This window comes from Ottowia sp., from assembly GCF_046348305.1.
Classification (GTDB): domain Bacteria; phylum Pseudomonadota; class Gammaproteobacteria; order Burkholderiales; family Burkholderiaceae_C; genus Ottowia.
In genome coordinates this window covers 57553-115223 of the sequence record NZ_JAXMEM010000006.1, presented here as the reverse complement: position 1 = coordinate 115223, position 57671 = coordinate 57553, and the positions used below count along the sequence as shown (strand labels likewise).

General features: G+C 68.4%; 45 protein-coding genes, 1 tRNA gene and 7 pseudogenes (2 of these 53 only partly in view). 27 read left to right on the top strand and 26 right to left on the bottom strand.

From position 1 onward, the window contains the following. The 9 genes from xdhC to argA all read right to left on the bottom strand — a co-directional run. Positions 1 to 697, bottom strand: the 5' portion of a protein-coding gene (xdhC, locus tag U1F38_RS08245; RefSeq protein WP_409986573.1) for a xanthine dehydrogenase accessory protein XdhC. Its footprint begins 191 nt before the window's first position; only the first 697 of its 888 coding nucleotides appear in the window; it begins with the start codon at positions 695 to 697; its stop codon lies beyond the left edge, outside the window. Between the two features lie 102 nt (positions 698 to 799). Next, on the bottom strand, positions 800 to 2167 hold the full coding sequence (locus tag U1F38_RS08240; RefSeq protein ID WP_409986572.1) for an amidohydrolase family protein: 1368 nt from the start codon (positions 2165 to 2167) through the stop codon (positions 800 to 802). Positions 2168 to 2370: 203 nt separating this feature from the next. After that, positions 2371 to 3360: a Bug family tripartite tricarboxylate transporter substrate binding protein gene (locus U1F38_RS08235; RefSeq protein ID WP_409986571.1), complete on the bottom strand. Its 990-nt coding sequence runs from the start codon at positions 3358 to 3360 to the stop codon at positions 2371 to 2373. A 272-nt stretch (positions 3361 to 3632) separates the two neighbouring features. After that, positions 3633 to 4919 carry an ammonium transporter gene (locus tag U1F38_RS08230; protein ID WP_409986570.1) on the bottom strand — a complete coding sequence of 429 codons (1287 nt, stop codon included), beginning with the start codon at positions 4917 to 4919 and terminating at the stop codon, positions 3633 to 3635. A gap of 26 nt (positions 4920 to 4945) precedes the next feature. Further along, positions 4946 to 5284 (bottom strand): P-II family nitrogen regulator, encoded by a 339-nt coding sequence (locus tag U1F38_RS08225; protein ID WP_409986569.1) that lies wholly within the window; start codon positions 5282 to 5284, stop codon positions 4946 to 4948. Positions 5285 to 5344: 60 nt separating this feature from the next. After that, positions 5345 to 6097 (bottom strand): TorF family putative porin, encoded by a 753-nt coding sequence (locus U1F38_RS08220; RefSeq protein ID WP_409986568.1) that lies wholly within the window; start codon positions 6095 to 6097, stop codon positions 5345 to 5347. A gap of 263 nt (positions 6098 to 6360) precedes the next feature. Beyond that, a complete protein-coding gene (gene ntrC / locus U1F38_RS08215) occupies positions 6361 to 7848 on the bottom strand; it encodes a nitrogen regulation protein NR(I) (RefSeq protein WP_409986567.1) in 1488 nt (495 codons plus the stop codon). Between the two features lie 15 nt (positions 7849 to 7863). Continuing rightward, complete coding sequence (gene glnL, locus U1F38_RS08210; protein WP_409986566.1) at positions 7864 to 8949, bottom strand: nitrogen regulation protein NR(II); 1086 nt, start codon at positions 8947 to 8949, stop codon at positions 7864 to 7866. A gap of 171 nt (positions 8950 to 9120) precedes the next feature. Next, positions 9121 to 10467 (bottom strand): amino-acid N-acetyltransferase, encoded by a 1347-nt coding sequence (gene argA, locus U1F38_RS08205; RefSeq protein WP_409986565.1) that lies wholly within the window; start codon positions 10465 to 10467, stop codon positions 9121 to 9123. A 141-nt stretch (positions 10468 to 10608) separates the two neighbouring features. On the opposite strand from argA, the gene U1F38_RS08200 reads away from it, so the two are divergent. Both U1F38_RS08200 and prmB read left to right on the top strand, forming a co-directional pair. Next, positions 10609 to 10887 (top strand): hypothetical protein, encoded by a 279-nt coding sequence (locus U1F38_RS08200; protein WP_409986564.1) that lies wholly within the window; start codon positions 10609 to 10611, stop codon positions 10885 to 10887. A 119-nt stretch (positions 10888 to 11006) separates the two neighbouring features. Next, positions 11007 to 11936: a 50S ribosomal protein L3 N(5)-glutamine methyltransferase gene (prmB, locus tag U1F38_RS08195; protein ID WP_409986563.1), complete on the top strand. Its 930-nt coding sequence runs from the start codon at positions 11007 to 11009 to the stop codon at positions 11934 to 11936. Between the two features lie 13 nt (positions 11937 to 11949). Here the strand turns inward: prmB and U1F38_RS08190 are convergent, their stop codons facing one another. Next, positions 11950 to 13293 (bottom strand): serine hydrolase domain-containing protein, encoded by a 1344-nt coding sequence (locus U1F38_RS08190; protein WP_409986562.1) that lies wholly within the window; start codon positions 13291 to 13293, stop codon positions 11950 to 11952. A 167-nt stretch (positions 13294 to 13460) separates the two neighbouring features. Here U1F38_RS08190 and U1F38_RS08185 point away from each other — a divergent pair. Next, positions 13461 to 13536 (top strand) — tRNA-Lys (locus tag U1F38_RS08185). 130 nt (positions 13537 to 13666) lie between these two features. Here the strand turns inward: U1F38_RS08185 and U1F38_RS08180 are convergent. The 5 genes from U1F38_RS08180 to arfB all read right to left on the bottom strand — a co-directional run bounded on the left by U1F38_RS08180 (position 13667) and on the right by arfB (position 16666). Next, positions 13667 to 14467: an SDR family oxidoreductase gene (locus tag U1F38_RS08180; RefSeq protein WP_409986561.1), complete on the bottom strand. Its 801-nt coding sequence runs from the start codon at positions 14465 to 14467 to the stop codon at positions 13667 to 13669. Between the two features lie 73 nt (positions 14468 to 14540). After that, on the bottom strand, positions 14541 to 15383 hold the full coding sequence (gene hdhA, locus U1F38_RS08175) for a 7-alpha-hydroxysteroid dehydrogenase (protein WP_409986560.1): 843 nt from the start codon (positions 15381 to 15383) through the stop codon (positions 14541 to 14543). A gap of 255 nt (positions 15384 to 15638) precedes the next feature. Next, positions 15639 to 15803, bottom strand: a complete 165-nt coding sequence (locus U1F38_RS08170; protein ID WP_409986559.1) for a hypothetical protein — start codon at positions 15801 to 15803, stop codon at positions 15639 to 15641. 55 nt (positions 15804 to 15858) lie between these two features. Beyond that, a complete protein-coding gene (locus U1F38_RS08165) occupies positions 15859 to 16215 on the bottom strand; it encodes a gamma-glutamylcyclotransferase (protein ID WP_409986558.1) in 357 nt (118 codons plus the stop codon). 52 nt (positions 16216 to 16267) lie between these two features. Further along, the gene (gene arfB / locus U1F38_RS08160) at positions 16268 to 16666 is read right to left on the bottom strand and encodes an alternative ribosome rescue aminoacyl-tRNA hydrolase ArfB (protein WP_409986557.1); all 399 of its coding nucleotides are present in this window, start codon (positions 16664 to 16666) and stop codon (positions 16268 to 16270) included. A gap of 284 nt (positions 16667 to 16950) precedes the next feature. Here arfB and U1F38_RS08155 point away from each other — a divergent pair, with 284 nt between their 5' ends. After that, positions 16951 to 17856 (top strand): DUF3014 domain-containing protein, encoded by a 906-nt coding sequence (locus U1F38_RS08155; RefSeq protein WP_409986556.1) that lies wholly within the window; start codon positions 16951 to 16953, stop codon positions 17854 to 17856. 124 nt (positions 17857 to 17980) lie between these two features. Here U1F38_RS08155 and U1F38_RS08150 read toward each other — a convergent pair whose 3' ends face one another. The 5 genes from U1F38_RS08150 to U1F38_RS08130 all read right to left on the bottom strand — a co-directional run bounded on the left by U1F38_RS08150 (position 17981) and on the right by U1F38_RS08130 (position 21954). Beyond that, positions 17981 to 18370, bottom strand: coding sequence for an MliC family protein (locus U1F38_RS08150; RefSeq protein WP_409986555.1), 390 nt, complete (start codon positions 18368 to 18370; stop codon positions 17981 to 17983). A gap of 35 nt (positions 18371 to 18405) precedes the next feature. Then, positions 18406 to 18879 (bottom strand): DUF6790 family protein, encoded by a 474-nt coding sequence (locus U1F38_RS08145; protein WP_409986554.1) that lies wholly within the window; start codon positions 18877 to 18879, stop codon positions 18406 to 18408. Between the two features lie 61 nt (positions 18880 to 18940). After that, on the bottom strand, positions 18941 to 20416 hold the full coding sequence (locus tag U1F38_RS08140; RefSeq protein ID WP_409986553.1) for an alpha/beta hydrolase-fold protein: 1476 nt from the start codon (positions 20414 to 20416) through the stop codon (positions 18941 to 18943). 93 nt (positions 20417 to 20509) lie between these two features. Next, positions 20510 to 20770 (bottom strand): DUF2442 domain-containing protein, encoded by a 261-nt coding sequence (locus tag U1F38_RS08135; RefSeq protein WP_409986767.1) that lies wholly within the window; start codon positions 20768 to 20770, stop codon positions 20510 to 20512. A 14-nt stretch (positions 20771 to 20784) separates the two neighbouring features. Continuing rightward, the gene (locus U1F38_RS08130; RefSeq protein WP_409986552.1) at positions 20785 to 21954 is read right to left on the bottom strand and encodes a helix-turn-helix domain-containing protein; all 1170 of its coding nucleotides are present in this window, start codon (positions 21952 to 21954) and stop codon (positions 20785 to 20787) included. Positions 21955 to 22099: 145 nt separating this feature from the next. Here U1F38_RS08130 and U1F38_RS08125 point away from each other — a divergent pair. The 13 genes and pseudogenes from U1F38_RS08125 (at position 22100) to U1F38_RS08065 (ending at position 31573) form a co-directional block, all read left to right on the top strand. Beyond that, positions 22100 to 22573, top strand: a pseudogene (locus U1F38_RS08125) ((2Fe-2S)-binding protein). A gap of 318 nt (positions 22574 to 22891) precedes the next feature. Then, positions 22892 to 23173, top strand: a complete 282-nt coding sequence (locus tag U1F38_RS08120) for a hypothetical protein (RefSeq protein ID WP_409986551.1) — start codon at positions 22892 to 22894, stop codon at positions 23171 to 23173. 109 nt (positions 23174 to 23282) lie between these two features. After that, positions 23283 to 23573: pseudogene (locus U1F38_RS08115) on the top strand (molybdopterin cofactor-binding domain-containing protein); the annotation flags it as partial. Positions 23574 to 23670: 97 nt separating this feature from the next. Then, a pseudogene (locus tag U1F38_RS08110) lies at positions 23671 to 24075 on the top strand (molybdopterin cofactor-binding domain-containing protein); the annotation flags it as partial. A 76-nt stretch (positions 24076 to 24151) separates the two neighbouring features. Continuing rightward, positions 24152 to 24622, top strand: a complete 471-nt coding sequence (locus tag U1F38_RS08105; RefSeq protein ID WP_409986766.1) for a molybdopterin cofactor-binding domain-containing protein — start codon at positions 24152 to 24154, stop codon at positions 24620 to 24622. Then, a pseudogene (locus tag U1F38_RS08100) lies at positions 24523 to 24963 on the top strand (molybdopterin cofactor-binding domain-containing protein); the annotation flags it as partial. The gene U1F38_RS08105 and the pseudogene U1F38_RS08100, both read left to right, overlap by 100 nt. 66 nt (positions 24964 to 25029) lie before the next feature. Then, positions 25030 to 25768: pseudogene (locus tag U1F38_RS08095) on the top strand (FAD binding domain-containing protein); the annotation flags it as partial. Between the two features lie 309 nt (positions 25769 to 26077). Continuing rightward, positions 26078 to 26386, top strand: coding sequence for an AAA family ATPase (locus U1F38_RS08090; protein WP_409986550.1), 309 nt, complete (start codon positions 26078 to 26080; stop codon positions 26384 to 26386). 283 nt (positions 26387 to 26669) lie between these two features. Then, entirely contained in the window at positions 26670 to 26876 is a 207-nt protein-coding gene (locus U1F38_RS08085; RefSeq protein ID WP_409986549.1) for a hypothetical protein, read from the top strand. A 258-nt stretch (positions 26877 to 27134) separates the two neighbouring features. Beyond that, a pseudogene (locus U1F38_RS08080) lies at positions 27135 to 28339 on the top strand (vWA domain-containing protein). 65 nt (positions 28340 to 28404) lie between these two features. After that, positions 28405 to 29103: a CoxG family protein gene (locus tag U1F38_RS08075; RefSeq protein WP_409986548.1), complete on the top strand. Its 699-nt coding sequence runs from the start codon at positions 28405 to 28407 to the stop codon at positions 29101 to 29103. 762 nt (positions 29104 to 29865) lie between these two features. Next, entirely contained in the window at positions 29866 to 30921 is a 1056-nt protein-coding gene (locus tag U1F38_RS08070) for an XdhC family protein (protein WP_409986547.1), read from the top strand. 19 nt (positions 30922 to 30940) lie between these two features. After that, entirely contained in the window at positions 30941 to 31573 is a 633-nt protein-coding gene (locus tag U1F38_RS08065; protein ID WP_409986546.1) for an NTP transferase domain-containing protein, read from the top strand. A 270-nt stretch (positions 31574 to 31843) separates the two neighbouring features. On the opposite strand, the gene U1F38_RS08060 is transcribed toward U1F38_RS08065, so the two are convergent. Beyond that, positions 31844 to 32665 (bottom strand): N-acetylmuramidase domain-containing protein, encoded by an 822-nt coding sequence (locus U1F38_RS08060; RefSeq protein WP_409986545.1) that lies wholly within the window; start codon positions 32663 to 32665, stop codon positions 31844 to 31846. Between the two features lie 154 nt (positions 32666 to 32819). Between U1F38_RS08060 and hrpA the strand changes: the two genes are divergently transcribed. Beyond that, the gene (gene hrpA / locus U1F38_RS08055) at positions 32820 to 37082 is read left to right on the top strand and encodes an ATP-dependent RNA helicase HrpA (RefSeq protein ID WP_409986544.1); all 4263 of its coding nucleotides are present in this window, start codon (positions 32820 to 32822) and stop codon (positions 37080 to 37082) included. A gap of 80 nt (positions 37083 to 37162) precedes the next feature. Next, entirely contained in the window at positions 37163 to 38188 is a 1026-nt protein-coding gene (locus tag U1F38_RS08050) for an FHA domain-containing protein (protein WP_409986543.1), read from the top strand. Positions 38189 to 38227: 39 nt separating this feature from the next. On the opposite strand, the gene U1F38_RS08045 is transcribed toward U1F38_RS08050, so the two are convergent. Both U1F38_RS08045 and map read right to left on the bottom strand, forming a co-directional pair. Beyond that, on the bottom strand, positions 38228 to 40885 hold the full coding sequence (locus U1F38_RS08045) for a [protein-PII] uridylyltransferase (RefSeq protein WP_409986542.1): 2658 nt from the start codon (positions 40883 to 40885) through the stop codon (positions 38228 to 38230). A 26-nt stretch (positions 40886 to 40911) separates the two neighbouring features. After that, positions 40912 to 41733, bottom strand: a complete 822-nt coding sequence (map, locus tag U1F38_RS08040) for a type I methionyl aminopeptidase (RefSeq protein WP_409986541.1) — start codon at positions 41731 to 41733, stop codon at positions 40912 to 40914. A gap of 152 nt (positions 41734 to 41885) precedes the next feature. On the opposite strand from map, the gene purL reads away from it, so the two are divergent. After that, a complete protein-coding gene (gene purL / locus U1F38_RS08035) occupies positions 41886 to 46139 on the top strand; it encodes a phosphoribosylformylglycinamidine synthase (RefSeq protein WP_409986540.1) in 4254 nt (1417 codons plus the stop codon). 15 nt (positions 46140 to 46154) lie between these two features. Here the strand turns inward: purL and U1F38_RS08030 are convergent, their stop codons facing one another. Together U1F38_RS08030 and U1F38_RS08025 are read right to left on the bottom strand one after the other, a co-directional pair. Continuing rightward, entirely contained in the window at positions 46155 to 47141 is a 987-nt protein-coding gene (locus U1F38_RS08030; protein ID WP_409986539.1) for a calcium/sodium antiporter, read from the bottom strand. Then, positions 47138 to 49843, bottom strand: a complete 2706-nt coding sequence (locus U1F38_RS08025) for a cation-translocating P-type ATPase (RefSeq protein ID WP_409986538.1) — start codon at positions 49841 to 49843, stop codon at positions 47138 to 47140. The genes U1F38_RS08030 and U1F38_RS08025 overlap by 4 nt, the downstream gene beginning before the upstream one ends. 216 nt (positions 49844 to 50059) lie before the next feature. Between U1F38_RS08025 and U1F38_RS08020 the strand changes: the two genes are divergently transcribed. Continuing rightward, complete coding sequence (locus U1F38_RS08020; protein ID WP_409986537.1) at positions 50060 to 51298, top strand: MFS transporter; 1239 nt, start codon at positions 50060 to 50062, stop codon at positions 51296 to 51298. 6 nt (positions 51299 to 51304) lie between these two features. Here the strand turns inward: U1F38_RS08020 and U1F38_RS08015 are convergent, their stop codons facing one another. Then, a complete protein-coding gene (locus U1F38_RS08015; RefSeq protein ID WP_409986536.1) occupies positions 51305 to 51775 on the bottom strand; it encodes a universal stress protein in 471 nt (156 codons plus the stop codon). A gap of 153 nt (positions 51776 to 51928) precedes the next feature. On the opposite strand from U1F38_RS08015, the gene U1F38_RS08010 reads away from it, so the two are divergent. The 6 genes and pseudogenes from U1F38_RS08010 to U1F38_RS07985 form a co-directional block, all read left to right on the top strand. Further along, entirely contained in the window at positions 51929 to 52957 is a 1029-nt protein-coding gene (locus U1F38_RS08010; RefSeq protein WP_409986535.1) for an ABC transporter substrate-binding protein, read from the top strand. Between the two features lie 63 nt (positions 52958 to 53020). Next, positions 53021 to 53875, top strand: a complete 855-nt coding sequence (locus tag U1F38_RS08005; protein ID WP_409986534.1) for an ABC transporter ATP-binding protein — start codon at positions 53021 to 53023, stop codon at positions 53873 to 53875. A 2-nt stretch (positions 53876 to 53877) separates the two neighbouring features. Beyond that, positions 53878 to 54657 carry an ABC transporter permease gene (locus tag U1F38_RS08000; protein WP_409986533.1) on the top strand — a complete coding sequence of 260 codons (780 nt, stop codon included), beginning with the start codon at positions 53878 to 53880 and terminating at the stop codon, positions 54655 to 54657. Between the two features lie 96 nt (positions 54658 to 54753). Next, complete coding sequence (gene guaA, locus U1F38_RS07995) at positions 54754 to 56400, top strand: glutamine-hydrolyzing GMP synthase (RefSeq protein WP_409986532.1); 1647 nt, start codon at positions 54754 to 54756, stop codon at positions 56398 to 56400. Positions 56401 to 56418: 18 nt separating this feature from the next. Continuing rightward, positions 56419 to 56694 (top strand): annotated as a pseudogene (locus U1F38_RS07990) (toxin-antitoxin system HicB family antitoxin); the annotation flags it as partial. Between the two features lie 103 nt (positions 56695 to 56797). Then, on the top strand, positions 56798 to 57671 hold the 5' portion of the coding sequence (locus tag U1F38_RS07985; RefSeq protein WP_409986531.1) for a site-specific DNA-methyltransferase. 677 nt of this gene lie beyond the right edge of the window; 874 of the gene's 1551 nt are visible here — the first part of the coding sequence; its start codon is at positions 56798 to 56800; the stop codon falls past the right edge of the window.

The following is a 57671-nucleotide window of genomic DNA, read 5'->3' as shown; positions in this document are numbered from 1 at the left end:
GCGCCGACAGACGATGGCGAAACGTGGCCCACTTGGTCTTGCTGCCGATCAGGCCGACGTAGGGCAGGTCATCGCGCTCGCGCAGGCGCTCCAGGCAGGCGATCACGATGTCCAGGTCTTCGGCATGGCTGAAGCTCATGATCAGCACGCGGCTGCCGGGCGGCAAATCGTGCACGGCGGCTTGCACCGGGTCGCTGTATTCGGTGCGCACCGATGCCGGCAGCGCGGCCGGAAACACCTGGTCGCGGCTGTCGATCCAGCACACGGCATAGGGCAGGGTGCACAGCACCCGCACGAGGGCGTGGCCCACGTGGCCGCCGCCGAACAGGGCCAGTGGCGTCAGGCGCGCTTGCAGGCGCTGGCGCAGCGCCGGTGCGTCGGCGGCGCTGATCCGCTCGAAGCGCAAGAACACCATGCCGCCGCAGCACTGCCCCAGGCTGGGGCCCAGTGGGTAGCGCCGCACCTCGCCGTGGCGCGGGGCGCTCGTGTCGCCGGCCAGCAGGGCGCGCGCCTCGGCGATGGCCTGGTATTCCAGCTGGCCGCCGCCGATGGTGGCGCTCAGGGCATCGGGCCAGACCACCATCCAGGTGCCGGCCTCGCGCGGGGCCGAGCCGCGCGTTTCGGCCACCTGCACCAGCACGCCGACGCCGCGGTGCAGCCGCTGCAAACATTCGTCCAGCGCCGAGGTCGTGGTCATGCGCGCATTGTGCCGCGGTTGGAACCGAGGGATCGAATCGCAGGGGCCCGCGATCCGGTTCAGGCTGAAGCGGGCGCGGGCGTGCATTCGCCCCGTTGGTCGCTAACCATGCAAGGCATCCACGGTTTCGTGCTCCCGCAACCATCGCGCGCGGCGCTCGAACAGCAGGGGCACGGCGCGATTGGCCTGGGCAATGGTGTCGGCCAGATCGCCCGAGAGCAGCTTGCCGTCGTCCACCACGATGCGCCCGGCCACCATGGTCAGGGTCACGTCACCGCCTTGCACCGCATGCACCAGGTTGTGATGCAGATTGCCGCCGGCGCCGCCCAGCAGCGGCGTCATGCGCGGCGTGTCGGTGCGCACGGCAATCAGGTCGGCGGCCTTGCCCACTTCGATTGATCCGATGGTTTGATCCAGCCCGAGCGCGCGCGCGCCACCGATGGTGGCCATGCGGCACACCGACCACGCATCCAGCGCGGCGGCGTCCAGGCGCGACAGCTTGGCCAACAGCGACGCGGTTTTCATCTCCTCGAACATGTCGAGATTGTTGTTCTCCTTCTCGCCATCGGTGCCCAGCCCCACGGCAATGCCGCGGGCCAGCATGGCCTCGACCGGCGCCGCGCCGCTGGCCAGCTTCATGTTGCTGACCGGGTTGTGGGCCACGCCGACACGCTTTGCGGCAAGAAGATCCATTTCGTCTTCGGAGGTCCAGACACAATGCGCCAGCAGCACCCGATGCGCATCGAGCAAGCCAAACTCCTGCAGCGCCTGAATCGGCCGCATGCCGTATCGCCGCTGGGTTTCTTCGACGTCGAACTGGCTTTCGTTGCTGTGCGTGTGAAAGCCGACCCGGTGGCGGCGGCTCATCTCGGTGCAACGGCGCCAGGCCTCGGGCGTGGCGTAGAACATGTGCTCCAGGCCGACCCAGACGTGAACGCGGCCATCGGCGCGGCCATGCCAGCGCTCGATCAATGCCTCGTTGGTGTCCAGCGTCTCGAAGTAGTCGTGCTGGGGGTGTTCGGCCACGTAGGGCACCAGGACGGCGCGGATGCCCAGATCGCTGGCGGCGCGCGCGCTGCCTTCCATGTGGCGCCACATGTCAACGACGGTGGTCGTGCCCGACAGCAGCGCTTCGGCATAGCACAGGCGCGAGGCGAGTTCAGCCTCTTCGGCGTTGACGACGCGGTGCATCGGATCGATGTGCTGGCGCAGCCATTCCCACACGGGCAGGCCCTCGGCCGTGCCGCGCAGCAGGCCCGAGTGCGCATGCGTGTTGATGAGACCCGGCATCAACAGTCGGTTGGCCAGCCGTCGCACGGGTGCGGCAGGATGCTTGCCTGCGACTTCGGCAATGGAGCCGGTCGCGGCGATGCGGCCGTCCTGGTCGATCAAGACGGCCCCTTGCTCGATGATGCGGTTGTCGGCGTCCATCGTGAGCAGGTGGTCGGCGTGCAGGATTTGGGCGGTCATTGTGGGTGTCTCTTTCGAAAGTCAACAGGTCGGGCGCCTGCCAGCGCAGCGTCGCGGGCGGCTGCCGGCCGCATGATGGGTCGCAGACCTGCGTGCGGCCCGCGCCGCCGCGGCAGCCATTCGTTTGGCGCCGAAAAGCTGATCATGCGCGCATTGGGGGCGCGGCGCATGGCCGTGGCGGATGCGCCGAGCCGCGACGCCGGTCAATCAACGCGCGCGCCGGAAGCCTTGACCACCGGCGCCCAGGCCTCGACCTCGGCGTGGATGAAGCGGTTGAAGTCCTGCGGGCTGTTTTTTTCGACCACGGCGCCCAGCTTGGCGTAGGCCTGCATGACCTCGGGCTTGTCAAACGCCAGGTTGACCGTGTCGTTGATCTTGTTCAACACGGCCTTGGGGGTGCCTTTGGGGGCCACCAGGCCGAACCAGGAGGTCACGTCGAATGGCGCCACGCCGCTTTCCTCCATGGTGGGCACGTCGGGTGCCGAGGGCGAGCGCTGTTTGGTGGTGACGGCCAGCGCGCGCAGCTTGCCGCCTTGCACGTGCGGCCAGGCCGAGATCATGTTGTCGAACATGTACTGCACCTGCCCGCCCATCAGGTCGGTCAGCGCCGGCGCGCTGCCCTTGTAGGGCACGTGCACGGCGTGGGTGCCGGTGCGCACCTTGAACAGTTCACCCGCCATGTGGATGGAGGTGCCGCTGCCCGACGAAGCGTAGGACACCTTGTCGCCCTGGGCCTTCAGCCAGGCGATGAATTCAGGCACGGTTTTCGCCGGCACGTTGGGGTTGACGACCAGGATGTTGGGCATCTTGGCGCACAGGGCAACGCCGTCGAAGTCGCGCTCGAGCTTGAACCGGGCGTTGGTGTAGAGCGTCTGGTTGATGGTGCTGGTGACGGCCATCATCAGCAGCGTGTAGCCGTCGGGCTCGGCCGCGCGCACCTGGTCGGTGGCGATGTTGCTGCCACCGCCGGGCTTGTTGTCGACGATGAAAGGCTGGCCCAGCGCCTCGGTCAGCTCCTTGGCCATCAGGCGCGCCACGATGTCGGTGGTGCCGCCGGCGGAAAACCCGACGACGACGCGCACCGGCTTGGCGGGCCAGGCGCCTTGCGCACGCGCGCCCAGGGCGCTGGCGGCCAGCAGGCCAAGGCCGGCCTGGGTGATGTGACGGCGGGTGAGGGGGCGGGAATAGGGCATCGAGGTGTCTCCGTGTGTGATTTGTCAAGAAGCCTCAATGTAGCGGCACCGCGGCCCAGGTCGAACCGCGGTTTTCCCGCCCCCCGCTTTTCCATGACGATGGAGCCTACGTGCGCTTGCGCGGGGAGCGGTTGAAGCCCATGGGCCCCACGGCCGCGAAGCAGGCCATGCCCGCGATCGCCGTGGCCGGGGTTTCCCCGGTCACTGGCGATGCCCCCGGCAAGGGGGAAGGCGAAACATCGCGCAGCGAGTGGAGATTGGGGGGCGCCCTTTCACCGCACGTAAGCCGTCTCGCCATGGCTGGCAATGTCCAGGCCCTGGCGCTCGTCTTCCTCGCTCACGCGCAGGCCAAACACCAGATCGGCGATCTTGAAGGCGATGAACGCCGCCACGCCCGACCACACCACGGTCATCAGCACGCTCTTGGTCTGCACCCACACCTGCTGGGCCATGGCAAAGTCCGCGCCCTGCGCGCCGCCCAGGGCGGGCGCGGCAAACACGCCGGTCAGGATGGCGCCGACGATGCCGCCCACGCCGTGCACGCCGAAGACGTCGAAGGCGTCGTCCACGCGCAGCATGCGCTTGAGCCCGCCCACACCCCACAGGCAGACCACGCCGGCCACCGCGCCGATGACGATGGCGCCCATGGGGCCGACAAAACCGGCCGCCGGCGTGACCGCCACCAGGCCAGCCACGGCGCCTGAGGCCGCGCCCAGCATCGAGGCCTTGCCCTTGTGCAGCGCCTCGGCCGCGCTCCAGGACAGCGTGGCCGCCGCCGTGGCCAGCACAGTGGTGACGAAGGCCAGGCCGGCCTGGCCGTTGGCCGCGCCGGCCGAGCCGGCGTTGAAGCCGAACCAGCCCACCCACAGCAGCGAGGCGCCCACCATGGTCAGCGTCAGGCTGTGCGGCGCCATCGCCTCGCGGCCAAAGCCGATGCGCTTGCCCACCATGTAGGCGCCCACCAGCCCGGCCATGCCGGCGTTGATGTGCACCACGGTGCCGCCGGCAAAGTCCAGCGCGCCGTCCTTGGCCAGCAGGCCGCCGCCCCACACCATGTGGGCGATCGGCACGTAGCTGAGGGTGAACCACAGCACCGCGAACAGCAGCACCGCCGAAAAGCGCGCGCGCTCGGCAAAGGCGCCCACCGTCAGCGCCACCGTGATGGCGGCGAAGGTGCCCTGGAAGGCCAGAAACACGTATTCGGGGATGGTGGGCAGCGCGCCGAAGGTTTCTTGCGTGACACCCTTCAAGAACAGCTTGTCCAGGCCGCCGAAGAAGTTGCCCTCGCCGCTGAAGGTCAGGCTGTAGCCATAGATGGCCCACAGCAGCGTGATGAGCGAGAAGATGACGAACACCTGCACCAGCACGCTCAGCATGTTCTTGCTGCGCGCCAGACCGCCATAGAACAGCGCCAGGCCGGGGATGGTCATCAGGATCACCAGCAGGGTCGAGGTCAGCATCCAGGCGGTGTCGCCCGAGTTGAGCGCGGGTGCGGGAGCGTCGGCGGCAAAGGCGGGCAAGGCCAGCAGCAGGGCGAGCGAGAGAAGAATTCGTTTCATGATTTTGCGGTCCTCTGGGCGTGCCATCAAATGGCTTCGGTGCCGGTCTCGCCGGTGCGGATGCGGATGACCTGCTCGAGCGAGGTGACGAAAATCTTGCCGTCGCCGATCTTGCCGGTGCGCGCGCCTTGCTCGATGGCCTCGATCACGCGCTCCAGATCGCCGTCGGCCACGGCCGCCTCGATGCGGATCTTGGGCAAGAAGTCGACCACGTATTCCGCGCCGCGGTACAGCTCGGTGTGGCCCTTCTGCCGGCCGAAGCCCTTGACCTCGGACACCGTGAGGCCCGAGGCGCCGACGGCGGCCAGGGCTTCGCGCACCTCCTCGAGCTTGAAGGGTTTGATGATGGCGGTCACCAGTTTCATGTCGCTTCCTTTTTGATAGCTTGTTGCGCTTGTTGGGCGGGCGCTGGAGTGGCTTTTTTCTTAAAACGAATACTTCAGGCCCAGCATCAGCGCCGGCTTGCCCGTAAAGCGCCCCGAGGGCGTGACGTACAGCGCCTTGTCGGCATTGGTGCCCACCACGGCGGCACTGGCCGACAGCCCGTTGCCGAAGTCCTTGTTCAGCGTCAGCGCGTAGTCCGTGTAGGCCAGCGCGCCGTTGTGGCGCACGCCCTGGCGGCCGACGTGCGGCACCACCGACCAGCCGTCGCCCAGGTCGAAGTTGGCGCTCAGGTCCAGGTAGCCGCTGCCCTTGCTGTCGGCCACGCCGAACAGGTTGGTCAGCGCGTGCGAGTACTTCAGCGTGACCATTTCCCAGGTCAGCGCGCCGTAGATCTCGGTGGTGTTGGGGCTGACGGCCAGCTGCGCGCTGGGGTACTGGTAGCGCAGCAGGCCGACGTCATAGCCGATGGGGCCGGCGCTGCCCTTGTAGCCGCCGTACACGTCCCATTCCATCGGCGCGTCGCCGCCGCCGTCCTTGATCCAGCGGATCGACGACAGCCAGGTGCCCACGTACAGGCCACTTGAATGGCTGTAGTCCGCCCCCGCGCTGACGGCGGGCTTCAGGCGGCTTTGCGAGATGCCGCGGTAGCGGTAGTCGCTGGTGATGCCGACGTTGAAGCTCAGGCTGTGCTCGGGCGTGACGGCCGGCGCGGCCGGCGCGGGCGGCTCGGCCGTCTGCGCCAACGCGCCAAGGCTGGCGCCGAGAAGGCCGGCGGCCAGCAAAGGGGAAATCAAGGGGTGCGAACGATGGGGCAAGGCCTCTCTCCTGAAGTTGAAATGGCGGATGCAAGGCTTCAAGCAGGAAGCGTGCCAGATCAAATCCCGGAGCACGCGGCGGCGCTGCGACGCAGGCACGGCGTGCGGGCGCGGTTTGGTTGTGGGCCTTGGATGCCCCGGTTCAGGGCGTGCGCACCAACCGGCGGCGCACCACGGGCGTGCATGGCTGTGCACGTTTGCGTGCAGGCCGGGGCCGGCGTTGCGCCGGCCCTGAGGCTGAATCAGTCTTCCAGCCCCAATTCCTGCATCTTGCGCGTGATGGTGTTGCGCCCGATGCCCAGCTTTTGCGCCGCCTCGGCGCGGCGGCCGTGGGTGAGGGCCAGGGCGGCGCGCAGCAGCTCGCCCTCGAAGCGGTCGGCCAGGTGCTTCCACACGTCGGGCTCGCCGGCCTGCAGGCGCGCGCGGGCCTCGTGGGCGAGGGCGGCTGCCCAGTCGGCGGGCGTGCCTGCCTCGGTGAATCCGCTTGCGACCGGAGCGGCCGGCGCGGCACGGGCCTCGGCGGGCGCAGTGGCTGGCGCGAGCGTGCTGACAGGCGTGGCGGCGTGCAGTGGCGCCGCACCAAACAGGTCGGCCGGCAAATCCTCGCTCTGGATCAACTGTGTGGGCGCCATCACCGTCAGCCAGCGGCACAGGTTTTCGAGCTGGCGCACGTTGCCGGGGTAGTCGAATGCGGCCAGGCGCGCCAGCGCCGTGTCGGCGATACGCTTGGGTTCCACGCCCAGCTCCTGCGCGCTGCGCGCCAGGAAGAAGCGCGCCAGCTCGGGGATGTCCTCGCGGCGCTCGCGCAGCGGCGGCAGGCGCAGACGGATGACGTTCAGGCGGTGGTACAGGTCTTCGCGAAAACTGCCGCCCTTCACGCGCTCTTCCAGGTTCTGGTGGGTGGCGGCGATGATGCGCGCGTCCACCTTCAGCGGCTGGTGGCCGCCCACGCGGTAGTACTGGCCGTCGCTCAGCACGCGCAGCAGGCGCGTCTGCAAGTCGAGCGGCATGTCGCCGATCTCGTCCAGAAACAGCGTGCCGCCGGCGGCCTGCTCGAAGCGCCCGCGCCGCGTGGCCTGTGCGCCGGTGAAGGCGCCGCGCTCGTGGCCGAACAGCTCGCTTTCCAGCAGATCCTTGGGCACCGCCGCGGTGTTGATGGCGACGAAAGGGCCTTGCGCACGCCGGCTGTGGCGGTGCAGGGCCAGCGCCACCAGTTCCTTGCCGGTGCCGCTGGCGCCGGTGACCAGCACCGTGGCCTGGCTCTGGCTCAGGCGGCCGATGGCGCGAAACACCTCCTGCATGGCCGGCGCCTGGCCCAGCATCTGCGGCATCCCGGCGCTGCCGGGCTCGGCGGCGTCCACGGGCCGGCTTTCGCCCACGGCGCGGCGGATCAGCTCGACCGCCTTGGCCACGTCGAAGGGCTTGGGCAGGTATTCAAACGCGCCGCTCTGAAAGGCGCCGACGGCGCTGTCCAGGTCGGTGTAGGCGGTCATGATGATGACGGGCAGCGCGGGCTGGCGTTGCTTGACTTCGGCCAGCAGCTCGATGCCATTGCCGCCGGGCATGCGGATGTCGCTCACCAGCACCTGCGGTGCGTCGCCCGCGTCCAGCGCGGCGATGACCTCGCGCGGATCGGTGAACAGGCGCACCGGCAGTTGCTCGCGCTCGAGCGCACGTTGCAGCACGAAGCGGATGGATTGGTCGTCGTCGATGACCCAGATGGGTTTCATGGGGGCTCCAGGTTTTCAGCGTACCGGAATCAGCAGGGTAAACCGCGTCGATCCGTCCGCGCTCTCGTGTTCGATCGTGCCCTCGTGCTGCTGCACGAAGGTCTGCGCCAGCGCCAGCCCCAGGCCGGTGCCGCCTTCGCGCCCGGACACCAGGGGCTGGAAGATGCGCTCGCGCAAATCCGCCGGCACGCCAGGGCCGTTGTCTTGCACCTGCAGCTCGATGGCCAGCTTGAAGCGCTGGTGGCCGATGGTGACCTGGCGCGCCACGCGGGTGCGCAGGGTGATGGCCGCGTCGCCCTGGGCGATGCGCCCGGCCAGCGCCTGCGCGGCGTTGCGCACGATGTTGAGCAGCGCCTGGATCAGGCGCTCGCGGTCGCCGCGCAGCTCGGGCAGCGAGGCGTCGTAGTCGCGCAAGATGGCGAGGCCGCGCGGAAACTCGGCCAGCACCACCGAGCGCACGCGCTCGCAGATTTCGTGGATGTTGACCTCGCCCAGCACCAGCGCGCGCTGGTGCGGCGCCAGCAGGCGGTCCACCAGCGCCTGCAGGCGGTCGGCCTCGTGGATGATGACGTCGGTGTACTCGGCCGATTCGGCGAAGTGGCGCGCGCTCGCCTCCATCGCCAGCAGTTGCGCCGCGCCGCGGATGCCGCCCAGGGGGTTCTTGATCTCGTGTGCCAGGTTGCGCAGCAGCTCCTTTTGCTCGCGCGCCAGGCGGTGCGTGCGCTCCTCGCGGTCTTGCCGGCTCTGCTGCTCGATCTCGGTCATCTCCACCAGCACGCTGGCGCCGGCGCCGCCGCGCTCCAGTGGGCTGACGACGACGTGCACCGGCAGCGGGTGCGCACCCGGCGCGGGGCCGTGCAGCGTGGCCTCGAAGCGGCTGACGATGAGCTGGCCCGTGCGCTGCAGCGCGCCCAGCAGCGGCGCCGGGTCGACAAACCAGTCGGTGGCCTGACCCTGCACCAGCTTGCGCCGCGACTGGCACAGCGCGTTTTCCAGCGCCGAATTGACCAGCTCGCAGCGGCCGTCCGCGCGCACCACGGCTACCAGCGTGCACAGCAGGTCGAAGGCCTCGGGGGCGAGGGGGTCGGGCGGGGTGCTCATCGAGGGATGAAAACAGCCGGACGCAGAGGACGCAAAGGAATCGCAAAGGACGCAAAAAATTCAAAAAATTGTGTCCTGCTCGGGTCGAACGTTTTTGAAATTTTTCGCGTCCTTTGCGTACTCTTTGCGTCCTCTGCGTCCGGTATTTGGGGCTTGCAGCAGCGCCTGCTGTCAAAGCTCCTTGACCAGCACCTGGCTGCGCCGATCCCAGTTGTACTTGCGCTTGCGCGCGTCGGGCAGCCAGTCCGGATCGACGGGCTGAAAGCCGCGCTTGATGAACCAGTGCATGGTGCGCGTGGTCAGCACGAAGATGCTTTTCAGGCCCATCAGACGCGCGCGCTGCTCCACGCGCTTCAGGACCTTCTCGCCGTCGCCCTGGCCCTGGCTTTGCGGCGACACGGTGAGCGCCGCCATCTCGGCCGTGCCGGCGTCGGGGTAAGGGTAGAGCGCGGCGCAGGCAAAGATCACGCCGTCGTGCTCCAGCACGGTGTAGTTGCCGATGTCGCGCTCGATGTCGGTGCGGCTGCGCTTGACCAGGGTGCCGTCCTTTTCAAACGGCTCGATCAGCTGCAGGATGCCGCCCACGTCGTCGGCGTCGGCCTCGCGCAGGCTCTCCAGCTTTTCGTCCACCACCATGGTGCCGATGCCGTCATGCACGTACACCTCCAGCAGCAGCGAGCCGTCGGTGGCGTAGGGCACGATGTGGCTGCGCTCCACGCCGTGCTCGCACGCACTGACGCAGTGGCGCAGGTAAAAGCTGTCGTCGGCGGGCTGCTCGGCCGCGGGCAGACGCGCCAGCAGGGCGCGCGCCTCGGCCAGCGGGATCTCGGTGTCGATCGGGTTGTCGTCCGATGCCGGCTCGCCCGGGCGCATGCGCAGGCCGGGCGTCTCGGTCACGAACAGCAGCTTGTCGGCCTGCAGCGCCGTCGCCACCGAGGTGGCCGTTTCTTCCATCGCCAGGTTGAAGGCCTCGCCCGTGGGCGAAAAGCCGAAGGGCGAGATCAGCACCATCGCGCCGCCGTCCAGCGAGCGGCGAATGCCCGCCACGTCCACCTTGCGCACCACGCCCGTGCTCTTGAAGTCCACCCCGTCGATGATGCCCATGGGCCGCGCGGTGATGAAGTTGCCCGAGATCACCCGCACCGTGGCCCCCGCCATGGGCGTGTTGGGCAGGCCCTGGCTGAAGGCCGCCTCGATCTCGAAGCGCAGCTGCCCCGCGGCCTCCTGCGCGCAGTCCAGCGCCACGGCGTCGGTGATGCGCTGGCCGTGCGAATAGTGCGCCGGGTGGCCCTTGATCTGCAACTGCTCATTGACCTGCGGGCGAAAGCCGTGCACCAGCACCACCTTGACGCCCATGCTCTGGATCAGCGCCAGGTCGGTGGCAATGGCGGCCAGCTTGCCCGCCGCAATCGCCTCGCCCACCAGGCCCACCACGAAGGTCTTGCCACGGTGCATGTGGATGTAGGGCGCGACCGAGCGAAACCAGGGCACGAAGGTGAAGTTGAAAACAGTCGACATGGGCGGAAGTAGTGGGAGGAGGGCGCCTGCAAGCGCAGATCCGGGCGGGCGCAAGGATAACGCGCGCGGGCAGTGCCGGTTTGTCCACCGGGCGAGCCGCCGCTGCGTTGAATGGACTTGAACATTTTGAAAGGGTTCACCATGAAACCGTCCACTCTGGCCGCTTGCGGCCTGGCCGCCGTTCTGGCCTTCTCCTCGGGCGTGGCCAGCGCCAAGGGGTGCATCAAGGGGGCGGCGGTGGGCGCGGTGGCCGGCCACTATGCCGGACACCATGCCGTGCTGGGCGCCGTCGGCGGCTGCTTTGCCGGGCGGCACATCGCCAAAACCAAGGCGGCCGAACAAAAAGCCGCCCAGCAGCGGGCCGGGCAGGGTGACGCGGCGCACGCGGGCACATTGCAAACCGCCGCGCCAGCCCATTGAAAGGCCGCGCGGCCGCGGCGCCGCGACGAGGTTCCCGTCGGCCATGGGTCAAAATCCGCAGCGCGAACGTGCTCGCGCGGCAGCTCCAGGCCGCGTCTTTTGTGAACCTCATGGCCTTGATGAATTCCCCGACAACCGACCCTGCCGCCGCTACCGTGGGCCAGCTCATCGCACGCGGCGCGGCGCAGCTGGCTGACGCCGGCGTCGCCTTTGGCCACGGCACCACCAACGCCCGTGACGAAGCCGCCTGGCTGGTGCTGTGGTGCCTGGGCCTGCCGCTGGACAGTCCCTTGGGCGATGAACCGGATTCAATGGAAAATCAGGCTGTAGCGCCCGCCAGTCAAGCGCAGATAGCTACTCTTTTCGAAGCGCGCATCGCCACCCGCAAGCCCGCCGCCTACCTCACGCGCGAGGCCTGGCTGGCCGGCGTGCCATTTTACGTGGACGAGCGCGCCATCGTGCCGCGCAGCTTCATTGCCGAGCTGCTGGCCGACGGCAGCATCGATCCGTGGTTGTCCGACCAGACGCGCCACGTGCTCGATTTGTGCACCGGCAACGGCAGCCTGGCCTGCCTGGCCGCCATGGCCTGGCCCGAGATCGCCGTGACCGGCGCCGACATTTCAAGCGACGCGCTGGCCGTGGCGCGCATCAACGTGGCCAAGCACGGCTTGCAAGAACGCGTGCGGCTGATCGAGTCCGACGGCCTGGCTGCGTGCCCGGGCCCCTGGGATCTAATTTTGTGCAACCCGCCCTACGTCAATGCCGACAGCATGGCGCGCCTGCCCGACGAATACCGCGCCGAGCCCGAGCTGGCCCTGGCCGGCGGGGCGGACGGCATGGACTTCATCCGCCGCCTGTTGGCCGACGCGCCCGCGCGCATGAGCGAGGACGCCGTGCTGGTGCTGGAGATCGGCAACGAGCGCGCGCACTTCGAAGCCGCCTTTGCCGAGCTGCCCGTGTTCTGGCTGGAGACCAGCGCCGGCGCCGACCAGGTGCTGCTCATCACGCGCCAAGCCTTGCTGGGCCTGCCCGGCGGGGCCGGCGGGTGAGTGGCGCACCAGCCTACTGGCGACCCATCAGATGGCGCGCCACGGCCTCGTAGGCCGGCAGCGAGGTGGCGTCGTTGGCGCTGTTGGCGGCAATGGGGTGCGAGGCAAAGCGCACGATCACCATCTCTGCCGCCGGGTCGATGTAGATGGTTTGCCCATGCACGCCGCGCGCCGCAAAGGCGCCGTGCGCGTTGGCGGTGTGCCACCACATGTCGCGATAGGACCAGCCGGGCAGTTCGGGGTGGTCCGACTTGGCAAACGCCGCCTGGCTGCCGCCGCGGGCGATGTCTTCGATGGCGCGGGCGGGCAGGATCTGCTCGCCGTGCCAGCGGCCCTGGTTGCGAATCAGCTCGCCAAAGCGCGCCATGTCGCGCAAGCCGGCGTTGAAGCCGCCACCCGCAAAGGGCGTGCCCAGCTCGTCCACCGAGTAATAGGCGTCCTGCTCCATGCCGATCCGGCGCCATACGCGCTCGGCCAGCAGCTCGCCCACCGCCTTGCCGCTGGCCCGCGCGACGAGCCAGCCCATCACGTCGGCATTGGGGGTCTTGTAGCCAAATGCCTCGCCGTGCACGCCGCCCTTCTTGATCGTTTGCAGCGCCGCGTGGTAGCCGACGGGGCCCGCGTAGCCCTTGGGCTTGGGCAGGGGGTTGCCCGCGGCCGAGTATTGCCAGATCTCGGCCTTGGGGTCGGCGTAGTCCTCGCTGAACTGCAGCGCCGTGGTCATGTCCAGCACCTGCCGCACCGTCGCATCGCCAAAGGCCGAGTCCCTGAGCTCGGGGATGTAGTCGGCCACCCGCTTGTTCTCGTCCAGCGCGCCCTCGGCCACCAGCACCGCGCCCAGCGTGCCGGTGAGGGACTTGGTCACCGACATCGCGGCGTGCCTGCGGTCCGCCGCCAGTGCGCCGAAATACCTTTCATGGACGATGCGGCCCTGGTGCAGGATCACGATGCCATCGGTGTAGTTTTGCCAAAGCGATTCTTCCCACGTCATGTCCTTGTCCGCGTTTGTCGGGCGGAACGCGATGGCATCGATGCGTGGATCGAGGCGGTAAGGCAGCGGATCGGGCGCGCGCAGGCCGCGCGACACGTTGACCACGGGCATGAACTCGCTCATGTGCACCACGCTCCAGCGCATGGCCGGAAACTCGAAGAACGAGCCATCGGCAAAGCGCAGCTGCCGGTCCTTCGGCGGCGGAAAGCCCTGCATCCAGCCCATGCGCACGGGATCGCTTTGCTGCGCCGACAGCACCGGCTTTTCTGCCTCGGCCGGGCTGGGCATCGAAAAGCCCGCCACGGCCAAGGCAAGGGCCGCGCCAAGGGCGGATCGGTGAAGAAGCGGGTTGACGGTGCGTTGCATCGAGGTCGTCCAATCGGATGTCCGGGGCAAGCCCCATTCTGACCGTGCGGGACAAGCGACGGGCCTGCAACGGCGGCGTTGGGCGCGTGTCATACAGGCTCATTGCAGCGCCTGTTCAATTCACAGTACAATGCGCGGCTTCGGACGACTGATCGTCAGACGAAATCGGGCTCTTAGCTCAGTTGGTAGAGCAGCGGACTCTTAATCCGTTTGTCGTAGGTTCGACCCCTACAGGGCCCACCAGATACCCCCCAAGAAACCGTGCTGCAAAATATGCAGCACGGTTTTTTCATGCCCGGCCGGGGCAGGCGATGCGCGGCGACTTCGGCGCGGACGGCTGCGGCGCCATGGGCCGGCTTCTTGCCCCGTGGTGTCACTGGCCGAACAGGCGGACAACGGAGCCGCCGCCATGAACCTTGACGATCTGGCCGCTGACCCAGGCCGCCGCGGGCGAGGCGAGCCAGAGCATGGCGTTGGCGATGTCGCGCGGCTGTCCGGTCCGCCCGATCAGGTTGTCGGGGTGCTTGAGCCGCTCCTGCGTGGCGGCGTCGAGGCCCGCATCGCCGTAGCCCTCGGTCATCACCGTGCCGATCAGGATGGTGTTCACCCGCACCTTCTGCGCCAGCAGGTGGGCGATGGAGATCATCATCTGGTTCAGCGCCGCCTTGGCCGTGCCGTAGGCCAGGATGTCGTAGGCCGGCACGGCCGACGCGAACGAGCCCGAGTTGGTGATGCTGGGGTTCTCGGCCTTCAGCAGGTGCGGCAGGCAGGCCATCGACATGCGATAGGCGCTGACGGTGTTCAGCCGGTAGGCATTGACCAGTTCCTCTTCGGTGATCGCCGTCGGGTCGGCGTGGCGCGGGCCCCGGCCCACGTTGTTGACGAAGGTCGAGATGCCGCCGAAGGCTTCGACGGTCGCCTTGACCAGCGCGTCGATGTCGTCCTTGTTCGTCACGTCGCAGGCCATTCCCAGGCAGCGGCCACCGGTCTCGTCCGCGATGCGCTTCGCCGTGGCCTTGACCTTGTCGCCCTGAAGGTCGGCGATCATCACGTTCGCGCCGGCGCCGGTGAGCGTTCTGGCGATGCCCGCGCCGATGTTCTGGGCGCCGCCGGTGACAACGACGTTGTGGCCGTCCATGTGGAAATCGGCGAACGCGTCGAATGAGGGGGTCATTGGCTCGCTCCTTTTGGTTTGCCGCGTGCCGGGGCTGCCCGGGTCGGCCGGTGCTCCGGACGGTCTCAGCGTCTCAGTCGAGCTCCTGCACGCCGCCGCCCGAGACCGTCAGGATCTGGCCGCTGATCCAGGCCGCCGCCGGCGAGCACAGGAACAGCGCGGCGTTGGCCATGTCCTGCGGCTCGCCCAGCCGGTGGATGGGGGTGTGGGCCAGCATCCTGGTCTCGATCGCCTCGGTCAGCACCGAGCGCAGCGCGTCGGTGCGGGTGGCGCCCGGGGCGACGCCGTTGACCCGGATGTTTTTCGGTCCGAGGTCGAACGCGATGTTGCGCACCAAGTGACTGGTGGCGGCCTTGGACGAGGCGTAGGCCGCCATGCGCTGGTTCTTGTTTTCGGCCGCCATCGAGGTGATGGCGAGGATCGAACCGCCGCCGGCCTTTGCCATCTCGGACGCTGTCAACTGGGCCAGGCGGAACAGCGAAAAGACGTTCAAGTCGAACGCGCGGCGAAAATCCGGCATCGGCATGTCGAAGGGCTTGGGCCCGCCGCCGCCGGCGTTGCTGACCAGGATCGTCAGCTTGCCGAATGCCTGCACGGTTGCGGCAGTCAGGCCGGCCAGATCGCTTTCCTTCGTCACGTCGCACGCCGTGGCGGCCGCCTTGCCGCCTCGGGCCTTGATCTCGTCGGCCACGGCCTGCGCGGCCCCTGCATTCAGGTCGCTGACCATGACCGCCGCGCCGGCGGCCGCAAAGGTCTCGGCAATCGCGCGACCGATGCCGGCACCGGCCCCGGTGACCACGGCAACCTGGCCGGCGAGCGTGAAATCCGCTGGGTGATACATCCCATTGTTCTCCGTTTGATGGGGGTCATCCGGCTTTCGGCGGGACGGTGCTGACGGGGCCTGTGCGGCGTTCAAGCCAGCGGGACGAAGCGGATGCCAAAACGCCCATCCCGCCGTTGCGCCTGCCCGGTGGCCTTGCGGGCGACCGGCTTGCAGTCTATGCCGGCCGATCATGCTTTGACGCAAGCCCCTTGTTTCAACGTTGCAATCGCCGGCATCGATCGCGGCCCGCCGCGACGCATTGGGTCAGCGCCTGCCTGGGCGCCCATGGCGGTTGGCGCATTGACGCCAAATCCAAAGAATCAGGAAGGCCGCTGCACTCCACGCCAGTCACGAGCCAACCCAAACCAGCACGAGCGTTGCAAGAAAAGCAGCCAGGCTCAGCGGATCGATGCTGACTCCCAGCCATCCGAGCGGCACAGTCAGCAGCACGCCGAGCCTGAGTACCCACTCCGCGCCGAAAAACACGCCAGCGGCCAGCGCCAGCGCGCCCATCGCAAGCGATGGCCAGAGCAGTCTTGTGCGTCGCATCGACAAACTGGCAGCACCATCAAGCCGCGCCGCGAGGTCCCGCGGGCGAACCGGCGAGGGCGTAGATGTAGGCATCGATCGCAGCCCCGCTCGCCAGCGTCGCCGTGACGAGCACACGCTCGTAGCCCGGCCCCTCGAAGTCGTCCAGGCGGCTCCAGTGCGCCGCCATCTCGGGCGAGCTGAAAACCAACCCGTGCACCTCGTCGCCAGCCTCGGACGGCACGATGCCCGGGTAGCCGGCCGCCGCGCCCCAGCCGTCCTGCACGAGCGTGCCCCGCACCGTCGCGGGCTCCCACGTGCCTGGCACGTCGGCGAGCACGTGCGCATTCGGCCGTCCCGGCGCCAACGTGCCGTAGACAAAGAGTCGGTCCGTCATGATGTCTCCAAAGCCAGCTGGCGCATTCGTAACAATGTTGATCTGACCCCATTTAAATTTGCGGCTTGCTGCGGCCGGATTTGAGGCGCGATCGCAGCGCCTTGCCTTCCAGGCGCCGCAGTTTGGAGGCATGCGTGGGCTGGGTGGCGCGGCGCACGGGGCGCACGTGGGTGGCATCGGCGATCAGCGCGTGCAACCGCGCCAGCGCCTCGGCGCGGTTGCGGGTGCGGCTGCGCGAGGTTTGCGCCTTGATGACGATGACGCCGTCCCGGGTGACGCGCTGGTCCTGCAAGGCCATCAACGTGTGCTTGACCGCCGGCGGAAGCGACGAGCGCCCGATGTCGAAGCGCAGGTGCACCGCGCTGGAGACCTTGTTGACGTTCTGCCCGCCCGGCCCCTGGGCGCGCACGTCGCTGAACTCGATTTCGTGTAGGGGGATGGGGCAGTGCATGGCGACGACATCGCGCGGCGCGGGGCCGATACGCGCTGCCCCGCGTTATACAACGCCAACGCGTGCACAACCGGCTCCCGGCTGCGCTCGTGCGGCGATCGCCCTGCGGCATGTAAACCGCGTAAGCTGCTGTAGCCAGGCCGACCATGATGCCGTCGAGGCAATACCATGGGCGGATCAAGCGCAACGCGCTATCAAATTTAAAGTTGGCACGGTGTCGGCGCGGCTTGCGGCCTGCCTTGGCGGGCCAGCGCCGCGCAGCCACTACAGCGCAAAGGATCGAGATGCCCGAGAAAGACCCCGTTGATTTCCATCCCCCGCGGCAGTCATCGTCGGCCTGGGTCGGCTGGGTCGTGCTGGCCGCGGCGGTGCTGGGTGCGGCGTGGTGGTTCGGGTGGCGGCCCGCCCACACGCCGGCGCCGCAGCCGGCGGCCGAGGCGTCGGCACCCGCGTCGACGCCCGACGATGGCGCGTCCGCCCCCATGGCCCAGGCCTCGGAGCCCGACCACCCCGTCGACGCGCTGGCCCCTGCCGACACCGCCTTGCCTGCCCTGGCCGATTCCGACGCCCAGGTGGCCCAGGCGCTGCGCCAGTTGCTGGGCGCGCAGCGCGTGGCCAGCTTTCTGCAACTGGACGGCTTTGTGCGCCGGACCGTCGCCACTGTGGACAACCTGGCGCAGCCCTACGCCCCCGCCCGCCTGTGGCCGGTGCAGCCCGCGCCCGGGCGCTTCGAGGTGGCCGGTGCCGCCGACGCGCCGACCCAGACCATCGCGCCCGCCAACGCCGCGCGCTACCACGCCTTCGTGGCCTTTGCCGAGAGCGTGCCGCTGGATGCCGCCGTCAAGCTCTACGCGCGGCTGTACCCGCTGTTTCAGACCGCGTACGAGGAGCTGGGCTACCCGGGGCGCTACTTCAACAACCGCCTGGTTGCCGTGCTGGACCACCTGCTGGCCACGCCCGTGCCCACCGGCCCCGTGGTCGTGCAGCTCACGCAGGTCAAGGGCGACGTCCCATCCACCCGGCCCTGGGTACGCTATGAATATGCCGACCCGGCGCTGCAGGCGCTGTCCAGCGGTCAGAAGATGCTGGTGCGCATGGGCCCCGACAACGCGCGCCGCCTGAAGGCCGTGATGACCGAACTGCGCCGCCGCGTGGCCACCGGCGCCGTGGCCAAGCCCAAGGCCGATTGAGCAGGAACGCCCAGGGGGGCGCGCCCGACCGCCGGCGGCCGCCCCCGCAGCGTCGCGATCGATTGCTGCGCTGCGGATCGTTCAAGATCGAGCGCCACGCCGCGCAACGGAATCGTTCAGCGATTCACTTCCGCGCTTTGCACTGAATCGGCACCATGCGACCGATTTCCACCGTCAGATCGGCGCCTTTGCCACGAATGGTGTTGGGGCCATTGGAGTAGATGAAGCCGGAGCCGCTGGGCTGCTGTGGCAGCTCGATGCTTTGCCCCTGGCGCACCAGCACGGCGCGGCCCTGCGAAAGAAAGAACCGGACCGACAGCTCTTCGCCATTGGTGCAGGCAAAGGCCACGTCCCGGCCGCCCGGCGCAGCGTCGGCGACGGGCGGCTTGGTGGCGCATGCGGCGGTGACGCAGGCGATGGCTGCTGCGACGATCAGTGCTTTCATGGGTTCTTTCCGGGTGGTTTGAAAAAAGGACTCGTGCGGCGTCAACGGGCTGCCGAAGTCGGGGCTCATGGCCCGCAAAGGGTCGGGCGAACAGGGGCGCGACGTCAGGCCGCACCGTGCCGCACCAGTACCATCAGGCACGCGCCCAGCAGCACCGCGCAAGCACCAAGGTCGGACACCATGGCAACGTTCTCCAGCCGGTTGCGGTGGCCCTGCACGGCATGCATGACCCCCGCCAGGCCGTAGAACACGCCGCCGGCAAACGCGCCGGCCAGCCGCCAGGACGGCAGCCACAGACTGAGCACGCCCACCAGCCCGATGGCGACGTTGGCAAAGCCGAGCTCACGCACCAGGATCAGCGACTCGTCCGACTTCAGGCCCAGAATCTCGCGCGCCGTGTAACGCGGCTGGGCCATCTGCTTGCAGCCGGCCAGCAGCAGGCGCCAGCCGACGGCCCAGAAGGCAAACCACTTGGCGACGAGCGCGGCATCGAGAGCCGCCCCGAAGTACAGCGACTCCGCCGCGATGCACAGCAGCGGCAGCAGGAGCATGAAGGTGCCGACGATGGCGTAGTACATGCGGATCGTGATCGCGGTGAGTGGGTGAGCGAATACCGGAAGGGCTGCGTTTTCGTCTCGTTTACGCTTTCGTCTGCCTGAACAGCCAGTTCCTTGCCGCCTTGATGTAGAAGAACTTGCGCGCCGAACCCATGTGATCGACACTCTGAAATGTCAGGAAAGTGATGTTGCCCCCTTTGGCAAGATGGCCATCGACCTGCGCGGTCAGTTTGTCCTGATCGCTCACCGGGAAGATCAGCGCAGGGTCCAGACGTTCGGTCGGGCGCGTCACTTTCGCCCCTGCCTGCTCCCACACCGGCAGGCATTTTTCATTCCACGCAGTGGCCTTGTTGTCCTCCGTACCGGTGATGATCAGCACGTTCTGGTGCGCCAGTGACACCACATCGCTCGGCCGTTGCTGCCCGGCGATGATGAGGCCGCCCGCGAAGGTTTCCGGGTGCTTGGCCATCAACCACAAAGAGGTCATCGCCCCCATCGACCAGCCGGTGCAATAGACGCGCTTCGGGTCGATTTTCAGCACCTTGTCGGCCCTGTCGGGCAGGTTTGGATTGCCATAGTTCCAGGTGTTCGAGAGCAGCTTTTCGACCAGCCGGTAGGTGTTCTCGACGTCGTAGGTGTGTTCCCAATAGTCGTTCATCGTCGTGCGCTCATAGCGCGGGGTGATGACGACGCATTCGTGGTGCTCCTGTTCTTCCGGCAGGCTCCAGATGCTGGCGATGCATTGTTCGGTCAGCGTTTGGGCGCAAGTGCCGTCATAGCTGGTGCCCGAATGGGTGACGGCCAGCACCAGCGGATAAGCCCTGTTCTCGCCGCCGGGTTGCAGAAAGCCCTTGGGAAGATAGATGCTGTATTCCAGGCCGGCCGAACGCGTGTCATCCCACCACCAATGGCTCTGCTCCCAGGCATCGACCCCCCGGATCACCACGCTGTTGCCGCGCTGTCCGGCGTTGCTCCACACGGTGCTGCTGGCCGCATAGACTGCGCCGGCCACGGTTTTCACGGCGCGGTTCTGGGTCAGTGACACCTTGTCGCTGTCGGTCGTCGGGATGCTCAGGTCAAAATCGTGCTGGAATTCGGCGACGACATAACGGCCTGCCACGCTCTTGCGATCGGGACGCAATCCCGGCTCGGCATTGGTGTAGATCGCCGCCACCGTGCGCGCTGCGGCCCTTGCCGTGGTGGCGTTCTTGTCGGTCGATTGAGGCATGCCGGCCACGAACCCCTTGGCGGCGGGGAACACGCCCGCGCCATAGGTGTCGAGCGTCAGGCTGGCCGGATCGATATCGACGTCATATTCGGCCGCGATTCCATAGACCTTCTCGCCCCCGCCCGTCACCTCGCAGATCGCATGGATGCCCTGAATGCCGGGGCCGCGCTTCTCGCGGGCCAGACCGTCCGGACCGCCCGGCACAGCCGATGTGGCCGCCTGAAATCCGCCTTGCGCGCGTGCCTCCTGAACACCCAATCCGGCCGCAGACGCAGCACCCGCCAACACGGCCCCCGCAGCGACAAAGTCTCGCCTCGATACTTCGCTCATGCACCAGACCTCTTCATCAATGGTCGAGATGATCCGAAAACAGCGTCGCGCTCGCGGTCGCTTTGCTGTCAGGCCACGAGTCCGGAAGGTTCTTCAGTTTGCCGTTCCCAACCGACGCCCGTGCCCGAACTTCATCATACGCAGCCCCAGGAGAAAAACGAGAAAAACGACGTCGGACGAACATTCGCACGACGCGTGACTGACAGCGCCCCTCTCAACCGAAGGCCGGCCTTGGAGCAGTCGAGCAATGGAGATGTCCTCGTCAATGAGAGGCCAATGAATGCCGTTGCCATCGCCAGGCAGTTCGAAATCGAGGCGCTCGTCGTCGGAGCCGTGGGCCGGCTGCCCGCGTATTCAGGGATGTCGCTTCAACTTGGCGAGCCATCCCGCACGCGTGAGCCTGCCCCACCCAGCCGCCGATAAACCGTCGCCCGGCTCACGCCCAGAGCCCGGGCGGCGTCGGCCACGCGGCCGCCGGCCTGGCGCACGGCCTGGTGGATCAGGTCGGTTTCCACCGCCTTCAATGAGCGCGGGGTGCCGGGGCGGGCCGTGGCGGACGCGCCTGGCGCCGGGTGGTCCGCAGCGGCTTGCGCGGTCACCTGCACGCGCAGGCCGGACCACAGGGGCAGGGTGGCGGCTTCGCCTTGGCGCTGCGCCAGGTCGAACAACTGGGCCCAGGGCAGGGCGAACAAGTCGCTGGCGTGCAGGGGGCCGTGGGCCAGGCCGTGCAGGGCGGGCAGCATCTGGCGGGCGGTGGCGTTGGCGCCGGTGACCTGGCCGTCGACGTCCAGGCACAGCAGGCCCGCGCCTTCGCCGCCGCCGGCCACGCGCCAGCCGGCGGGCCAGGCCAGGTGCAGGCGCAGGGCGTGGGGGCGGGCCAGCACCAGGGCGTCTTCGATGCCTTGGGCCGAGCGGGCGACGAGGTATTGCAGCTCGGGGCGCTCGGGCGCGTCCACGCCGGTGACGTCGAGCATGCCCAGGCAGGCGCCGTCGGGGCCGAACAGGGGCGCGCCGGCGCAGCTGTAGACGGCGGTGGCGTTGAAGAAGTGCTCGCCGCGGTGCAGCCACACGGGCGCGCGCTCGGCCAGGGCGGCGCCGATGGCGGTGGTGCCGACGCTGCGCTCGGACAGATCGACTCCCACGCGCGCAATGGCATGCGTGGCGCGGTTGCGGTGGTCGATGGCGCCGGCCGTGTCGATGACGCAGCCCTGCGCGTCGGTCAGCAGCACGAAGTAACGGATGGGCGCGATGGCGGCGGCCAGGCGCTGCAGCTCGGGGCGGGCGGCGGCCAGCAGGGCGGCGTGGGCGTCTTGTGCGTCGGCGCGGGCGCTGGCGGGCACGGGGTCGAAGGCAACGTGCGCGCCCGGCTGCTGGCCGCGTTGCAGGCAGCGGTGCCAGCTTTGCATGATCCAGGCGCGGTCCAGCCAGGCGCTGGCCAGGGCTTCGGTCAGCTCGGTGCCGTCCAGCAGCACGCTTTGCCGCGCCAGGGCGATCTGGCGCAGGCGCACGTCGCCTTGAGAGGCGGGCAGGGCGGTCATCGCGGTGTCTCCGTGTCTCATTCTGAGAATATTCAAGTCGGTTGCCAAAAACCGAGGGTTTTGCCTAGGTCGATCGGAATGCCGTGTTCCAAGAATGGCCATTTTGATGCCAATTGGACAACCCCACGACAAGGAGACGCCCGCGATGAAAGTCGAGCTCAAGGTCAATGGCAAGGCGGTCACGGCCGACGTGCCGCCCAACACGCCGCTGGTGCAGTTCATCCGCGAGCATTTGCGCTTGACGGGCACGCACGTGGGCTGCGACACGGCCCAGCGCGGCGCCTGCACGGTGATCGCCAATGGCCGGCCCATCAAGGCCTGCAACATGCTGGCGGCGCAGATGCAGGAGCGGACATCACCACCATCGAGGTGTGGCCGCGCCTGACGGCACGCTGCACCCGGTGCAGGCCGCCTTCAAGGAATGCCACGGGCTGCAATGCGGCTACTTCGCACGCCTGGCATGGTGATGAGCACGATCGATTTGCTCAAGCACCACTCCCAGCGCCACGGAGGGCGAGATCCGCAGCCTGCTGGAGGGCAACCTGTGTGAAGCCGCACGGGCTACCAGAACATCGTCGTCAGGCGGTGCAGATCGCGCGTAAAAACTATGGCCGCCTGAAGCCGCCGCATGATGGCGATATTACACCATGGGTGCCACTGAATTTAAGGTTGCCGCACATCGGCGAATCCATGAAGCGCAAGGAAGACGCGCTTTCTCACCGGCGTGGGCAACTACACCGACGACATCGTGCAGGCCCAACAGAAGTACGCGGTGTTCGTGCGCCGCCGCACGCGCACGCCATCGTCAAGAAGGTGGACACCGCCGCCGCCAGCGCTGGCGCTGGCGTGGCGCGCGTCTTCACCGGCGCCGACGTGGAGGGCAAGATGGGCGGGCCGCCCTGCGGCTGGCTCATCAGCAACCCCGACGGCAGCCCCCATGAAGGAGCCGCACCCCATCCTGGCCAGCAAGAAGGTGCGTTACGTGGGCGACCACGTGGCCATGGTGGTGGCCGACACGCTGGCGCAGGTTGTGGATGCGGCCGAGGCCGGTGGTGATCATGAAGAACTGGCCCCGGTCATCGACATGCGCACCGCCGCCAAAGGCCCCGCGCTGCACGACGAGGCGCCTGACAACTACTGCTACAAGTGGACGCTGGGCGACAAGGCCGCGGTGGACGCCGCCTTTGCCGGCGCCGCGCACGTGACCAAGCTGACCTGACCAACAACCGGCTGGATCCTCAACGCCATGGAGCCGCGCGCCGTCAACGCCAGCTGGGCAACTGGCGGCACGGACGAATCGGTGCTGTACGTGGCCAACCAGAACCCGCATGGAGCGCCTGCTGATGACGGCCTCTGTGCTGCAATGGCCCGAGCACAAGGTGCGCGTGATCGCGCCCGACGTGGAAGCAGGCTTCGGCTCCAAGATCTTCTTGTACGCCGAGGACGTGGCGGCCACCTGGGCGGCCAAGCAGCTCAATTGCTCCATCAAGTGGACGGCCGAGCGCAGCGAATCCTTCGTCAGCGACGCGCACGGGCGCGACCACATCACGCACGCCGAAATGGCGATGGACAAGGACGGCAAGTTTTTGGCCATGCGCGTGCACACCCACGCGAATCTGGGCGCGTATCTGTCCACCTTTGCCTCCAGCGTGCCGACCCATCCTGTACGGCACGCTGCTGGCGGGGCAATACACGGCGCCGCAAATCTACGTCGAGGTGGACGGCTGGTTCACCAGTACGGCGCCGGTCGATGCCTATCGCGGCGCCGGCCGGCCCGAGGCCACCTACGTGGTCGAGCGCCTGGTCACACGCTGCGCCTGGGAGATGGGCCTGGCGCAGGACGAAATCCGCAAGCGCAACTTCATCACCCAATTCCCCTATCAGACGCCGGTGGCGCTGCAGTACGACACGGGCGACTACCACGCCTGCATGAACGACGCGCAAAAACTGGCCGATGTGGCCGGCTTTGACGCCCGGCGCAAGGCCAGCGAGGCCAAGGGCCTGAAGCGCGGCATCGGCTACAGCAGCTACATCGAGGCCTGCGGCCTGGCGCCCAGCAACATCGCCGGCGCCCTGGGCGCGCGCGCCGGCCTGTTCGAGGCGGGCGAAGTGCGCGTCAACCTGACCGGCAGCGTGACGGTGTTCACCGGCTCGCACAGCCACGGCCAGGGGCATCGAGACCACGTTTGCGCAGCTGGTGGCCGCGCGGCTGGGCATCGACCCCAGCCAGGTCGACATCGTGCACGGCGACACCGGGCGCATCCCGTTCGGCATGGGCACCTACGGCAGCCGCTCGCTCAGCGTGGGCGGCACGGCCATCATGAAGGCGCTGGACAAGATCGAGGCCAAGGCCAAGAAGATCGCCGCGCACCTGATGGAGGCCAGCGACGCCGACATCGAGTTTGCCAATGGCGAGTTCACCGTCAAGGGCACCGACAAGAAGATCCCCTTCTTCGGCCAGGTGGCGCTGACGGCCTATGTGCCGCACAACTACCCGCTCGACAAGCTGGAGCCGGGCTCAACGAAACGGCCTTCTACGACCCGACCAACTTCACCTACCCGGCCGGCACCTACATCTGCGAGGTTGAGGTCGACCCGGCCACGGGTGTGGTGCGGGTGGACCGCTTCACCACGGTGGACGACTTCGGCGTCATCATCAACCCCATGATCGTCGAAGGCCAGTGCACGGCGGCGTGGCGCAGGGCCTGGCCAGGCGCTGATGGAGCACGGCGTGTACGACCTGACAGCGGCCAGCTGCTGACCGGCAGCTACAGCGACTACACCATGCCGCGCGCCGACAACTTCCCGAGTTCAAGCTCGGCCACGTGTACGCCCTGCACCCACAACCCCATCGGCAGCAAGGGCTGCGGCGAGGCGGGCGCCATCGGCTCGCCGCCGGCGGTGATCAACGCCGTGCTGGATGCACCGGCGCCCCTGGGCGTGAAGGACCTCGACATGCCCGCCACGCCGTACCGCGTGTGGCAGGCCATCCAATCGGCCAAGGCCTGAAGAAAGGAGCCCTCTCATGTACGCCTCACCTACGAGCGCCCCGCCACCGCCGCCGATGCGGCCAGGCTGGCTGCGGCCGGCGGCAAGCTGCTGGCCGGCGGGCAGACTTTGCTGGCCTCGATGAAGCCGCCGGCGGCGCCCGAGCAACTGGTCGACCTGGGCGCCATCCAAGAGCTGAAGGGCATCCGCCGCGAGGCCGGCACCCTCACCATCGGCGCCATGACGCGCCACTGCGAGGTGGCCGAAAGTGCCGAGGTGCGCGCCGACATCGAAGCGCGCTGGCCGAGCTCGCCAGCCACATCGGCGATGGGCAGGTGCGCGCCATGGGCACCATCGGCGGCTCGGTGGCCAACAACGACCCTGCCGCCGACTACCCGGCCGCGCTGCTGGGCCTGGGCGCCACCATCCACACCACCGCGCGCCAGATCAAGGCGGACGACTTCTTCCAGGGCCTGTTGCCAACGCGCTGCAAGACGGTGAGCTGATCACCGCCATCGGCCTGCCCATCCCCAAGCGCGCGGCTTACGTCAAGTTCGCGCAGCCGGCTCCCGCGCTTCGCGCTGATCGGCGTGTTCGTTGCGCAGCAGGGCGACGGCAGCGTGCGCGCAGCCGCTCACCGGCGGCGGCAACGGCGTGTTTCGCCACGCGGGCATGGAGGCGGCGCTGGCCAAGCAGTTCACGCCTCGACGCGGTGGCGGGCGTCAAGACCGACGAAGCCGAAATGTCCAGCGACCTGCACGGCTCGGTTGCCTACCGCGCCCACCTGGTCGGCGTGATGACCCAACGCGCCGTGGCGCAGGCGCTGGTTTCGAGCTTGCCCCGACGTTCCCCGGGCGGCTGTCGGCGCTTGGTCTTACCCCTCCCTCTGGGAGAGGGCTGGGGGTGAGGGCCATCGGCGCTGGCACAACCATGGAGAATTCAAGTCAACCGCCGCTTGCGCCCGCCCAACAAGCGTAAGCAGCCATCATTACAATAGTTATCGCATCCACCCCACACCCGCCATGCCCGCTTCCGGCGCCCGCCGCGCCTTGCCCGTTCACCTCCATCGACACGCTGATCACGGCCCTGCAAACCCAGGGCTACTTCGCCGACCGGCGCTTGGCCATCGCGGTCTTTGGCACTCAGACACCCAACGCCGCTGCTGCTGGAGGGCGAACCGGGCGTGGGCAAGACCGAGCTGGCCAAGGCGCTGGCGCAGGTGCTGGGCGCGAGCTGCTGCGTCTGCAGTGCTTCGACGGCCTGGAGCAGCGCGAGGCGCTGTACGAGTGGAACTACGCGGCGCAGCTTCTCCACCTGGAGAGCAGCGGAGGGCAGGGCGCCCGCCAGCGAGCTGGAGCAAGAGGTCTATCAACCCCGCTACCTGGTGCGTCGCCCGCTGTTGCAGGCGCTGGAGGCGCCCGCACCCGGAGCGCGCTGCTGCTGATCGACGAGGTGGACCGCGCCGACGAGCCCTTCGAGGCCTTTCTGCTGGAGTACCTCGGCGAGTACCAGGTCAGCATTCCCGAGCTGGGGCACGGTGCGCGCCGCCGTGCCGCCGGTCACCCTGCTCACCAGCAACCGCACGCGCGTGAGCTCAACGACGCCGTCAAGCGCCGCTGCCTGTACCACTGGCTGGACTACCCCGAGCGCGAGCGCGAACTCGGCCATCGTGCGTGCGCTGGTGCCCGAGGCGCCGGCAACAGCCGGCCGACCAGGTGGCGGCCTCTGTGCAGCAGCTGCGCAGCGCGCCCTATGGCGGGCACTTTCAGCGCGCGCGCCCGGCATTGCCGAGACGGTGGAATGGGCGCGCGCTGGTGGCGCTGGACACCATCCACCTCGACCCCGAGGTGGTGGTGGACACCGCCGGCATTCTGTTCAAGCAGCGCGACGACGTGGCAGCGTTGCCGACCTGCGCCTGGCCGGCGAAGCGTTGAAAGCGGCCGCGGTGCCTGCCGGACATGAACACCCCCAGACTCCACACGCCGCGCGTTGCTGCGCCTCCCCTCAAGGGGGCATCGCTGCGTGGCCGGGGAGACCCCGGCGACGGCGATCTCGGCACGGCCTGCTCCGCGGCCATCGGTCTCATGCCGTTCATGCATCGCCGGCAATGCACATGCGGTCGTTCGTGGAGCTGACTGATCGCCGTGATTGCTCCGCCATCCCCCTTCGCCCCGGCACCTACTGCGCCGCGCGTGTCGCAACTGGGCGACGCCCGCAGCGGCAAGCTGGCCGGCAACCTGAGCGCCTTTGGCCGCACCCGAGCCGCGCCGGCGTGCGGGTGGACGCCGCGCGCATCGCGCTGGCGCAGCAGGCCTTGCAACATGTGGGTGTGGCGCGCAAGGGCGACGTCGGCGCGGCGCTGGAGGCCGTGCTGGTCAGCCGCGAGCAGGACCGGGGCGCGGTGTTCCGCGAGCTGTTCGACGTGTTTTTCGCGACCCCGACCTGGCCAAGAAGCTGCTGGCGCAGATGCTGCCCACGGCGGAGGGCCGCGCCGCGCCGCCGCGCCAGCGCCCGCGCGTGCGCGAGGCGCTGGCGCCGCCCAAGGCCAGGCAGCCGGGCGCGAGGCGGCCAAGCCCGATCAGGAAATCGATCTGGACGTCGCCATGACCGCCAGCGAGCTGGCGCGCCTGAAGAGCGCCGACTTCAACCAGCTGACGGCCAGCGAATACGGCCTGGTCGAGCGCTTGGTGCGTGACATCCCCTTGCCGCTGCCCACCGTGGCCGCGCGCCGCACCCGCGCCGGCAGCCGCGGCGCGCGCGGGTGCACTGGGGGCGCACTCGCGCGCGGCGGCGCAGACCGGCGGCGACGTGATGGCCATCACGCGCCTGCAGCGCCGCCGCCAGCCGCCACTGCTGGTGCTGATGGACGTATCGGGCTTTCCTCGATGGAGCGCTACGCGCGGCTGTTGCTGGCCTTTTGCACGCCGCCACGGCGCGCGCTGGTGGCCGGCCAGCGCCAGAGCATTCGCCCTGACGTGCTTGCCTCGGCACGCGGCTGACCGACCTGGACACGCCTACCGCCAGGCCGACACCGATGCCATGCTGCTGGAGGCGCGCACATCGAGGACTTCGCCGGCGGCACGCGCCTGGTGAATCGCTGGCCAGCCTGCGCAGCACCATGCGCGCCGCCTGGTGGGCTGCTGCACCCTGGTGCTGATCGTCAGCGACGGGCTGGACACCGGCGAGCCCGGAGCTGCTGGCGCAGGAGCTGGCCTGGCTCAAGCGCCACACGCGCCGCATCCTGTGGCTCAACCCTTGCTGCGCTTTGACGGCTATCAGCCCGCTGGCGCGCGGCGCCGCCGTGCTGCACCAGGCCTGCGACGGCACGTTGGCGGTGCACAACGTGACCTGGCTGAACGAGCTGGCCAGCGCCATCGCAGCACTGATGAAACAATAGATGCACGAGGAGTTTGACCATGGACATGCAAGGCTCGCGCAACTGGCCGTCACGCAACAACAGGCTTGGGACGCGCTGAACGACCCCGAGGTGCTCAAAGCCTGTATCCCGGCTGCGACAGCATCGAGGCCACGGGCGAGAACGCCTACGCGCTGGTCAACGCCATCAAGGTCGGCCCGGTGTCGGCCAAGTTCAAGGGCGCCATCCAGCTGGCCGACATCCAGGCGCCCAGCAGCTACACCATCCAGTTCGAGGGCAACGGCGGCGCGGCGGGCTTTGGCAAGGGCTCCGCGAAGGTGGTGCTGACGCCCAAGGACGCGGGCTGCGAGCTGGGCCACACCGTCAACGCCACGGTGGGCGGCAAGATCGCCCAGGTGGGCCAGCGCCTGATCGACGGCGTGGCCAAGTCCATGGCCGAGAGCTTCTTCAAGCGCTTCGGACGAGGAGATGCGGCCGCCATCCGGCGCCCGAGACGGCCACCGCTGGCGAAGCCCTGCCGGCCAAGGTGCCAGGCGGCGAAGCGGGCGTGCCGGCCTGGGTGTGGATTCTGGTGGCGGTTGCAGTCGTCGTGGCGGTGGGTTGGGCTTTGCGTTGAGGTGAATGCCATGCTCGTCCGGCGACGTGCTCTTGCTCCCTCGCTTGCTCCCTCGCCCCTTTGGGGAGAGGGCTGGGGTGAGGGGACGCTGGCGTTGGATTGTTTGCTGTTGTTTGCTTCTCCTGTGGTTCTGCGTGCAGCCAAGCTGGCCGGGATATGCGCCCGGTAGTGCACCTCCTTTTCTTGTACGCACAAGAAAAGGAGGCAAAAGAAAGCGCCCCCACGTCTGCGACCCCTGCGCTTCGCTACGGGGCAAACCTGCGTCGCACCGCTTGCGGGGTGCGCCGCAGAACTCGCTGCGTTCACTTCGTTCACTGCGCTCAAACAACCGCGGCGAGTCAGTCAACGAAGCGCGTGCATGCTGCGCTGCACGCGCCACCCCGCAAGCGCCGCGCCGCAGGCGCAGCCTCAAGGGGGTGGGAAACCCACACGGGCCATCGCTGCGCTCGGCCCCAGGTTTGGCTGTTGTCGGGGCCGAGCGCAGCGATGGCCCGTATTGGGGTTCAACTCCCCTCTGGCCGTGCCGAGAAGCGCAGGGCGTGGGGCGGGCATGGGCAGCGCAGCATGCCCATGCGTCGTGATCTGACTTGCTGCGGTTGTTTGAGCGCAGTGAACGAAGTGAACGCAGCGAGTTCCGCAGCACCGCCCCAGGCGCGAGCATCGCAGGCTGCCCGCAGCGAAGCGCAGGGACACGGCCAGTGGGGTCGCCTTTTCTTTGCCTACTTTCTTTTGGCGACGCAAAAGAAAGTAGGTGCGCCGCCGGGCGCATATCCCGGCCCGCAGGCGCATGCAGAACCACAGAAGAAGCAAAGGACGGTGAACAATTCCAACGCCAGCGGCCCCTCACCCCAGCCCTCTCCCCAACGGGGCGAGGGAGCAAGACGGGGGCGCGGGAGCCAGGCCGGCGGGCTCATCATGAAGGACTTTCACCATGGAAAACCTTGACGTCACGGTTCTGCGCGCGCTGCGCGACTGGCGCCAGGACGGCAAGCGCGCCGTGCTGGCCACCGTCGTGCGCACCTGGGGGTCGTCGCCGCGGCCGGTGGGCTGCATCATGGCGCTGCGCGAGGATGGCGCGGTGATGGGCTCGGTGTCGGGCGGCTGCGTCGAATACGACCTGATCGCCCGCTACACCCAGGCCGGCGCGGCCGACGCGTTGCCGCGCGAGGGCCCGCCGCAGTTCGTCAAGTACGGCGTTACGGCCGACGAGGCGCACCGCTTCGGCTTGCCTTGCGGCGGCACGCTGGAGGTGATGCTCGAGTTCGACCCCGAGGCAGCCAAAGTGGCCGAATTGCTGCAGGCACTGGACGCCGGCCGCCTGATGCACCGCCGCGTGCGCCTGGCAGACGGGCAGGTCACGCTGGAGGCCACCGAGCACCCGGCCGAGCTGATCCTGAACCAGACCGAATTGGTCAACACCTTCGGCCCCGGCTGGCGCATGCTGATCATCGGCGCCGGGCAGATGAGCGAGTACCTGGCCACCATGGCGCTTTTTTGCGGCTTTGCCGTGACGGTGTGCGACCCGCGCGAGGAGTTTGCCGGCAGCTGGAGCGTGCCCGGCGCGCGCTTGGTGCGCACCATGCCCGACGACACCGTGGCCGAGATGGCGCCCGACGGTCGCACCTGCGTGGTCGCCCTCACGCACGATCCCAAGCTGGACGACCTGGCGCTTTTGCAGGCGCTGGAGACGCCGGCGTTTTACATCGGCGCCATCGGCAGCCGCCGCAACAGCGCACTGCGCCACCAGCGCATGATCGAGCACCTCGATCAAACAGACGAAAGCCTGGCCCACCTGCGCGGTCCCATCGGCATCTACATCGGCAGCAAGACCCCGCCCGAGATCGCTGTCAGCGTGATGGCCGAGGTGCTGGCCGTGAAAAACGGCGTGCCGCTGCCGCGCGATATGGACGTGGCGCACGTCAAGGACATGCAGGACATTGCGCCCAACGACGCCGGGCAGGTGTGTTTTGTCGCGCACGCCGATTGAACGCATCGACGCCGTCGTCATGGCCGCCGGTGCCGGGCGGCGCATGGGCTGCCGTCCCAAGAGCCTGCTGTTGCGCGACGGCACTCCCTTGATCGAGCGCACGATCGGCCTGCTGCTGGGCTGCGGCGTGGAGCCGGTGGCCGTGGTGCTGGGCCATCACGCTGCCGCCATCGAGCCGGTGTTGCAGGGCATCCGCGCCGGCCTGCCCGATCCGGCCGCGCTGCGCTGGGCCCTCAACCCGGCGCCCGACGCGGGGCAGGGCAGCTCGCTGCGCACCGGTCTGGCGGCACTGCCGGACGATCTGCAGGCCGTCCTGGTGGCCTTGGCCGATCAACCCTTGCTGCGGCCCGAGGACGTGCAGGCCCTGCTGGCCGCCTGGCACCGGCGCGATCCGCACGCCAGTCTGCTGGTGCCGCGATTCGAGGGCCGACCAGGTCATCCGGTCATCTTCGATGCCGCCGTGCGTGCGGCCGTCATGCAGGCGCGTGGCAGCGCGGGCGTGCGTGAATGGCGGATGGCCCATCCCGAGCAGATGCTGTGGCTGCCGGTCACGCACCCGCGCCATGTCATTGACGTCGACTCGCCCGCAGACCTGCCCTTGCTGGCGGCGCAACACGGCGTGCACTTGCGCTGGTCCGACGAGGAGCCTTGAACCTAAAAACGGCAGTTGACCGCTTGTCACCCTCGGGAAGCCCGTATGAACATTGACTTTGGCAGCTTTGTTGATCGTCATCGGTTGGGTGAACGCGCTACGCACTCGCCAGCACCGCGCTCAACCCGCCATGCGGCGTTGCTCCTCCTTGCGGGCACCAGCCCGCCGCGTCGTCGCGCCTTGCCTGGCGCGCCGATCACGGCACTGGCAAGTTCGTCCAACTGCCGTTTTTAGGTTGAACCGGCTTGCGCCCGTTCGGTTCTGCGGCCTTCAGGCCAGCCCGGCTTTGCCCATGATAGCGTTGAACACCGCGTCGTCCAGGTCCTCGCTGGCGCCCATCTGCGCATCGACGCGAAACGCCAAGATCGCCCGGCGGGTGTTCTGCCCCAGCACGCCATCGGGGTCGCCGGGCTTGTAGCCCAGAAAGAGCAGCGCGCCCTGCGCCGCGCGCGCCCGCAGATCGCGGCTGATGCCCGAAGAAAACTTCTCGAATGCGGACTTCAGCTTCACGTCATAGGCGTTCTTCCAGTAGCTGGACCCGTTGTAGCGGCGTGCAAAACCGGTCCAGTCGCGCGCCCGCAGCCGGGCGTCCAGCCCTTCGCTCGTCATGAAGCGCGCCATCCCGGCCAACTGCGCGGCTTCGGATTCGGACATCTGGGTGACCATCTCGCGCGCCGTCTGAAAACCCGCGGCGCCGGCGTTGAAACCCATCACCTGGCCCAGGCCCCAACTCGCGCTGCGCAGCGCCGGCTCATCGCCCAGACCCGCCACGCGGCACAGGCTCAGAGCCCGGGCAAGGCGGTCGTATTCGGCCGCGCCGCCCAGGTAGCCGCCGCCGGTCTTGGCGCACAGGTCGGGCGCGGTGCTGGCAAAGCGTCCGTCGGTCTGCTTGTAGAAGACATGGCGTTCAAACAGCAGTTTGGGCCGGCGGTCGGCCAGAAAGCCGAAACCGCGGCTTTCCACCGTCAGCACCGACCACAGCGCCGGCAGGTCGGTGGCGGGCTCCAGGCCCAGAATGGACAGGGCCTGCTCCATGTCGGTGTCGGTCAGCGGCTGGCCTCGTCCTGAAAAATCCAGAGTCCTGACGGGCATGGCGATTCTCCATTTTGCGGTCGTTGCCGATATCGGTGGCGGGTCGTGGCCTTTCCCGACATCGGCGCAAGCGGCTATCTAAGCACCCCTCGGGACCCTTGACAAGAGCCCCGCGTGCAAACGAATGTGGCGGCTGCGGATAATCGGGCCCCTGATGTCTCAGCCCCCATTCGTCCCGCCAACGCTCTCGATCAAGTTCCCTGCCGATTTGCCGGTCTCGGCCCGCCGCGCCGAAATCGAGGCCGCGCTGCGCGCTACCCAAGTCATCATCGTCTGCGGCGAGACCGGCTCGGGCAAGACCACGCAACTGCCCAAGATCGCCCTGGCGATGGGACGCGGGCGCCTGAATGCCAGGCCGGGCGAGCGCGGCCGGCTGATCGGCCACACGCAGCCGCGGCGGATTGCCGCCAGCAGCGTGGCCAAGCGCATCGCCGAGGAGCTGAACACCCCGCTGGGCGAGGTGGTGGGCTACAAGGTGCGCTTCAACGACCGCTTGAGCAAGGACGCCTCGGTCAAGCTGATGACCGACGGCATCCTGCTGGCCGAGACGCAGACCGATCCGCTGCTCAAGGCCTACGACACGCTCATCATCGACGAGGCGCACGAGCGCAGCCTGAACATCGACTTTCTGCTGGGCTACCTCAAACAGCTGCTGCCGCGCCGGCCCGACCTGAAGGTGATCGTGACATCGGCCACGATCGATGCCGATCGCTTTGCCAAGCACTTTGCCGACGCCAAGGGGCAAGCTGCGCCGGTGCTGATGGTGTCGGGCCGCACCTATCCGGTGGAGCAGCGTTACCGGCCCTATGAGGAAAGCCGCGACTACGGCCTGAACGAGGCCATTGCCGATGGCGTGGACGAGCTGTGGTCAGGCCGTCCGGCGCAGGGTCATCCCAAGCCGGACGCGGCCTCCTCGGGGGGCAGCGCAGACGCGCAGCGCGGAGCGTGGGGGCCCGTTTCTGGAGGTGACATCCTGGTCTTTCTGCCCGGCGAGCGCGAGATTCGCGAGGCCGCCGATCACCTGCGCAAACACCTGGCCCACAGCCCCGTGCTGCGCAGCGCCGAGGTGCTGCCGCTGTTTGCCCGCCTGTCGCAGGCCGAGCAGGACCGCGTGTTCGACAGCCACCACGGCCGGCGCATCGTGCTGGCCACCAACGTGGCCGAGACCTCGCTCACCGTGCCTGGCATCCGCTACGTCATCGACGCTGGCACGGCGCGCGTCAAGCGCTACAGTTATCGCAGCAAGGTGGAGCAGCTGCTGGTCGAGCCCGTGAGCCAGGCGGCGGCCAATCAGCGCGCCGGCCGCTGCGGGCGCGTGGCCGACGGCATCTGCATCCGCCTGTACGACGAAAAGGACTTTGCCGGCCGGCCGCGCTTTACCGATCCGGAAATCCTGCGCTCCTCGCTGGCCGGCGTGATCCTGCGCATGAAGAGCCTGCGGCTGATGGCCGAAGGCGGGCGGGTGGAGGATTTCCCCTTCCTGGAGGCGCCCTCGGGCCGTGCCATTGCCGACGGCTACCAGTTGCTCAATGAACTGGGCGCCACCCATGAGTCGGGCGAGCTGACGCCGCTGGGCCGCGAGCTGGCGCGCCTGCCGCTGGACCCACGCGTGGGCCGCATGATCCTGGCCGGGCGCGAGCGCGGCGCCCTGCGCGAGGTGCTGGTGATCGCCGCAGCGCTGAGCGTGCAGGACGTGCGCGACCGCCCCCTGGAGCAGCAGGCCCAGGCCGACCAGCAGCACGCCAAGTTCGACGACGACAAGAGCGAGTTCAGCGGATATCTCAAGCTCTGGCAGTGGCTGCACGACGCACGCGGTGGCCGCGCCGTGGCCACGACGCGGGCGCAGATGCAGCTGCAACACGGTGGGGCGCACAAGCCGGTGAACGTGGCGGCGCTGCCGGTGGCGCAGCGGGCGCAAGCGGCGCTGGCGGCAGCGCGGCAGGCCCTGAGTGCATCGACGTCCGCCGGGCCCTCATCCCAAGCCTCTCCAAGAGGGAGAGGGGGTAAAACCGGGGGAGACGGACGCGCAGGCAAGCGCCCTCTCCCGCCTGCGGGAGAGGGTTGGGGTGAGGGCCCGGCCCACAAGATCAGCAATCGCCAATACGAGCAACTGCTGCGCCAGAACTTCATCAACGTGCGCCGCGTGCGCGAGTGGCGCGACATTCACACCCAGTTGCACACCGTGGTGGCCGAGCACCAGTGGCAGGAAAACACCCAGCCCGCAAGCTACGAAGACCTGCACAAGGCGCTGCTCACGGGCCTGTTGGGCAACGTGGGCTGCAAGATCGAGGCCGAGGGCGGCGGCGCGTCCAACGCCAGCGAGTACCTGGGCGCGCGCGGCATCAAGTTTCATCGCCACCCCGGCGCGCATCTGGCCAAGCGGCCCGGCCGCTGGGTGGTGTGCGCCGAGCTGGTGGAGACCGCGCGCCTGTACGGCCGCGGCATGGCAAACATCGAACCGCAGTGGCTGGAAGAAGTGGCCGGCCACCTGCTGAAAAAGCAGGTGCTCGATCCCCACTGGGAGAAAAAGGCCGGCGAGGCCATCGCCTTCGAGCGCGCCACGCTGTACGGCCTGGTGGTCTACAGCGGCCGGCGCGTGCGCTATGGCCACATCGATCCGGCCGGCGCGCGCGAGCTGCTGATCCGCGAGGCGCTGGTGGGCGGCGAATGGCCCGAGGACTGGACCGGCGCCTTTCCCTTCTTGCCCGCCAACCGCAAGCTGGTGGCGCAGATCGAGGCGCTGGAGCACAAGTCGCGCCGCCAGGACGTGCTGGTGGACGACGAGCTGATCTACGCCTTCTACGACCAGCACCTGCCGGCCGAGGTGGTCGACGGCCGCACGCTGCAAGCCTGGTGGCGCCAAGCCAGCCGCGCCACGCCCGACTTGCTGCTTTTGACGCGCGAGGAGCTGATGCGCCACGAGGCGGCGGGCATCACCACCGCAGCCTTTCCCAAGATGCTGCGCCTGGGCGGCGTCGACTGCGCGGCCAGCTACCTGCACCAGCCGGGCGATGCACACGACGGCCTGACGGTGGCGGTGCCGCTGTTCGTGCTCAACCAGGTGTCGGCCGAACGCGCCGAGTGGCTGGTGCCGGGCATGCTGAAGGAAAAGGTCCAGGCACTTTTGAAAAGCCTGCCGCAAAAGCCGCGCAGCCGTTTCGTGCCGCTGCCGCAAAGCGCCGAGCGCCTGAGCGACATTCTGGGCGCGCCGGGCGCGTTTGGCGTGGGCAGCCTGAATGCGACGCTGCTGCGCCAGGTGCGCGAGGCCACCAGTCTGGATGTGAAGGCGACGGACTTCAAGCTCGACATGCTGCCCGCGCACCTGTTCATGAACTTTCGCGTGGTGGACGAGCACGGCCGCCAGCTGGGCGCCGGGCGCGACCTGGGCGCGCTCAAGGCCCAGCTGGGCGGGCAGGCGCGCGGGGCCTTCCAGGCGCTGGCGGGGCTGAAGGCAGCCAAAACCCAGTTGGCCGCCGGCCATGCGCAGGTTTCAGAACAAAATGCGGCTCCAGCGCCTGCCAATCAAGCGCAAGAAGCTATAAAACAAATAGCGAATCAGGCCGTGGCAGATGATGCCCGCCACACCGGCTGGGACTTCGGCGAGCTGCCCGAGCTGCTGGAGGTGCGGCGCAAGGGCCAGGTGCTGATCGGCTTTCCGGCCCTGGTCGATGCCGGCGATGCGGTGCGGATCGAGGTGTTCGACGAGCCCGACGTGGCCGCCGCCCGCCACCGCACGGGCCTGCGCCGCCTGTTTGCGTTGCAGGTGCGCGACACGCTCAAGCACCTGGAGAGGAACATTCCCGATCTGCAAAAGATGGCCGTGGCCTACATGCCGCTGGGAACCATCGAGGAGCTGCGCCAGCAGATCATCGACGTGGCGCTGGAGCGCGCCTTTTTGACCGAGCCGCTGCCGACGAACGAAACCGCCTTCGCCCAGCGCACCGAAGAGGGCCGCGCGCGCCTGGTGCTGATCGCCGGCGAGGTGGCGCGTCTGGCCGGCGCCATCCTGGCCGAATACGCCACCGCCGTGCGCAAGATCAAGGACACCAAGGCGGCGCCCGCCGCCACGCAGGACGCCGCCGAGCAGTTGCAGCGCCTGCTGCCCCGGGATTTTCTGGCCGCCACGCCCTGGGCCGCTCTGCAGCACTTTGCGCGCTACCTCAAGGCCATCGTGCTGCGCCTGGACAAGCTGCGCCAGGACCCGGCGCGCGATGCCGAGCGCATGGCGCAGGTGCGCGCGCAGGAGCAGCGCTTTTGGCGCCTGGTGGCCGAGCGCAAGGGCGTGCAGGATGCGCGCCTGCGCGAGCTGCGCTGGCTGCTGGAGGAGCTGCGCGTGAGCCTGTTCGCGCAGGAGCTGCGCACCCCCCAGCCCGTCAGCGTGAAGCGGCTGGAGAAGGTCTGGGGGCAAATCCGGTAGCGCAAGGGGTCCACATGAGGGAAAATGGCTTGAAACAACAAGCAGTCGATCGATAGACACCGAGGGAAGAACTGGAATCCATGGACGCGCACCCGACGATCGTGTTCGTTGACCTCACCGGCAGCTCGGCTGCCTATGAGGCCTTCGACAATGCCGTGGTGGCCGGGATGGTATCCAAGATCACGCGCTGGGTGGCGCGCGTGGGCAAGGCGCATGGCGGGCAAACCATCAAGTTTCTGGGCGACGGGGTGCTGCTGCAGTTTCCCGCCGGCATCCTGGCGGTCAGCGCCGCCGTGTATTTGCAGCAACACTACGCCGAGCCCCTGGGCCAGGTGCCCGAGGGCATGCGCCTGGGCCTGAAGATCGGCCTGGCCAGCGGATCCATCGTCGAGCTGCACAGCGACAGCTACGGCGACCCGGTCAATCTGGCCGCGCGCCTGTGCGACATGGCCGGCCCGCACGACATCTGGGCGGACGAGTCGGTGTTCGACGCCGAGCTTCAAGGCCAGGCGATCCCGAGCCTGCCCGTGCCGCGGCCCGAGGGGGTGCGGGTGCTGCCCTGGCTCGAGGTGCGCCGGCGCCCCCTGGGCCTGGTGCGGGTGCAGGGCCTGACGCAGCCGCGCTCGGTGCTCCAGGTGCTGTGGAACACCAACGTATCGCCCGAGCAGCTGACGCGGCCGGGCACCCTGGCAGACTTTCATGCCACCGCCCTGCAGGCCGCCTTGCCCCGCTTGCAACTGCGCTGGCTCGATCACGAGCGGGTGCTCGAGGCCGACGGCGCCAAGCTGCGCATCGGCCGCACCGACGACAACGACCTGGTGGTGGGCGACCAGCGCGTCTCGCGCGAGCACGCCCGGATCGAGTGGGTGGACGGCGCCTATGTGCTGACCGACCTGAGCAGCTACGGCACCGTGGTGCGCTTTGCCGATACCGCCGGCTCCGAGGTGCAATTGCGGCGCAACAGCTGCCTGCTGCACTCCAGCGGCGAAATTTCGCTGGGTGCGCCGTTCTCCGACTTCACCGCGCCGGTGCTGTCGTTCGAGGTGGTGCAGGCGGGCGTCACGCTGGTCCAGCAGGACGTGCTGCCGCTGTTCGACGCGCGCTGAACGCCCCCGCCATCCTTCCTGCATCGAGGCCCGCGCGGGTTATCCGGCCGACGCCAGCGCCCGCAGCAGTTCCTGTTCGATGCCGACGCGCGTGCGCGCCTCCTGCAGGGACTCGCCCCGCAGCAGGAACACGTCTTCCACGCGCTCGCCCAGGGTGGTGATCTTGGCCAGCTCCACGCTGATGGCGTGCGCGGCCAGCACGCGGGCGATGCTGTAGAGCAGGCCCGTGCGGTCGCCCGCCGAGACGGCCAGCAGCCAGTTCTGCGCCTTTTCGTCGGGGCGCAGATCCACGTGGGGCGCCACCGGAAAGCTGCGCACGCGCGTGGACACGCGGCCCAGGCGCGGCGGCGCCAGCGGCTGGCTGCTGTCCACGGCGGCGGGCAGCTCGGCCTCGATGCGCGCCATCAGCGGCTCGGCCTGCTCGGGCAGCAACTCGCTCACCAGCTGAAAGCTGTCCAGCGCCCAGCCGTCGCGGGCGGTGTGGATCTTGGCGTCCTGGATGGAGAAGTCGGCCCGGTCGAAGTAGCCGCAGATGCGCGCGAACAGGTCGCGCCGACCGCTGGCGTGAATCAGCACCTGCAGGCCTTCGCCCACCGGCGAGCGCCGCGCGCGCACCAGGGTGGCGCCTGCGGGCGCCGCGGCAGCAGCGGCCGCTTCGATCGCGCGGGCGTGCCAGGCGATGTCGTCGGGCTCGTGGCGCATGAAGTAGCCCGGATCGAGCGTGTCCCACAGCGCTGGCGCGGCAACGATCGGCGGCGATCCGCGCGCCAGCAGGGCCAGCGCCTGGCGCTTGCGCGCCTCGACCACGGCGCCCTGGTCGGGCGCGCGCCCGCCCAGCGCTCGCACCGTGGCGCGGTACAGGTCTTCCAGCAGCTTGCCCTTCCAGGCGCTCCACACGGTGGGGCTGGTGCCGCGCACGTCGGCCACCGTCAGCAGGTACAGCGCCGTCAGGTGCCGCTCGTCGCCCACGCGCCGGGCGAAGGCGGCAATCACCGTCGGATCGCTCAAGTCCTGCTTTTGCGCGACCGCGCTCATGCTCAGGTGCTCGCGCACCAGAAATTCGATCAGCGCGCCGTCGGCCCCGGTCAGCCCGTGCTGGCGGCAAAAGCGCCGCGCCTCGCGCGCCCCCAGCTCCGAGTGGTCGCCCCCGCGTCCCTTGGCGATATCGTGGAACAGCGCCGCGATGTACAGCAGCCAGGGCTTGTCCCAGCCGGCGGCCAGCTGCGAGCAGAACGGGTATTCGTGCGCGTGCTCGGGAATGAAAAAGCGCCGCACGTTGCGCAGCACCATCAGGATGTGCTGGTCCACCGTGTAGACATGAAACAGGTCGTGCTGCATCTGCCCCACGATGCGCCGAAACGGCCACAGCGTGCGCCCCAGCACCGAGGTCTGGTTCATCAGCCGAAAGGCGCGCGTGATTCCCTGCGGCTGCTGCAGCAGCGCCAGAAACTGCTGGCGGTTGACCGGGTCGGCGCGAAACGAGCGGTTCATCCGCGTGCGCGCGTTGTACAGCGCCCGCAGCGTGCGCGCCGAAAAGCCCTTGACGCCGGGCACGCGCTCGAGCAGCAGAAAACCTTCCAAAATGGCGTGCGGCTCGTGCTGGTAGAGCGCGTCGTCGGCCACTTCAAGCAGGCCGGCGCGCTCCAGAAAGCGCGCGTTGAGCGGACGCAGCGCGGGCGCCGGCTGGCCGCGCTCGGCGCGCAGGCGCTCTTCGATCACCTGCAGCAGGATCTGGTTGAGCTGCACCACCGCCTTGGCGGCCCAGTAGTAGCGGCGCATCAACACCTCGCCGGCGCGCAGCGTCAGGCGGCCGTCGGGGGCGTGGCGATCGGCCAGGCCGAAGGACGCGGCGACGGCGCCTTGCAGGTCGAACACCAGCCGGTCCTCGCGCCGCCCCGCCAGCAGGTGCAGGCGCATGCGTACGCGCGAAAGCACGGCCTCGTTGCGCCGCAGCTGGCGCACCTCGTGCGCGGTGGCCAGGCCCGCGCGCGCCAGGTCGTCCCAGCGCCGGCCGATGCCGGCCGCGCGCATCACCCAGCCGATGATCTGCACGTCGCGCAGGCCGCCGGGCGACTCCTTGCAGTTGGGCTCCAGCGCATAGGGCGTGTCTTCGTACTTCAGGTGGCGCTGGCGCATCTCCAGCCGCTTGGCGATGAAAAAGGCCAGCGCGTCCAGCGCCGCCGCAAAGCGCTGCTCGAACTCGCCGAACAACGCGGCGCTGCCGGTGATGCGGCGCGCCTCCAGCAGGGCGGTCTGCACCGTGATGTCGCCGGCGGCCACGTGCAGGCATTCGGACACGGTGCGCACGCTGGCACCAATCTCCAGGCCGGCATCCCAGCAGCGGCCGATGAAGGCTTCGATGCGCTCGCGTAATGGCGCGTCGGCCGCCGGGTCCGCGCCCTCGGGCAACAGCAGCAGCACGTCCACGTCGGAGTGCGGAAACAGCTCGGCGCGTCCGTAGCCGCCCACCGCCAGCAGAGCGCAGCGCCCGTCCAGTCCGGCCTGGCGCCACAGCCCACGCAGCGTGTCGTCGGTCAGGTCGGCCAGTTGGCGCAGCGCGCCACGCACGCCGCGGGTGGACAGGGCCGCCTGCCGCCAGACGCCGAGCAGCGCCTGCTTGCGCTGGCGATAGTCGACAGCCGGCTGCGCTGGTGCTGACGCGGCGTTCGCGGCCTTCGCTGCCGGGCTGTCGGCCATGAATCGATGAAGGGACGGGCGCCGGGTCAGGCCACGGCTGGTGCCATGCCCTGCACGAACTCGGGCACGGCCGGGCTGCCTTGGGATCGCGTCAGCACCTCGTAGCCGCTGGGGGTGACCAGCACCGTGTGCTCCCACTGCGCCGACAGCGACCGGTCCTTGGTGACGATGGTCCAGCCGTCGGGCATTTCCTTGATGTCGCGCCGGCCGATGTTGACCATGGGCTCGATGGTGAAGGTCATGCCCGGCACCAATTCGACCCCCGTGCCCGGGCGGCCGTAGTGCAGCACCTGTGGCTCGTCGTGAAACACCTGGCCGATGCCGTGGCCGCAAAATTCGCGCACCACCGACAGGCCGTGGCCCTCGACAAAGCTTTGAATGGCGTGGCCGATGTCGCCCAGGTGCGCACCGGGGCGCACCTGCTCGATGCCCAGCCACATCGACTCGTAGGTGAGCTGGCACAGGCGCCGGGCGGCAATCGAGCACTCGCCGATCTCGAACATGCGGCTGGTGTCGCCAAACCAGCCCTCGGGCGTGATGACGGTGACATCGACGTTGACGATGTCGCCCTTTTTCAGCACCTTGTCGGCCGGAATGCCGTGGCACACCACGTGGTTGACCGAAGTGCACAGGTGGCCGGGGTAAGGCGGGTAGCCCGGGGGCTGGTAGCCGATGGTGGCCGAGCGCGTGCCCTGCGCGGCCATGCATTCGGCGGCCCAGCGGTCGATGTCGAGGGTGGTGATGCCCGGGCGGATCAGCGGCGTGATGTGATCCAGCACTTCCGACGCGAGCCGGCAGGCGGTGCGCATGCCGGCAATGCCTGCTTCGTCCTTGATGTTGATGCTCATGGGGCCAAATTATCCCACCCGGGGCGCGCGGCTGCAGGCGGCGCGCGCGGTCGCCCAGATAAAATCAGCCTTTCGCTTGCGCCCGGTCCCAGTCAGCGATCGGGCGCCCTCGGTGCATTGCCTGCGCCCCGCCGTTTGCCATCTTGTCGACCGTGACCCAGCACATCCATTTCTTCGAAGGCGGCAACGCCCTGAGCGAATTTCGCGCCCAAGGCCTGCTGCGCCGCCTGCAGGCGGTCGAGCCTGGCATCGACGCGGTGAGCGCGCGCTTCGTGCACCTGGCCGGCTTCGAGGCCGCGCCGGCGCCGCAGACGCTGCAGCGCCTGGGCGAACTGCTGACCTACGGTGAGCCGGCCGCGCCTGAGACGAGCGAGGGCGCGGCGAACTGGGTCGTCACGCCGCGCCTGGGCACGGTGTCGCCCTGGGCGTCCAAGGCCAGCGACATCGCGCGCAACTGCGGCCTGGCCGTCACGCGCGTGGAGCGTATCGTTGAATATAAAATCGGCCTCAAGCGCCCGCTGATCAAGCGCAAGCAGCTATCAAAAGAGCAGCATGTCGCACTGGCCGCGCTGCTGCACGACCGCATGACCGAAAGCGTGCTGGCGCGCCGCGAGGACGCCCGCCAGCTCTTCACCGCGCTGACGCCCGAGCCGCTGGCGCACGTGGACGTGTTGCACGACGGCCGCGTGGCGTTGGAGCGCGCCAACACCGACTGGGGCCTGGCACTGGCGCTTGACGAGATCGACTACCTGGTCGAAGGCTTCACCCGGCTGGGGCGCAACCCCACCGACGTCGAGCTGATGATGTTCGCCCAGGCCAACAGCGAGCACTGCCGCCACAAGATCTTCAACGCCGACTGGCGCATCGACGGCGTGGCGCAGCAGCACAGCCTGTTTGCCATGATTCGCCACACGCACCGGCAAAACCCGCAGCACACGGTGGTGGCCTACAGCGACAACGCGGCGGTGATGGAAGGGCACACCTGCGAGGTTTTTGATGCCAAATCGGCCTCTGGCCCAGATGGAGCAGGCGCAAGCAGCTATCAAAAACACAGTGATGTGCGCCACGTGCTGATGAAGGTGGAGACGCACAACCACCCCACGGCGATCAGTCCCTTTCCGGGTGCCAGCACCGGCGCCGGCGGCGAGATCCGCGACGAGGGCGCCACCGGGCGCGGCGCGCGGCCCAAGGCGGGGCTGACGGGCTTCACGGTGTCGCGGCTGTGGGATTCGAGCGTCGGCAAGCCCGAGCACATGGCCAGCGCCTTGCAGATCATGACCGAGGGCCCGCTGGGTGGCGCGGCCTTCAACAACGAGTTTGGCCGGCCCAACCTGCTGGGCTACTTTCGCGAGTACGAGCTGGCGGTGGGCGAGGGCGCGGACGCCGTGCAGCGCGGCTACCACAAGCCCATCATGATCGCCGGCGGCTTGGGCCACATCGACGCGCGCCTCACGCACAAGATCGAGTTTGCGGCCGGCAGCCTGCTGATTCAGTTGGGCGGGCCGGGCATGAAGATCGGCATGGGCGGCGGCGCGGCGAGTTCGCTGGCCAGCGGCGCCAACGCGGCGCAGCTGGACTTCGATTCGGTGCAGCGCGGCAACCCCGAGATCGAGCGGCGCGCGCAGGAGGTCATCACCCAATGCCAGGCGCTGGGCGATGGCAATCCCATCCTGGCCATTCACGACGTGGGCGCGGGCGGTCTGTCCAACGCCTTTCCCGAGCTGGTCAACGACGCCGGGCGTGGTGCGCGCTTTGATCTGCGCGCGATCCCGCTGGAGGAATCCGGCCTGGCGCCCAAGGAAATCTGGTGCAACGAAAGCCAGGAGCGCTATGTGCTGGCCATCGCGCCCGAGTCGCTGGCGCAATTCGAGTCGCTTTGCGCGCGCGAGCGCTGCCCGTTTGCGGTGGTGGGGGTGGCGACCGAGGAACGGCAATTGATCGTCGGCGATGTGGGCTTGCCCCTTCCCCCTCTGGGGGAAGGCAGGGATGGGGGCCAGCGCGCCCACGCCGGCGCCGTCGTGCCCCCACCCCAACCCTCCCCCAGCGGGGGAGGGAGCCAAGAACCTCCTCTCCCGCTTGTGGGAGAGGGCAGGGGTGAGGGTGCGGCGGTGGACATGCCGCTGGACGTCCTCTTGGGCAAGCCCCCCAAGATGCAGCGCGACGTCACGACCGTGGCGCGCCAATTCAAGCCGCTCGAACTGCACGACCTGAGCCTGCAAGACGCCGTCATCCAGGTGCTGAGCCACCCCACGGTCGCCAGCAAGCGCTTTCTCGTCACCATCGGCGACCGCACGGTGGGCGGCCTCACGCACCGCGATCAAATGGTCGGCCCCTGGCAGCTGCCGGTGGCCGACTGCGCGGTCACGCTGGCCGACTACGCGGGCTTTGCCGGCGAGGCCATGAGCATGGGCGAGCGCACGCCACTGGCCGCGCTCGATGCACCCGCGTCGGGCCGCATGGCCGTCGCCGAGGCCATCACCAACCTGCTGGCGGCGCCGATCGAGCTGGCGCGCGTCAAGCTGTCGGCCAACTGGATGGCGGCTTGCGGCGAGCCGGGCGAGGACGCCGACTTGTACGCCACCGCCCGGGCCGTGGGCCTGGAGCTGTGCCCCGCGCTGGGCGTGAGCATCCCGGTGGGCAAGGACAGCCTGTCCATGCGCACGCAGTGGACGGACGACGCGGGCGCCGCGCGCAAGGTGGTCTCGCCCGTCAGCCTGATCGTCAGCGCCTTCGCCAGCGTGGCGGATGTGCGCGGCACGCTGACGCCCCAACTCGATCGCGATGAGGCCGACAGCTCGCTGATCCTGATCGACCTGGGCCGCGGGCGCAACCGCCTGGCCGGCAGCGTGCTGGCGCAAACCCAGGGCCAAAGCGGTTGCCCGTTGGTGGACGGCGTGCCCGACCTGGCCGATGCGCAGGATTTGAAAGCACTGGTGGTCGCCATCAACCAGTTGCGCACCGACGGAAAAATCCTGGCCTATCACGACCGCAGCGACGGCGGCCTGCTGGCCACCGTGGCCGAGATGGCTTTTGCCGGCCAGGTGGGCGTGGCACTGAACGTGGACATGCTGCTGCAAGAGGGCGACGGCGTGAACGACAGCCACATGGAGTCGGGCGAGGGCAAGGAGTGGACCAAGCAGGTCAGCGGCCGGCGCGACTGGCTGACGCTGAAGGCCCTGTTTGCCGAGGAGTTGGGCGTGGTGCTGCAGGTGCGCACGGCCGATCGCAACCAAGTCATGCAGGTGCTGCGCACGCACGGCCTGTCCCGCCACAGCCACATCATCGGCAAGACGCGGCCGGCCTCGTCGGGCATCGACAAGGGCAAGGGGCAGCTCAGCGTGTGGCGCGACGCCCGGGAAGTTTTCAGCGCCTCGCTGCACGATCTGCAGCAGGTTTGGGACAGCGTGAGCTGGAAGATCGCGCAGGGGCGCGACAACCCGGAATGTGCCGACGCCGAACATGCGGCGGCGGGCGCGCCGGATGATCCGGGCTTGCATGTGCATCTGACGTTTGACCCACTCCTTCCCCCTCTGGGGGAAGGCAGGGATGGGGGCCAGCGCTCGCAGCCTGGCACCGCCGCGCCCCCACCCCAACCCTCCCCCAGCGGGGGAGGGAGCCAGAGCACGCCCGGTCAGCTGCGGGCCGCGCCCAAAGTCGCCATCCTGCGCGAGCAAGGCGTCAACTCCCACGTCGAGATGGCCTACGCCTTCACCGAGGCGGGCTTTACGGCCTTCGACGTGCACATGACCGACCTGCAGGCGGGCCGCGTGCAGCTGTCCGACTTCCAGGGCCTGGTGGCCTGCGGCGGCTTCAGCTATGGCGACACGCTGGGCGCGGGTGTGGGCTGGGCGCGCTCGATCACCTTCAACGCGCGCCTGGCCGACCAGTTCAAGGCCTTCTTCGGCCGCGCCGACACCTTCGCCCTGGGCGTGTGCAATGGCTGCCAGATGTTTGCCGAGCTGGCCGACATCATCCCCGGCGCGCAGGCCTGGCCGCGCTTTACCACCAACCGCAGCGAGCGCTTCGAGGCGCGCCTGTCCATGGTGGAGGTACTCGATTCGCCCAGCCTGTTCTTTGCCGGCATGGCGGGCAGCCGGCTGCCGATCGCGGTGGCGCACGGCGAGGGCTACGCCAACTTCAGCCAGCGCGGCGACGCGGCGCAGGTCATTGCCGCCATGCGCTTTGTGGACCACCACGGCCAGGCCACCGAGCAATATCCCTTCAATCCCAACGGCAGCGCAGGCGGGCTGACGGCGGTGACCACGTTTGACGGGCGCTTCACGGCGCTGATGCCGCACCCTGAGAGGGTGTTTCGCAACGTCCAGATGAGCTGGACGTCGCTGGACGCCAGCGGCTTCAGCCCCTGGATGCAGCTGTGGCGCAACGCCCGCAAATGGCTGGGCTGACGCACCGACCCCTGATCAGATGCGCGTCAGCAGCAGCGCGCCCATGTAGATGAAGTAGGCGGCGACGAAGAGCATGCCTTCGATGCGCGACATCGTGAGGCCGCTCTTGAACACCGGAAAGCAGGCCAGCGCCGCGCCGGCGGCCATCGGCAGGTCGATGAACAGGAGTTCGCGGCTGACGTCGATCGGGCGTGGCGACACCAGCATCACCGCGCCCAGGATCGCCAGGATGTTGTACACGCCGCTGCCCAGCAGGTTGCCGATGGCCACGTCGCGGTCGCCGCGCACCGTGGCCACCACGGTGGTGACCAGCTCGGGCGAGGAGGTGCCCAGCGCGACGATGCTCAGGCCGATGACCGCGTCCGACACGCCGAAGGCCGTGGCCAGTGCCGACGCGCCCGCCACCAGCAGGTCGGCGCCCCAGATGGTCAGCGCGATCGCCACCGCCAGCAGCATGCCGTGCCGCGCGAACGTCTTGCCGCGCTCGGCCGGCGGCAGCGGCGGCTGGGCGTATTCGTGCGCGAATTCGGGGGCCACCGCGCGCCGGTCGCGCCGGCTCGACTGCACGATCAGCGCGGTGTAGAACATCGCCGCCAGCACCAGCAGCGCGCCTTCGGCACGGGTCAGCACGCCGTCCAGCGACATGATGACCAGCGCCAGCGCGGCGCCGATCATGGCCGGCACCTCCAGCCGCAGGCTGTGGGGCTGGATCGGCAGCGGCCGGATGGCCGCGCTCAGGCCGAGCACCAGCAGCAGCACCAGGATGTTGGCGCCGGCCACGTTGCCCACCGCCAGCGCGCCCTTGCCCTCGGCGGCCGCGGTGATGCCCACCGCCAGCTCGGGCAGGCTGGTGCCGATGGCCACCACCGTCAGGCCGATGACGATGGGGCGCACACGCAGCATGTTGGCGATGCGCGTGGCGCTGCGCAGCAGCAGCTCGGCGCCCAGCACGACGAGCGCCAGGCCCGCCAGGAACACCAGTGCCGGGTGCATGGACGTCATGCGGCTTGCCCTGCCGGCGCGGGCGCGCACGCACGCTGGCGGCGCCAGGCCTTTTCCAGCTCCACCGCCACGAAGACCAGCGCCGCCAGCGCGATGCACAGCGCCAGCTCCCATGCGTCCAGTGGCTCGGTCTTGAAGATGGGGTTGAGCCAGGGCACGTAGATCGTCGCCAGCTGCAGCACGAACGTGAGTGCCACCGCACCCAGCAGCGGCAGGTTGCTGCGCAGGCCCTGCGTGAACAGTGAATCGGTCTCGGAGCGGATCGCCAGCACGTGCGCCATCTGGCCCAGCGTGAGCACCGTGAACACCATCGTCTGCCAGTGCGTGTACTCGGCCTCGATGGCCCAGTCCTGCAGGCCCAGGCACAGCGCGGCCAGCAGCGCGCCGACCAGCACGATGTGCCAGCCCATGCCGTGGGCGAACAGGCTTTCCTTGGGCGGGCGCGGCGGGCGGCGCATGACGCCGCGCTCCTCGGGCTCTGCCGCCAGCGCCAGGCCGGGCAGCCCGTCGGTCACCAGGTTGACCCACAGGATGTGGATCGGCAGCAGCGGCAGCGGCAGGCCGAACAGCGGCGCCAGCGACAGCGTCAGCACCTCGGCCGAATTGCCGGTCATGGCGTAGCGCACGAACTTGCGGATGTTGTCGTAGATGCGCCGGCCCTCGCGCACGGCGCCGACGATGGTGGCGAAGTTGTCGTCCAGCAGCACCAGGGCGGAGGCCTCGCGCGCCACGTCGGTGCCGCCCTTGCCCATGGCCACGCCGATGTCGGCCGCCTTCAGCGCCGGCGCGTCGTTCACGCCATCGCCCGTCATGGCGACAAACCGCCCGTGCGACTGCAACGCCTGCACGATGCGGATCTTCTGCGCCGGATCGACCCGGGCGTACACGCGCACGTCGAGCACGCGCTGCTTCAGCGCGGCCTCATCGAGTTCGCCGAGCTGCGCGCCGGTCAGCACCGCGGCACCGGCGTCGGGCACGATGTGCAGCCGCCGGGCGATCGCCAGCGCGGTGGCCGGGTGGTCGCCGGTGATCATGATCGGCGTGATGCCGGCGCTGATGCAGTCGCGCACTGCTGCCTCTGCCTCCGCGCGCGGCGGGTCGATCAGGCCGATCAGGCCGATCAGTGCCAGGTCGCCTTCAATGGCCTCGACATCCGGCTCGGTCGGCAGCTGCGGCCAGGCGCGGCAGGCAAAGGCCATCACGCGCAGGCCCTGCGCGGCCAGGCGCTCGACTTCGGCCAGCACGGCGTCGGGGTCGAGCGGCTGCGGCCCCGCCGGCGACCAGTGCGCCGTGCAGCGCGGCACCACGCTCTCGGGCGCGCCCTTGGTGAAGGCTTCGAACGCCGTGCCCTCGCGATGGAAGGTGGTCATGCGCTTGCGGTCGGAGTCGAACGGCAGCTCGCGCACGCGCGGCGTTTCGTCTTCCAGCTCGGGCTTGATCAGCTCGGCCTGCGCGGCGACGGCCGTCAGCGCGGTCTCGGTCGGGTCACCCTGCCAGACGATGCAACCGGCGGCATCGGTGTCGCCGCTTGGGCAGGCGTCGTTGCACAGCGCGGCGGCGCGCAGCAGCTGCAGGTGCGTGGGCGAAGGCGCGCTCTGCTCGGCGTCGTCTGCCGCCGGGCGCCAGGGCTGGCCAGCGGCCAGCACCACCTCGGCATGCATGCGGTTTTGCGTCAGCGTGCCAGTCTTGTCGGAGCAGATCACGCTGACCGAACCCAGCGTTTCCACGGCCGGCAGGCGGCGGATCAGTGCGTTGAAGTCGGCCATGCGCCGCGCGCCGACGGCCAGCAGCACCGTGACGACGGCGGGCAACGCCTCGGGAATGGCCGCCACGGCCAGGCTGATGGCGGTCAGCAGCATCAGCAGGGGCGGCTCGCCGCGCAGCAGGCCGAAGCCGAACAGCAGGGCGCAGATCAGCAGCACGAGCAGCGACAGCTGCTTGGAAAAGCGCGCCAACCGCAGCTGCAACGGCGTGCTGCGGTCGGCGGCCTCGTTCAGCAGGCCGGCCACCTTGCCCAGTTCGGTGGCCATGCCGGTGGCGACCACCACGCCGCGCGCGCGGCCGTTGGTCACGGTGGTGCCCTTGAAGCCCAGGTTGACCCGATCGCCCAGGGCCAGCCCCGCGCCGGTGAGGGTACCGGTGCGCTTTTCGACGGTGACCGATTCTCCCGTCAGCGTCGACTCGTCCACCTTCAGTTGCGCCGCCTGCAGCAGGCGCAGGTCGGCCGGGATCTGGTTGCCGGCCTCCAGCAGCACGATGTCGCCTGGCACCAACTGCGCCGCGGGTACCGATTGCGCCTGGCCGCCGCGCAGCACCTGCGCCTGTGCGGCGGCCAGCTGGCGCAAAGCCGCAATGGCCTGGTCGGCGCGGCGCGCCTGCGTGAAGCCGATCACCGCGTTCAGCACCACGATGACCAGGATGACCAGCGTGTCGACCCATTCGCCCACGGCGCCCGACACCAGCGCCGCCGCCAGCAGCACCAGGATCATGAAGTCCTTGAATTGATCGAGCAGCAAGGCGGGCCAGGGGCGTGCCTGCTGAGTGGCCAGTTCGTTGGTACCGTGCCGTGCCAGCCGGCGCGCCGCTTCTTCCGCGGTCAGGCCGTGGTCGAGGTCGGCCCGTTGGGCGTGCAGAACCTCGCTGCCAGTTTTCAGGTGCCAGTCGTCATCGGCGGCGGGGGGAACGGGCGGGGCGTCAACCATGAATGCGTGGCGGGCGTCGGGCGGGCGGGCGGGGAATGCCCCATTCTGCACGATGAACGACGGGTCGACGGCGGGCCAATCGTTGCCGGATGTTGGCCGGTGCGGGGCGAGCCAGGACAAGGGGTGCGCCCGGCGCTACCATGCTGGGCTGCGCGCATGACAACTTGCGTGACTGCCCGCCGGGCAGGCATGCGCGCGACGTTTGCGGCTTCTTCGATGAACACCCCTCTTGCCACCCACCCCGGCGCGGCGCCGGCGGGCGACTCCACGCGCTACCGCGTGCTCTACGCCATCAGCTTCTCGCACTTTCTCAACGACATGATCCAGTCGTTGATCCTGGCGATCTATCCCATGCTCAAGGGCGAGTTCAGCCTGAGCTTCGGGCAGATCGGGCTGATCACGCTGACCTACCAGTTGACGGCCTCGCTCTTGCAGCCGCTGGTCGGCCTGTACACCGACCGGTATCCCAAGCCGCATTCGCTGGCTTTCGGCATGGGCTCGACGCTGTGCGGCCTGCTGCTGCTGTCGGTGGCGCCCAATTTTGCGACGGTACTGGTGGCTGCGGCGCTGGTGGGCACGGGCTCGTCGGTGTTTCACCCCGAGTCCTCGCGCATCGCGCGGCTGGCCTCGGGCGGGCAGCCGGGTCTGGCGCAGTCGATCTTTCAGGTCGGCGGCAATACCGGCAGCGCGGTCGGCCCCCTGCTGGCCGCGGCCATCGTGATGCCGCACGGGCAGGGCGCCATTGCCTGGTTCGGGCTGGCGGCGCTGGTGGCCATTGCCGTGCTGTGGCAGATCGGCACCTGGTACAAGACGCAGCATCTGGGCGCCGCGCGTGCCAAAAAACCGGCGGCGGTCCTGGTCAGCCCGGTACCACCGCGCACGGTGGCCATGGCCATCGGAGTGCTGCTGGTGCTGATCTTCTCCAAGTATTTCTACCTGACCAGCCTGACCAGCTACTACACGTTTTATCTGATCACGCGCTTTGGCGTGTCGGTGCAGTCGGCGCAGGTGTACCTGTTCATCTTTTTGTTCGCGGTGGCGGCGGGCACGCTGGCGGGCGGGCCGATCGGCGACCGCATCGGGCGCAAGCGCGTGATCTGGGGCTCGATCCTGGGCGTGGCGCCATTCACGCTGGTCATGCCCTATGTGGGCTTGACCTGGACCATCATCCTGAGCTTTGTCATCGGCCTGATCATCGCCTCGGCGTTTTCGGCCATCCTGGTGTTTGCGCAGGAGCTGATGCCGGGCAAGGTGGGCGCGGTGTCGGGCATGTTCTTCGGCTTTGCCTTTGGCATGGGCGGCATTGGCGCGGCGGTGCTGGGTGCGCTGGCCGACCGGCACGGCATCGTGTTCGTCTACCACCTGTGCGCATACTTGCCCCTGCTGGGCCTGCTGACGGTGTTGCTGCCCGACATCCGCCAGCACCGGCCGACGGCGTCGGCGTCGCCCTGTTGAGACGGTTCACTCTGCGTCGCTTCGATCCGGATCGGCGGGCTCGGGCGCACGCACGCTGAGCACCGGCACCGGCGAGACCTTGGCCAGGCGCAGCGCCGACGAGCGGGTGCTGCCGCTTTCCAGCAGGCTGTGCGGGTGCTGGCCGATGATGACCAGGTCGCAGCCCTCGGACTCGATCAGCTCCAGCATGCCCTGCACGGCGTCGCCTTCCTCGGCAATCGCCACTTCGTGCGACAGGCCCGCCTCGGCCAGCAGCGCCACGGCCGGCGCCACCAGCTCTTGCGCGGCGCCGATCACCATCTGCGCCAGCCGGCTCGGGTCGCGCGCCGTGATCACCTCGTAGAAGCTGGCCGGCTCCTGCACGTTGGCCGCGACGAAATGCGCCTGCAGGCCGTTTTGGCACAGCCGAATGGCAAAGCGTGCCTGATCCAGCGACAGCGCGGTGCCGTCCAGCGGCAGCAAAATCTTCAGGGTCATGACAAAAGCCTCCTTGCGGCTCGATGGGCAGATGGTGGAGCTTATCTCCTCGCCGAATTGCCCCCCGCCCGGTGCGGCAATCCCGCGCGGCGCGTGCAGGGGCGAGGTCTGCTAAATTCCCCACGTTCCTGAAACATCTTGAAAGGCCCTCCCATGCGTCGCACCCTGCTCAAAACCCTGGCCCTGGCTCCGGCGGTGCTGGCCTTTCCACGCGTGTGGGCCCAGGCGGGCAAGCCCGAGAAGTCCAAGCTGACGATTGCCGTGGGCGGCAAGAACCTGTTTTACTACCTGCCGCTCACCATCGCCGAGCAGTTGGGCCATTTCAAGGACGAGGGCCTGCAGGTCGAGATTCCGGACTTCGCCGGCGGCTCCAAGGCGCTGCAGGCGCTGGTGGGCGGCAGCGCCGACGTGGTGTCGGGTGCCTACGAGCACACCATCAACATGCAGGCCAAGAACCAGTTCATCGAGTCCTTCGTGCTGCAGGGGCGCGCGCCGCAGATCGTGCTGGCCGTCTCCACCAAGACCATGCCCGACTACAAGAGCCTGGCCGACCTCAAGGGCAAGAAGATCGGCGTGACCGCGCCCGGCTCGTCCACCTCGATGATGGCCAGCTATGTGCTGGCCAAGGCCGGCATCAAGCCCAGCGAGGTGTCCTTCATCGGCGTGGGCGCAGCCAGTGGCGCCATCACCGCCGTCAAGTCGGGGCAGGTGGACGCCATCGCCAACCTCGACCCGGTCATCACCATGCTGCAGCGCGACAAGCTGATCAAGGTGGTGGCCGACACCCGCACGCTCAAGGACACGCAGGCCGTGTACGGCGGCCCCATGCCGGCGGCCGTGCTTTACACGCACGGCAAGTTCGTGCAGGAGAACCCCAACACCACGCAGGCGCTGGCCAACGCCATGGTGCACGCGCTGCGCTGGCTGACCAAGGCCGGCCCGTCCGACATCGTCAAGACCGTGCCCGAGTCCTACCTGCTGGGTGACCGCGCGCTGTACCTGGCCGCGTGGGAGAACGTGCGCGAGGCCATCTCGCCCGACGGCATCATGCCCGAGGCCGGCCCCGCCACGGCGCTGCGCATGCTCAAGACCTTCGAGCCCAGCCTGGCCGACAAGAGCATCGACCTGGCCAAGACCTACACCAACGCCTTTGCGCGCAAGGCCGACGTCAAGTATTCCTGATCCATTACTCTTTATTTCATAGCTGCCTGCGCTTGATGGACGGGCGTCAGAGCCCTGTTTGACTTGAAACCCGCTGCCGTTCCCGCCCTCGACTTGCAGGCCATCACCTGCGTCTTCACCAGCCGCGACGCACCCGGGCAGCGCTACACGGCGGTGCAGGACACCGACCTGGCCGTGGCGCCGGGCGAGTTCGTCTCGGTCGTCGGCCCCACGGGCTGCGGCAAGAGCACGCTGCTGAACATCGGCGCCGGCCTGCTGGCGCCCTCGCGTGGGCGGGTGTCGGTGTTTGGCGAGCCCTTGCAAGGGATCAACCGCCGCGCCGGCTACATGTTCCAGGCCGAGTCGCTGATGCCCTGGAAGACCGCGCTGGACAACGTGATGGCCGGCCTGGTGTTTGCCGGCGTGCCCGCGTCCGAGGCCGACGCCCGGGCGCGCGCCTGGCTGGCGCGCGTGGGCCTGGCAGGCTTCGAGGACCGCTATCCGCACCAGCTTTCGGGCGGCATGCGCAAGCGCGTGGCCATGGCGCAGACGCTGATCATGGATCCGGACATCATCCTGATGGACGAGCCGTTTTCGGCACTCGACGTGCAGACCCGGCAACTCATGGAAAACGAGCTGCTCGACCTGTGGGCCGAACCGCCGCAGGGCAAGAGCGGCGCCGCCGCGCAGGGCCGGGCGGTGCTGTTCATCACGCACGACCTGGACGAGGCCATCGCGCTGTCCGACCGTGTGGTGGTGCTGTCGGCCGGGCCGGCCACGCACCCCATCGGCGAGTTCGTGATCGACCTGCCGCGTCCGCGCAACGTGGCCGAAATCCGCAACCAGCCGCGCTTTGTCGACCTGCACGCGCAAATCTGGGCCGTGCTGCGCGACGAGGTGCTCAAGGGCTACGACCAACAAAAACGGAAGGTGGCCTGAGCATGAGCCACTTCAAGCTGCGCGCCTGGCAGATCGGCCTGCTGATCCTCATCGTGGGCGTGTGGGCCTGGGCGTCCAATGCGTCGGACACCGTCGCCTTCTTTTTCGGCCGCCCGCAAATGGTGGCGCAACGTCTGTGGGCCTGGTTCGTCACCAACGGCGACATCTACCGCCACATGTGGGTCACCCTGGTCGAGACGCTGCTGGCCTTCGGCATCGGCACGCTGGCGGGCCTGGGCGTGGGCCTGTGGCTGGCGCTGGCGCCCTTTGCCTCGGCCGTGCTCGACCCGTACCTGAAGGCCGCCAACGCCATGCCGCGCGTCATCCTGGCGCCCATCTTCGCGCTGTGGTTTGGCCTGGGGATCTGGTCCAAGGTGGCGCTGGCCGTCACGCTGGTGTTCTTCATCGTGTTCTTCAACGTCTACCAGGGCGTGCGCGAGGTCAGCCCCGTGGTGCTGTCCAACGCCCGCATGCTGGGCGCCAGCCGGCGCGACCTGATGCGCCACGTGTACGTGCCCAGCGCCATGAGCTGGGTGTTCTCCAGCCTGCACAGCTCGGTCGGCCTGGCCTTTGTCGGTGCGGTGGTGGGCGAATACCTGGGCTCGGCCAGCGGCGTCGGCTACCTCATCCTGCAGGCCGAGGGCAGCTTCGACGTCGACACCGTGGTCGCCGGCATCGTGCTGCTGACGGCCCTTGCGCTGGTGCTGGACGGCCTGGTCGGCGTGGCCGAGCGGCGGCTGATGAAGTGGCAGCCGAGCAGTGGACAGACGGAAAAGCTGTAGGCCTGGCCAGCACCCGCTGCGCCCCAGCGCCGCACGGAACACCGGGCTTGCAGCGCAGGGCAACGCCTAGAATTTCAGTTTCCCGTGCCCCCAACCATGCAACACCAAAAAATCCTCATCCTCGACTTCGGCTCCCAGGTCACCCAACTCATCGCCCGCCGCGTGCGCGAGGCCAAGGTGTATTGCGAGGTGCACCCCTGCGACGTCAGTGACGAATGGGTGCGCCAATACGCCGCCGACGGCCAGCTCAAGGGCGTGATCCTCTCGGGCAGCCATGCCAGCACCACCGAGGAGAGCACCGACCGCGCGCCGCAAGCGGTGTTCGAACTGGGCCTGCCGGTGCTGGGCATCTGCTACGGCATGCAGACCATGGCGCAGCAATTGGGCGGCAAGGTCGAGGGCGGCCACACGCGCGAATTCGGCTATGCCGAGGTGCGCGCGCGCGGGCACACGGCGCTCTTGAAAGACATTGCCGACTTCACCACGCCCGAGGGCCACGGCATGCTCAAGGTGTGGATGAGCCATGGCGACAAGGTCACCGCGCTGCCGCCGGGCTTCAAGCTGATGGCCAGCACGCCCAGTTGCCCCATCGCCGGCATGGCAGATGAAGCGCGGCAGTTCTACGCCGTGCAGTTTCACCCCGAGGTCACACACACGGTGCAGGGCAGGGCGCTGCTCGAGCGCTTCGTGCTGGGCATCTGCGGCGCGCGCGCCGACTGGGACATGCGCGGCCACGTCGAAGAAGCGGTGCAGGCCATCCGCCAGCAGGTGGGTGACGAGGAAGTCATCCTGGGCCTGTCCGGCGGGGTCGATTCCAGCGTGGCCGCCGCGCTGATCCACCGCGCCATCGGCGATCAACTGACCTGCGTGTTTGTCGACCACGGCCTGCTGCGGCTGAATGAAGGCGACATGGTGATGGACATGTTCGTCGGCAAACTGCACGCCAAGGTCATCCGCGTGGACGCCGCCGAGCAGTTTCTGGGCCACCTGAAGGGTGTGAGCGAGCCCGAGCAAAAGCGCAAGATCATCGGGCGCGAGTTTGTCGAGGTTTTCAAGGCCGAGGCTGCCAAACTCAAGGCCGGCGGCGGCGGAAAGACTGGAATTGACGGCCGACCGGCCGTCAAGGGCGCCACCTTTCTGGCCCAGGGCACCATCTATCCCGACGTGATCGAATCCGGCGGCGCCAAGAGCAAGAAGGCCGTCACCATCAAGAGCCACCACAACGTCGGCGGCCTGCCCGAGCAACTGGGCCTCAAATTGCTGGAGCCGCTGCGCGATCTGTTCAAGGACGAGGTGCGCGAGCTGGGCGTGGCCCTGGGCCTGCCGCCCGAGATGGTGTATCGCCACCCCTTCCCGGGCCCGGGCCTGGGCGTGCGCATTCTGGGCGAAGTGAAGAAAGAATACGCCGACCTGCTGCGCCGCGCCGACGCCATCTTCATCGACGAACTGCGCACCACCCGCGACGAAGCCAGCGGCAAGACCTGGTACGAGCTGACCAGCCAGGCTTTCGCGGTCTTTCTGCCGGTCAAGAGCGTGGGCGTGATGGGCGACGGCCGCACCTACGACTACGTGGTGGCCTTGCGCGCCGTGCAGACCACCGACTTCATGACCGCCGACTGGGCCGAGCTGCCCTATGCGCTGCTCAAGAAGGTGTCGAGCCGCATCATCAACGAAGTACGCGGCATCAACCGCGTGACCTACGACATCAGCAGCAAGCCGCCGGCGACGATTGAGTGGGAGTGAGCATGGTGCGCAGCTCGCTCCACCACTCCTTTTCACGATAGAGATCCAGCCATGAGCACCTTTGCCTTGCGCCTGCCCGAGTCGCTGTATGCCCATGCCAAGCTGTTGGCCGAACAGGATCAGGCGTCGCTCAATCAGTTCATCACGGTGGCTGTCGCCGAGAAGGTGTCTGCCTTGCAAACGGCAGAATTTTTTGCCCAGCGTGCAGGCAAGTCAAAGAAAGGCGACTTGGCCAAGTTCTTGCTCAAAGTCAAACCCCGCACGCCGCTGGCGGGTGACGAATTGCCGAAGTAGCTTGGTTTTTGCGTTGCTGCCAAGCTGGCCGCATGAACAAGATTGGGCGATGGGCCCTGGCATCTGACTCAGGGCGGATCAAAAAAAGTGAGAGGGAATACGCATGCCGTGGCTGCAATGGCACCAGCGCGATGAAGATTTGAAGGCCACGGCCCAGACGCCGTACCGCCTGCTGCAACCGGTGCAGTCGCTGGCGTATGGCGATGAAGACGCGCCCAACATGCTGATCCAGGGCGACAACCTGCAAGCCCTGAAGGCGCTGCTGCCCTACTACGCGGGGCAGGTCAAATGCATCTTCATCGACCCGCCGTACAACACGAAAAGCGCGTTCGAGCATTACGACGACAACCTGGAGCACGCCCAGTGGCTGTCGATGATGTACCCGCGCATGGTGCTGCTGCGCGAGTTGCTGAGCGAGGACGGCTCGATCTGGATCACCCTGGACGACAACGAGGCGCATTACTTCAAGGTGATGTGTGATGAGGTTTTTGGGCGGAAGAATTTCGTTGCAAACGTGATATGGCAAAAAGCTTACGGCCCGCGTAGCAATGCGCATTTGATTTCAGACTCACATGATCATGTCTTCGTCTATGCCAAGCAAAAAGACTTGGCAAAGTTCGGCTTACTTGACCGCTCAGACGAACAAACAGCCAAGTATCAGAACCCCGATAACGACCCACGTGGTCTGTGGAAGCCAGAGAACTCGTCTATCAGCCTGTTGTCCGGGCAACGTGGTCGCCAGTTTGCCCAGACGGGACATAGCGAAAACATCTTCGAGATCATTGGCCCGGATGGCACCAAACACCTGCCTCCCAAGGGGCGATGCTGGGTATTCGGCCCAGCGAAGTTCAAAAATTTGCTGGCAGACGGGAGAATCGTCTTCGGCCGCGATGGAACTGGGCGCCCATCCGTAAAAAAATTCCTATCCGAGATTTCGCAGGGTGTTCTTCCACAATCCGTTTGGCTTCACGATGAGG

Excerpts from the sequence above, each read along its gene's own strand:
- U1F38_RS08010 (WP_409986535.1), top strand. The coding sequence starts at position 51,929 with ATGCGTCGCACCCTGCTCAAAACCCTGGCCCTGGCTCCGGCGGTGCTG.
- U1F38_RS08070 (WP_409986547.1), top strand. The coding sequence starts at position 29,866 with ATGGAAAACCTTGACGTCACGGTTCTGCGCGCGCTGCGCGACTGGCGC.
- guaA (WP_409986532.1), top strand. The coding sequence starts at position 54,754 with ATGCAACACCAAAAAATCCTCATCCTCGACTTCGGCTCCCAGGTCACC.
- U1F38_RS08145 (WP_409986554.1), bottom strand. The coding sequence starts at position 18,879 with ATGTACTACGCCATCGTCGGCACCTTCATGCTCCTGCTGCCGCTGCTG.
- U1F38_RS08150 (WP_409986555.1), bottom strand. The coding sequence starts at position 18,370 with ATGAGCCCCGACTTCGGCAGCCCGTTGACGCCGCACGAGTCCTTTTTT.
- hrpA (WP_409986544.1), top strand. The coding sequence starts at position 32,820 with ATGTCTCAGCCCCCATTCGTCCCGCCAACGCTCTCGATCAAGTTCCCT.
- U1F38_RS08015 (WP_409986536.1), bottom strand. The coding sequence starts at position 51,775 with ATGACCCTGAAGATTTTGCTGCCGCTGGACGGCACCGCGCTGTCGCTG.
- U1F38_RS08130 (WP_409986552.1), bottom strand. The coding sequence starts at position 21,954 with ATGACCGCCCTGCCCGCCTCTCAAGGCGACGTGCGCCTGCGCCAGATC.
- U1F38_RS08180 (WP_409986561.1), bottom strand. The coding sequence starts at position 14,467 with ATGACCCCCTCATTCGACGCGTTCGCCGATTTCCACATGGACGGCCAC.
- U1F38_RS08030 (WP_409986539.1), bottom strand. The coding sequence starts at position 47,141 with ATGACGTCCATGCACCCGGCACTGGTGTTCCTGGCGGGCCTGGCGCTC.
- U1F38_RS08020 (WP_409986537.1), top strand. The coding sequence starts at position 50,060 with ATGAACACCCCTCTTGCCACCCACCCCGGCGCGGCGCCGGCGGGCGAC.
- map (WP_409986541.1), bottom strand. The coding sequence starts at position 41,733 with ATGAGCATCAACATCAAGGACGAAGCAGGCATTGCCGGCATGCGCACC.
- U1F38_RS08000 (WP_409986533.1), top strand. The coding sequence starts at position 53,878 with ATGAGCCACTTCAAGCTGCGCGCCTGGCAGATCGGCCTGCTGATCCTC.
- U1F38_RS08240 (WP_409986572.1), bottom strand. The coding sequence starts at position 2,167 with ATGACCGCCCAAATCCTGCACGCCGACCACCTGCTCACGATGGACGCC.
- prmB (WP_409986563.1), top strand. The coding sequence starts at position 11,007 with ATGAATTCCCCGACAACCGACCCTGCCGCCGCTACCGTGGGCCAGCTC.
- U1F38_RS08045 (WP_409986542.1), bottom strand. The coding sequence starts at position 40,885 with ATGGCCGACAGCCCGGCAGCGAAGGCCGCGAACGCCGCGTCAGCACCA.
- U1F38_RS08050 (WP_409986543.1), top strand. The coding sequence starts at position 37,163 with ATGGACGCGCACCCGACGATCGTGTTCGTTGACCTCACCGGCAGCTCG.
- U1F38_RS08140 (WP_409986553.1), bottom strand. The coding sequence starts at position 20,416 with ATGAGCGAAGTATCGAGGCGAGACTTTGTCGCTGCGGGGGCCGTGTTG.
- U1F38_RS08060 (WP_409986545.1), bottom strand. The coding sequence starts at position 32,665 with ATGCCCGTCAGGACTCTGGATTTTTCAGGACGAGGCCAGCCGCTGACC.
- arfB (WP_409986557.1), bottom strand. The coding sequence starts at position 16,666 with ATGCACTGCCCCATCCCCCTACACGAAATCGAGTTCAGCGACGTGCGC.
- U1F38_RS08190 (WP_409986562.1), bottom strand. The coding sequence starts at position 13,293 with ATGCAACGCACCGTCAACCCGCTTCTTCACCGATCCGCCCTTGGCGCG.
- U1F38_RS08170 (WP_409986559.1), bottom strand. The coding sequence starts at position 15,803 with ATGGGCGCGCTGGCGCTGGCCGCTGGCGTGTTTTTCGGCGCGGAGTGG.
- glnL (WP_409986566.1), bottom strand. The coding sequence starts at position 8,949 with ATGAGCACCCCGCCCGACCCCCTCGCCCCCGAGGCCTTCGACCTGCTG.
- U1F38_RS08025 (WP_409986538.1), bottom strand. The coding sequence starts at position 49,843 with ATGGTTGACGCCCCGCCCGTTCCCCCCGCCGCCGATGACGACTGGCAC.
- U1F38_RS08225 (WP_409986569.1), bottom strand. The coding sequence starts at position 5,284 with ATGAAACTGGTGACCGCCATCATCAAACCCTTCAAGCTCGAGGAGGTG.
- U1F38_RS08230 (WP_409986570.1), bottom strand. The coding sequence starts at position 4,919 with ATGAAACGAATTCTTCTCTCGCTCGCCCTGCTGCTGGCCTTGCCCGCC.
- ntrC (WP_409986567.1), bottom strand. The coding sequence starts at position 7,848 with ATGAAACCCATCTGGGTCATCGACGACGACCAATCCATCCGCTTCGTG.
- U1F38_RS08235 (WP_409986571.1), bottom strand. The coding sequence starts at position 3,360 with ATGCCCTATTCCCGCCCCCTCACCCGCCGTCACATCACCCAGGCCGGC.
- U1F38_RS08120 (WP_409986551.1), top strand. The coding sequence starts at position 22,892 with ATGAAGGAGCCGCACCCCATCCTGGCCAGCAAGAAGGTGCGTTACGTG.
- U1F38_RS08065 (WP_409986546.1), top strand. The coding sequence starts at position 30,941 with ATGGCCGCCGGTGCCGGGCGGCGCATGGGCTGCCGTCCCAAGAGCCTG.
- U1F38_RS08165 (WP_409986558.1), bottom strand. The coding sequence starts at position 16,215 with ATGACGGACCGACTCTTTGTCTACGGCACGTTGGCGCCGGGACGGCCG.
- U1F38_RS08155 (WP_409986556.1), top strand. The coding sequence starts at position 16,951 with ATGCCCGAGAAAGACCCCGTTGATTTCCATCCCCCGCGGCAGTCATCG.
- U1F38_RS08200 (WP_409986564.1), top strand. The coding sequence starts at position 10,609 with ATGAAACCGTCCACTCTGGCCGCTTGCGGCCTGGCCGCCGTTCTGGCC.
- argA (WP_409986565.1), bottom strand. The coding sequence starts at position 10,467 with ATGTCGACTGTTTTCAACTTCACCTTCGTGCCCTGGTTTCGCTCGGTC.